The sequence below is a fragment of the Pseudomonas sp. SDI genome, assembly GCF_003105155.1.
Classification (GTDB): Bacteria; Pseudomonadota; Gammaproteobacteria; order Pseudomonadales; family Pseudomonadaceae; genus Aquipseudomonas.
The window spans coordinates 113,998-171,481 of record NZ_QETK01000004.1; the positions used below are offsets into that span (position 1 = coordinate 113,998).

Here is a 57,484-nt window from a genome sequence, read left to right on the forward strand (position 1 = left end):
GCCCGACGCCGACAGCGGGCCAGTGCTGGTGGATATCAATGCCATGCCGATTGCCAAACCGCCGGCGCCGCGCCGGAAAGCCATCCCAAGAGCGGTGCAGCGGGAAGTCTGGCAGCGCGATGGTGGCACGTGCGTGCAGTGCAACTCGAAAAAGCTGTTGTGCTTCGACCACATCGTGCCGTTTTCGCTGGGAGGCAGTAACAGCGTGAGGAACCTGCAATTGCTCTGCGAGCCCTGCAACCTGTCCAAGGGCAACCGGATTTGATCCGGCTGGAAATGAGTGCTCTCAGCACTCGCTAGGCATTTGCGATTCGGCGCTGGCCTGTTCCTCCAGTTTCACCCGATCAGCCTTGCTGATGTATTTGGGCTTGCTACTTTTCGGCGCCAGTTTGGCGCTGGCTTTCTTGGCGTTGGCCTTCAACAACTGATTGATTTTTTTACGGCGGTTCATGGTATCGACTCAAACGGTCAAAGGAGGTACTGGGGGAACATCCCCAAAGAGAGGCTGTCACCGGGGCTGTTCAGGCAACGTGAACAATATTACCCGCCGCCAAGCCCAACCGAAACACACGAACTTGGCTCACCTATGCCATCGTGGCCGTCATAAACGAGCGAGGCCCCTGTGCCGGGTACGCACAGGGGCCTCGACGAGTGGATACTGTCGCGTTAGCGCGCGATCTTTTTCGCCGCACGCATATGCACAAACGCGCCCATCAGCGCCACGACAATCGCCGCCGCGCCAGTGGAGAACACCAGCACCTGATAGTCAGGCACGAAGGCCATGCTCACCAGGCAGCCGACGATGAACACGATCACCAGGTAGGTCAGCCACGGGAACAGCCACATCTTCAAGCGGATTTCCTTGCCTTCGGCTTGCAGCTTGCGGCGCATTTTCAGTTGCGAGAAGGCGATCACCAGGTACACCAGCAGCGCAATCATGCCAGTGGTGTTCATCAGCACGTCGAGTACGTCTTTCGGACGCAAGGTTTCGCTGAAGTTGATCAGGGCGACGAATACCGCCACCGAGCACGAACCAATGATGGCGAACACCGGCACGCCGGTACCGGCACGGGTGATCTTGAAGAACGACGGCGCATCGCCACGGGTCGACAGCGAGAAGAGCATCCGCGACGCGGTGTAGTGCGCCGAGATCAGGCAGCTGCTGACCGAGGTCAGTACGACGAAATTCATCACCAGCTCGGCGCCCGGAATACCCAGCAGTTCCAGGGTGCGGCGGTACGAGCCATAGCCCGACTGGCCCATCAACGGGTCGTTCCACGGTACCAGGGCGACGATCAGGAAGATCGAGCCGACGTAGAACAGGCACACCCGCCAGACCACCGAGTTGGTTGCCTTGACGATCTGCTCGGAAGGGTTTTTCGATTCAGCGGCAGCGATAGTGACGATTTCCGCGCCGAGGAAGGCGAACATCACCCCGAGCATGGCCACTACCACCGACTCCATGCCGTTGGGCATGAAGCCCTGCGCCGTGAGGTTGCTGAAACCACTCACCTCCCCGGCCGGCCAGAGGTTCACCACCGCCATGCCACACACCACCAGGAAGCATATGATCGCCACCACCTTTATCAGGGCGAACCAGAATTCGAACTCGCCGTAGTGCTTGACGTTGAAGAAGTTGACGCTGATCAGCACCAAGGTGGTCGCCAGCACGAACACGTTGACGCTAATCGACGGGAACCAACCGTGCAGGATCTTGCCGGCGACATAGGCTTCCCAAGCCATCAGGATCACCCAGAACCACCAGTACAGCCAGCCGATGGTGAAGCCGGCCCAGCGGCCGATGGCGCGCTCGGCATAGGTGGAGAAAGAGCCGGTGTCGGGCGACGAAGTCGCCATTTCGCCGAGCATGCGCATGATCAGCACCACCAGGATGCCGCCTGCCAGATAGGCCAGGATGGCGGCCGGGCCGGCGCTATGGATCACGCTGCCGGAGCCGACGAACAAGGCGCCGCCGATAACCCCGGCAATCGACATCATCGTCAGGTGGCGCGATTTGAGCGAAGCGCTGAGCTTGCTCTCGTGCTCCACCTTCGCTGTGGAAGTGGTTGTGGATGTTGCGTCCATCGAATAGCTACCTCGTGTTCTTTTTATGCAAGGAAACTCGTGAAACCGCTGGCAAGGCGTGCTTTAGCTAGCGATTACAGGCCCCTAATGTAAAAATGTATGACACTTTGAGCCATGCACAGCGCGAGGAAATATCCACTGCACTGTACAGGCCGCCCATGCAATACACCGTGTTTCCCTACAGGCGCCCGGCGTTACGCACACCTGAAGGCTTCGTTTGCCCATGCTTGAATTACACCCCGACGCCTCGCCGCCGCTGGTCAACCAGATCATCAACGGGCTGCGCGACCTGATCGAGAACCAAACCCTCAAACCCGGGGCCAAAGTGCCGTCGATCCGGGCATTTGCGGCTACCTATTCGGTGAGCACCTTTACCGTGGTGGAGGCCTATGACCGGCTGGTGGCTCAGGGTTTGCTCGTCAGCCGTGGCAATGCCGGGTTCTTCGTCAACCGCTCGGCGGTGGAACTGATCGAGAGCCAGGCCAGCGAGCCGCTGCCGGGCAAGCCGGAGTTCAATTCCGAGTGGTACCTGCAACAGATCTTCGAAAGCCGGCAATTGGCGTTCAAGCCCGGTTGCGGCTGGTTGCCCAACGACTGGATGTTCGAGGATGGCCTGCGCCGTGGCATGCGCCAGGTGGCCAGCAGCGTGCTGGAGCTCAGCGGCTACGGCGACCCGATGGGCCTGATGGAACTGCGCACGTTGACCGCGCAGAACCTGCAGCAGGACTTGCGCATCGTCGCCAATCCGGCGCAGTTGATGCTCACCCACGGCGCCAGCCAGGCGCTCGACCTGGCCGTACGCACGCTGGTGCGGCCTGGCGATGTCGTGCTGGTGGACGACCCGGGCTACCCCAACTTGATGAGCATCCTGCGTTTTCAGGGCGCGACCTTGCTGGGGGTGCCACGCACGCCCAACGGCTACGACCTGGATCACCTTGAGCGGTTGCTGGAGCATCATCGACCGACGGTGTTCTTCACCCAGCCGCACCTGCACAGCCCGACCAGTTCGCGCACGCCGCTGGCGCAGTTGCATCGGTTATTGCAGCTAGCGGCGCAGCATGGCTTGCGGCTGGTGGAAAACAACCTGTACGCCGACATGATCGCCGAGCCGCTGCCGTGCCTGACCAGCCTCGATCATCGGCAGCAGGTGGTGTATGTGGGAAGCTACTCGAAGAGTATTTCGCCCAACGTGCGGGTCGGTTTCATGCTGGCCAACCCGCAGTTGATGCAGCAGTTACTGCAATTGAAGATGCGTTCGGGGCTGACCACTTCGCAGGTGATGGAACGGGTGGTGTATGCGGCGATCACCGATGGCCGCTGGCGCAAGCACCTCAAGCGCCTGCGTCAGCGCTTGGCCGAGGCCCAGCAGGAGGTGGCCGCGCAGTTGACCCGGCTGGGTTTCGAGCGGTTCATCGAGGGCGATGAAGGCATGTACCTGTGGACCCGCCACCCGGCGATTCCGGACAGCGCGGCGTTGATCGACGATGCGCTGGAGCAGGGCATCATGCTCGGCCCTGGGCAGCTGTTCATGGTGGATGCCCAGGCGACCGGCTGGATGCGCTTCAACGTGGCATTCAGTACCGAGCCGGCGTTGTGGGAGAAGCTGGAGAAATTGCTGGTGAAGCATGTGCGGCGGGATGGGCTTTAGAAACGCGGCGCTTTTGTAGGCGCTGTTTTCAGGCACACTCTACGGCAGCTAATTCCCTAGTGAAAGGACTTCACCGATGCCATTCCCAGCAACAGAACACGCTGCCCTCCTCACCCTCAAAGGCGTTGGCCCCACCGTCATCGCCCGCCTCGAACAACTGGGCATTTCCTCCCTGGCCGATCTGGCCCAGGCCGCCACCAACGACATCCTCGCGCAGGCCTCCGCGCTGGTCGGCTCCACCTGCTGGAAAAATAGCCCGCAAGCCCGCGCAGCCATCGACACGGCCATCGCCTTTGCCAAGCAGAACAGCACCTCGGCGCCCTAGCCAGGTCCGCCCCGCGCTGGCCGCAAGCGCCTTGAGCTGCGCCAGGCGCGGAAAGCTCAGCGGCAGGTCATCCGACAGATGCTCCAGCCGCTGCCGATAGCTGCGCAGAAATACCTGCCGCGCCTCATCGCTTATATACGGCACATGCCAGGCTACAAACGGCTCCAGTACCTCGAAACCGACGTACGCCAGCGTACCGCGCAGGATCGGCCGCAGCATGTCCTCCAGCGGCCCAGAGCAGCTTGTCCAGCTCCTCTTCGCCCCACTCCGAGGCCAAAGCCGCCTTGCAGGGAATGCTGCAGCGTAGCGCCAGGACCTGATATTTCTGCCAGTAGGCAGGCAGGGACACCCGGTTTAGGATCACTTGGTGCGAATGGCCCACCTGCCGGAGAAGTGCAATGCTAAAACTCAGTTGGCCTGCGTCCAGCCTGCTGCTCTACCAGCACGATGCACTGGACCGCATCAGCACGCTTGCCATCTCAGGTTCCGCGCTGGTTCAGCGCTTCTACGACGACCAGTACCTACGAACGGAAACGCGTGCGATGCGAGGCACGAGCTACTTCAGACAGGGTAACCAGGTACTCGCCCTGCACGAAACCGAAAGCACTCGACTGCTGGCCTTGGACTCACACGCTTCATCCCTCATCGGCCTTGACGCCGGTCAGTTGCGATCACGCGCCTACTCGCCGTATGGCCACAGCCCCCTCGATAACGACAGCCTGGCGGGTTTTAATGGTGAGCCCATCGAGCGGGAAACCGGGCATTACCTGTTGGGCAAGGGTTACCGGGCCTACAGCAGTGCGATGATGCGTTTTACCCGTCCGGACAGCGCCAGCCCGTTCGGCCAGGGCGGGCTGAACAGTTTTGCTTACGTACTAGGCGACCCGATTAACCACACCGACCCTAGCGGACGCTTTGCCCTACGCGCGATAGCGAAGTTGTTCTGGAGGCCCGGGCTTGGCAGAAGGGCGAAACAGTTCGTCGCTGAAGGTACTGGCCTGGGTGAGGTCCCACACAAGCAGCTCAAGCAACTGGTCCAAAGCCCCCGGTTCCGCCCACAAGGTCGCCCCGGGCCGCTGCCGGCGCTGCCGAGGCATGCGCGGTTCCATCCACATTTCCCGTTTTCACAGGCGTCCGGCGGCGCACAATACCCCATCTACGAAGCGGCCATGGTCGCCGCCATACCGAGGAGAGTCTTTGGTACGAGCATCATACTGCGTCACCGCCCCGCTCCCCCTCACCGTCGCTTCGACGCCACCGCCTTCCGGCCTGGCGTTTTAAAAGCCCCAACGAAGCAGTTCAAGATCCTGGAGGACGACGCAGTAAAAGACGCTTCAAGAATTAGATTCGGAAAATTCGAGCGCTGGGACTACCCTCCGGAGAGTGACTATTGATTCGATAAGGACATCTTGCCAATGCCGCAACTGCCCGACCCAACCGCCAACGAGAGCACGTACCCCTAGCTCGCCAGCGCCGCGATTGTCGGCGCCAGCCCCCGCGCAGCGTGCAAATGGCCGGTATGCCCAAGGTGCATTTCGAGCGCGGGTACGCCATGACCGGGTTCAACAACTTCGCCCTGTTCACCGTGCGCCCGAGCCTGGACAACAGCCATACCGGAGTGCTGGTGGAACTGCATTGGTCCAATGGCGCGGACGGCGAACTGAGCAAGCGGCGGGTGCTGTTCAAGTAGCGGCGGCGGTCGCGCTCGGCCACCGCTCGTCGGACATGCCATAACTGTGCTATCACCGCCCTGGCGCTCGGCGCCGTCCCTGCTTAACTGACGGAGCTGCCAGGCAGGCAGCTCAGCGCCCAGGGAGGGTGATCGACCACGTTGCACCTCGGCAACCCCTGAGTCTTATGCTCGGGGCCGAGCCGGAACGCACCGTCTTCGCAGCAGGCAATCTGCGCGTGACGGTGATGCGCAGGTGGCAACGCAGCGCGTGAATACCCCCCCAGACGTCACAGGAAGTCGCCCGCCAGAAACAGCCCAAACGCTTGTTTCCACTCATTGTTTGCAATGGAGGCACCATGACTGACTCAGTACAAGCACCCGTAGGACTGTTCCCGCTGTCCTACGTCATCGGCACCGACGCAGCCGGCGCCCAACGCCTGCTGCTCGACCTGCTGGTCTACACCCCCGAGCGCACCGTCAACGGTCATGCGCACATTACCCAGGCGATCAACCCACCGCTGGACTTGCAGTTGAGCGCCTGGGGCAGCTACAGCTACCTGACCGTAGTGCCGGTCAGCCAGGGCAAGATCCTGATCACCGCACAGGGCAACCACGGCGGCCCCACTGCCAACTCGATCGTCGCGTTCAAGCTGCACCTAGTGGTCGACAACGACTGGAAAACCGGCGTTGCCAGTTATCAGTACCTGAACAATGGCCAATGGGTGTCGGTCAACCAGGTGCCGGCCAAGCTCGACAGCTCGCGCATCCAGGAGGCCGGCACGGTCGACAAGCAGGCACGCCTGCATGCCGCGACCCAGGAGGCAGCAATCGCCGGCGGCAACCTGGTAGCGCTCAGGGCACTGGCCGGCGGCGACGCCGGACAGGCACTGAGCAATGCCATCGATTCGACCAAAACCGCTTCCGGCAAAGCCGGCAAGTCCAGCCGCGCCTGACCAGACAAGGAGTCAAACCATGCCAGCAATCGGACTGTTCCATACCCGTCTCACTGTCAGTAGCGGCCTGCTCGGCGCGCCGGTACTGACCCTCGACCTGGTGGTCAACACACCACAGAAGCGGGTCTCGGGCATTGCCCGGATTTTCCAGAGCACCAACCCGCCGCTGAACTTCAAGGCGCAGGTGTGGGGGGACTATTCGGAGCTCACGCTCGGGGCCAAGGGCGAGGCGCACATCGTGCTGGACCTGACCGGCAGCCCGAGCGGCCCGCTCAGCCAGATCGCGCAGACCTTCCATCTGGACGGCATCCTGGCCGGCGACTGGGCCAGCGGCACCGCCAGCTACCGCTACGCGGTCAACGGCCAGTGGCAGGAAGTCGCGCACGCCCACGTGCGCCCCGCCCCGACTGAAACCGCACAAACACAAAAAGAGGCCAGCGAACGTACCCGCAGCCGTGTGCATGCGGCCATCAGTCAGTTGGAAAGCGCCTAAGCGCTGAAGGCACAGGGCAGCCTGGAGACCCAGGCTGCCCTGCCGTGGCTTAGGCCACGAACGAGAAGAGGATCGCCGACAGGGTGATCAGACCGATCAGTACCACGAACAGGTTCGACGCCTTGCCCGAATACTTGCGCAGCGACGGCACCTTGTGGATGGCATACATCGGCATCAGGAACAGCAGGCAGGCGATGATCGGCCCGCCGATGGCTTCGATCATGCCGAGGATGCTCGGGTTGAGGGTCGCTACCGCCCAGCAGGTCAGCACCATGAACAGTGCGGTCAGTTGCTCCAGGCGCTTGGCCGAGAGTGACTTGCCACGCCCACGCAGACTTTTCACGATCAGGCCCTGGAAGCCTTCGCTGGCGCCGATGTAGTGCCCGAGGAACGACTTGGTGATAGCCACCAGGGCGATCAGTGGCGCGACGAAGGCGATCATCGGCGTCTGGAAGTGGTTGGCCAGGTACGACAGGATCGAGATGTTCTGTGCCTTGGCCGCAGCCAGGTCGGCCGGCGACAGCGCCAGCACGCAACTGAAGCAGAAGAACATGACCGTCAGCACCATCATCACGTGGGCCACGGCCAGGGTGCGACCGCTTTTCTCGTCGGCGCGCTCGCCATAGCGGTGTTTCTGGTCGACGGCGAAGGCCGAGATGATCGGCGAGTGGTTGAACGAGAACACCATCACCGGAATCGCCAGCCACAGGGTCTTGAAGAACAGCCCCGGGGCCATGCCCTCGGCGGCCTGGGCGAAGAAGGCGCCGTTCCAGTTGGGGATCAGGCTCACGGCCAGCAACAGCAACGCAGCGACGAACGGGTAGACCAGCAGGCTCATCACCTTGACGATCAGGCCCTGGCCACTGCGCACCACGATCATCAACCCGCAGATCAGCAGCAACGCCAGCAGCGCCCGCGGTGGCGCAGTCATCTGCAGCTGGTGTTCCATGAAGCTGGTCAGGGTGTTGGTAAGGGCGACGCTGTACACCAGCAGGATCGGGAAGATGGCGAAGAAGTAGAGCAAGGTGATCAGTTTGCCGGCACCGACGCCGAAGTGTTCTTCGACCACTTCGGTGATGTCTTCATTGCCGCTCTTGCGCCCGGAGAGCACGAAGCGAGTCAGCCCGCGGTGAGCGAAGAAGGTCATCGGGAAGGCCAGCAAGGCCAGCGCGAGCAGCGGCCAGAAGCCCCCGACCCCGGCGTTGATCGGCAGGAACAGGGTACCGGCGCCGATGGCGGTGCCGTACAGGCCCAAGGCCCAGGTGGTGTCGTTGCGGGTCCAGCCAGTGCTGCTTTGCGCAGGCGCAGCAGCGCCCCCACGCAAGTTCGTGGTGCTGTTTACATCAGTCATCGATTTCGCCTTGTAATTGTTTTTGTTGCCTATGAACAACTTGCTGGCTGGCGATTGGTATCGCCAGCTATCTACTCAACACTCGACGTAGCTGACCGCCAGCCCGCCGCGGGATGTCTCCTTGTAGTTTTCGTGCATGTCGGCGCCGGTATCGCGCATGGTGCGGATCACTCGGTCGAGGGAAATGAAATGCTCGCCGTCGCCGCGCAGGGCCATCTGCACGGCATTGATCGCCTTCACCGCAGCAATCGCGTTGCGCTCGATGCACGGCACCTGAACCAGCCCGCCGACCGGGTCGCAGGTCAGCCCGAGGTTGTGCTCCAGGGCAATCTCCGCCGCGTTCTCCAGTTGCTCCGGGGTAGCCCCGAGCACCTCCGCCAGGCCCGCTGCGGCCATCGAACAGGCCGAACCGACCTCGCCCTGGCAGCCGACCTCGGCTCCGGAAATCGAGGCGTTCTTCTTGCACAGAATGCCCACCGCCGCCGCGCTGAGGAGGAAATCGACCACGTTGTCGTCGCTGGCCTCGGGCTGGAACTTCATGAAGTAATGCAGCACCGCCGGGATGATCCCCGCGGCGCCATTGGTCGGGGCGGTCACCATGCGCCCGCCGGCGGCGTTCTCCTCGTTCACCGCCAGGGCGAACAGGTTCACCCACTCCATGGCGCTCAGGGTCGAGCCGATCACGTTCGGCTTGCCCAGTTCGAGCAGGCTGCGATGCAGCTTGGCGGCCCGCCGCTTGACCTTCAGCCCGCCAGGCAGGATGCCCTCGTTGCGCAGGCCGTTGTCGACGCACTCGCGCATCGCCGCCCACAGTTGCAGCAGGCCGCGGCGGACCTCGGCTTCCTCGCGCCAGGCCAGTTCGTTGGCCATCATCAACTGGCTGACACGTAGCTTGTGCTGCTTGCACAGGGCCAGCAGTTGCTCGGCGCTGTCGAAGTCATACGGCAGCGAGACCTGCCCGGCGGCCGTGTCGGTCGCGCCGATTTCACTGGCTTCGACGATGAAACCGCCACCCACCGAGTAGTAGGTCTGCTGCAACAGCAAACCGCCGGCGCCGCTGGCTTCCAGGGTCATGGCGTTGGGGTGGTAGGGCAGGCTCTCGTCGAGCAGCAACAGGTCGTGCTGGCAGTCGAACGGGATCGGCTGGCTGCCGTCGAGCATCAGCACACCGCTGTCCTGCAACTGCTGGATCCGCGGTTCGATGCTATGTGGATCGATACGATCCGGCCATTCGCCCATCAGCCCGAGCAGGCAGGCGCGGTCGGTGGCGTGGCCGACCCCGGTGGCCGATAGCGAGCCATACAGCCGCACCTCGACCCGCCCGGTCTGGGTCAGCAGCCCCTGTTGCCGCAGATTCGCGACAAAGCTGGCAGCCGCCCGCATCGGGCCGACGGTATGCGAGCTGGACGGCCCGATACCAATTTTGAAAAGGTCGAAAACACTGATAGCCATACTAATGCCTGCACACTCAGGCGACGGATGTCACCCTGCGGCGTTGGGTAAAAATTGAAGGGTGTCGCGAAGTTGCGCGATACTGCCGCGCTCGTCCGACAATGACCAACGAAAATTCCTAAGCAAGGCTTTAGCAGGGCTAAACCATGAAACGCCTGATGAATGGCCAGATGTATGTCTGGTTGAACGTGTTTGCCTGTGCCGCGCGGCACCTTTCCTTCACCCGCTGCGCCGAGGAGCTGCACATCACCCCCGGCGCGGTCAGCCAGCAGATTCGTCAGTTGGAGGAGCGCCTGGGCTTTCGCCTGTTCCTGCGCCGTGCCCGTGGTGTGGAGCTGACCGCCGAAGGCCAGCGCCTGGCGGTGACGGTCAACGAGGCGTACGGCAGTATCGAGGCGGAATTGTTGCGCCTCGACGCCGGGGAGATCCGCGGCACCTTGCGTCTGCGCTCGATCCCCTCGTTCCTGGCCAAATGGCTAACCCCGCGCCTGCCGCGATTGCAGCAGCGCTTCCCGGACATCCAGTTGCGGCTGGTGGCCGAGGACAGCAACCAGGCCCTGCACGAGGGCGACTTCGACCTGGCCATCGACCTGAACGACGGCAGTTATCCGGGCATGCATTCGACACCGTTGCTGGACGAGGAAATCTTTCCGGTCTGCTCGCCGGCACTGCTGCGTGGGCGGCCACCGCTGCACGGGCCGGCAGACCTCGCGCATTACCCACTGCTGCATGACATCACGGCCTGGCGCGGCAGCTCCGAGTATGCCGAGTGGGAGTTCTACCTGGAGGCCATCGGTGCCAGCGGGCTGGACGTGCGCCGTGGGCATACCTTCAACCGCAACCACCTGACCATCGAGGCGGCCATTGCCGGGATTGGCGTGGCGATTGCCCGGCGCACGCTGCTCAACGACGAGCTGGAGCGCGGCACCCTGATCGTGCCGTTCGGTTTGCCGATCGCCAATCACAAGCGCTATGTGCTGCTGTATTCAGCGGGCACCCTGGCCCACCCGAGTGCGCGCGCGGTGCATGACTGGCTGGTGGAAGAGGCGCAGGTGTTTCGCGCCCTGCATGGCGCCTCGGCTAGCGTGCAGCCTGCCTGAGGCAGTTGGCTGGCGCTGCGCAACAGAGGCCGGCACGGCCATTATTCCGTCCGGCTTACCGCTTGCGCATCCGCAGACGGCGTCACCACTTCACTCAAATCGATATGCTTGAACAGTGGCTTGGCCCCCAGCCGCGCATTGAAGCGCGTGTTGAAGCTGAACGGGTCTTCGGTCGGCACATCCAGCGCGCGGCCATAGATCGCCTGCACCGCCGCCGGCTCATAACCGAGCAACTGCAGCAGGGTCGGGAAGATGTTGTAGTGGCTGGAGCGGTCCTTGTTGGCCGCCAACGGCCCCTGCCAATCCAGGGTCTTCAAGCCGGCGCCCTGGATCACCACCAACGGTACCAGGCCCTCCTCCTCGACCGGATCGCTGTCGCAGTGGGTGTTCAAACCAGGGTTGCCACGCTCGTGCAGGTCCTGGCCGTGGTCCGAGGTATAGATCACCACTGCCTGGCTCAAGTCGCCCTGGGCGAACAGCCGCTTGAAGAATTCACCGACATTCCACAGCAGGCTGTTCTTGTAGGAATTACGGTACAACACCCAGTCGTCCGGCTGGCCGCCGAAACCCTCGCGCTGCCCGGTGTCGGTAACCTCGGTGTACTGCCCGCGCGGCAGCGCCGGGCGGTAGGCCATGAACCCATCCGGGTACTTGTCGTGCACCGGGAAATGCACGCCGACCTTATTGATCACGATCAACTGCGGCTTGCCATCCGCCAGCAGCGCGACCAACGTGCTCAGCGCCGCCATGTCGCGCTCGACCACTGGGGTCGCATCGAACTGCACGAACTGGTCGATATCGCGTTTTTCGCTTTCGTTCATCAGGTTCTGCAGGTTGCCAGCGGTGCGCTGGGCATCGATGTACACCGTGCCGAGCCCGGCCGCCTTGGCATACTGCCAGATCGACGGCAGGGTCGAGTTGATCCGCAGGTAATCCTCGCGGGTGCCACCAAAGCGCAGGGTGACGTTGGTGTCGGCGCTGCAATTGGCAATCGAGGCGGCGTAACCGAAGTTGAACAACGCCAGCCCCGGCTGCGCCTGGTTCAGGTTGCTGTGCACGCCGTTCGGGGTGTTCAGGTCCAGGTAATTGCCGGAGACACTCTCGTCGATGATCAGCACGATGTCCTGCGCCAGTGCCGGCCCACGCCGGGCCAGGGTCACCGGTTCGCGCGGGCCGACGCTATTGCGCAGGGTCTCGTAGGTAAACAGATTGAGGTAGGCCAGCGGCGTATACATTACCGGCAGGCCGCGGGCGCCTTCGCCGGCGCGCACGAACAGCACCCCGGTCAGCAGCGCCAGCGCCAGCAATGGCGCGGCCCACGGCAGCCCCCGCGGCAGGCGTGGCGCAGCCCCCGGCTTGAGGCCGAGCCCGAGCAACAACAGCAAGGCCTTGGCCAGCGCCGCCAGTATCACGCGGTGATACTGGTCGAACGCCTCGCCGATAAAGCCGCCGGAATACACCATCGAGACGAAGGCGCTGTAGGTCAGGTAGTCGGCGGTAATCTGCGTGTAGGCATCGAAGAACACCGCACTGGCGAAAAATACCAGTGCCACCGGCCAGCGCAACCCGCCCTGACGGATGTTCGCCGCTAGCCACAACGCCAGCACCAGAACAGCGAACATGCCGGCATAGAGCACGATCGCGGTGCTAACGCCGAGCGCCTGCACACGTTCCAGGTAGTAGCCGTAGAAGCTCGCCAGGTAGCTGACCAGCAGCACGCCCTTGATGATTCCGCGCATCGCGCCCTCGCCAGAAAACCCCTCGGCAACGCCAAGGTTCTTCCACACCGTAGCAGCCGGGAAACAAAGCGCAAATCGGTAATCGTCAAAATTATGACGAACTTACAACGCCTGTTTTTGACAATTCGAGAATGTGAAATCGATACGACGGAAAAACAGCCCCCCGCTTTAAACGCCTTGTTTTCCGTGACTTACGACCGTTCATCGCTTGACGGTGCGAGCAACTGCCAGTGCTTTTGCGCGCTAAGGTACGGATTAAACACAGGTTGATGGCAAATCGCTGCATAAGCTGGCGCGTGTAACTCCAACGAAACATGCCATCGATTTGACACAAACTTCGAGGGCTGCGCTATACAGAAATCACGCCGTTGTTTCATCTCCTTTACTCCATACGAGGCACGCCGACATGGACGTGAGCGTATTTGGCACTGGCTATGTCGGTCTTGTACAAGCGGCTGCCCTGGCAGACGTGGGGCACCGGGTGTTGTGCGTGGATATCGACACGCACAAGATCAGTCAATTACGCCAGGCGGTCCCGCCAATCAGCGAACCCGGCCTGTCGAGCATGCTCGAGGAAAACATCAAGGAAGGCCGCCTGCTGTTCAGCACCCAGGCCAGCGACGCCGTCAGCCACGCCGAACTGATCTTCATCGCCGTCGGCACCCCGCCCGACGAGGACGGCTCGGCCGACCTCTCGCATGTCCTCGGCGTGACCGCACAGATCACTGCGCTGATGGACACCGATAAAACCCTGATCATCAAGTCCACCGTCCCGGTCGGCACTGCCGACAAGGTCGCCGCACTGGCCCGTAGCGAACTCGACCGCCTGGAAAAGACCACCCTCACGGTGCGCGTGGTGTCCAACCCAGAGTTCCTCAAGGAAGGCAGTGCCCTCGCCGACTGCATGCGCCCCGACCGAATCATTGTCGGCACTGGCGACGAGCAGGCCCACGACCAGTTGGCCGAGCTGTACGCGCCGTTCTGTCGCAACCATGAAAAGCTGATGTTCATGGACAACCGCAGTGCCGAACTGACCAAGTACGCCGCCAACGCCATGCTCGCCACGCGCATCAGCTTCATGAACGAGCTGGCCAACCTCAGCGAACACCTGGGTGCCGATATCGAGTCGGTGCGCAAGGGCATCGGCTCCGATCCGCGTATCGGCTACCACTTCATCTATCCGGGCTGCGGCTTTGGTGGCTCGTGTTTCCCCAAGGACCTGCGTGCCCTGCTGCACACCGCCGAGCACAACGGCATGCCGCTGCGCCTGTTGCAAAGCGTCAGCGAGGTCAACGATGCGCAACGGCAGATCCTCTTTCGCAAGCTCAAGGCGCGCTTTCCCGGCAGCCTCCTCGGCAAGTCCATCGCGCTCTGGGGCCTGGCCTTCAAGCCGAACACCGACGACATGCGCGAAGCCCCCAGCCGTTACCTGATGGAGGCGCTGTGGGCCGAAGGCGCCACCGTGCGCGCCTTCGACCCGGAAGCCATGGCCGAATGCCGGCGCCTCTACGGCTACCGCGACGACCTGCAACTGTGCGCCACCCGCGACGACACCCTGGAAGACACCGATGCGCTGGTGATCTGCACCGAGTGGAAGAACTTCAGGGTGGTCGATTTCGCCCTGCTGGCGAAAAAGCTGCGGGCCCGGCTGATCATCGACGGGCGCAACCTGTACAACCCCGACCAGGTTGCCCAGCATGGCCTGACCTACAGCGGCATCGGCCTGCGCCACGTTCAGCCCGAGGTGCCGGGGCCATGAAGATCCTCGTGACCGGCGCCGCCGGCTTCATCGGCGCTCACTGCACCTTGCGGTTGCTGCGCGACGGCCATACGCTGATCGGCCTGGACAACTTCAACGACTATTACGACCCGGCCCTGAAGGAAGCACGGGTGCGCTGGGTCGAGGCCGAGGCCGGCCCCTTCGCCCTGCACCGCATCGACCTCGGCGATAGCAGCGGGATCGACGCACTGTTCGCCAGCGAACGCCCCGAGGTGGTCATCCACCTGGCCGCCCAGGCCGGCGTGCGCTATTCGCTGGAAAACCCGCGCAGCTACATCGACAGCAACCTGGTGGGTTTTCTCAACATCCTCGAAAGCTGCCGCCGTCACCCACCGCAGCACCTGCTGTACGCCTCGTCCAGCTCGGTGTATGGCAGCAACCAGCACATCCCCTATTCGGTACAGGACGCGGTCGATCATCCGCTGTCGCTGTACGCCGCCAGCAAGAAAGCCAACGAGCTGATGGCCCACAGCTACAGCCACCTGTTCGGCTTGCCCTGCACCGGCCTGCGCTTCTTCACCGTATACGGCCCCTGGGGCCGCCCGGACATGTCGCCGATGCAGTTCGCCACGGCGATCAGCCAGGGCCAACCGATCAAGCTGTTCAACCATGGCCAGCACCAGCGCGACTTCACCTACGTCGACGACATCGTCGAAAGCCTGGTGCGCCTGATCCCCCTGGCGCCCAAGGCCGAACCGGACTGGGACCGCGAGCACCCGGACCCAGCCAGCAGCCATGCACCGTGGCGGCTGTACAACATCGGCGGGCAACGCCCGGTGGCGCTGCGCGACTACGTCGCATTGCTGGAAAAACACCTGCAGCGCAAGGCCGAGATCGAGCTGCTACCGCTGCAACCGGGCGACGTCATCGACACCTGCGCCGAGGCCGGCGCGCTGGCCGAGGCCACCGGCTTTACCCCAAGCATTTCCCTGGATGAAGGGCTCGGGCGCTTCGTCGCCTGGTTTTCTCAGCACTACCCGACAGCCGCCGAGTGCAGCGCCCGGGTGAACGGACTGGCACCGGCAACGGCGCCTGGGCAGCATCGGAGGGTGGTATGACCGGACAACCCAAAAGCGCGCAGATCCAGGCCCTGCGCGAGGACAAACGCATGGACCCGGCGCACCGCATGCGCATCGACGCGGCGGTGCACATGCAAGGCCGTGGCTGGCTCACTGGGCGGCCTGGCGGGCGGCCCTGGACCCTGTCGCGGACCAACCGGGTGGTCGCCTGCTTCGGCGCCCTGCTGATCCTCACGCTGATCTCGCCGCTGATGCTCGGGCTGGCCGCGCTGGTCAAGTTCAGCAGCCCCGGCCCGGTGCTCTTCGTGCAGAAACGCACCGGTTACCGCGGGCGCACCTTCGGCATGTTCAAGTTCCGCACCATGGTGGCCAATGCCGAGGCCTTGAAAGAGTCGCTGCGCCACCTGAACAAGCACGGTGCCGAGTCCATCGACTTCAAGATCGACAAGGACCCGCGGGTGACCACGATAGGCCGCTGGCTGCGCCGCAGCAGCCTCGACGAACTGCCCAACCTGTTCAACGTGATCCGTGGCGACATGCGTCTGGTCGGCCCGCGCCCGACCTCGTTCAACGCCTACCGCTACAAGGACAACCACCTCGCGCGGCTGAGCATTTACCCCGGCATGACCGGCCTCTGGCAGATCTCCGGGCGCAGCGACATCGACTTCGATCAACGAGTCGAGCTGGACTTGAGCTACATCGCCGAACAGAGCTTGAGCCTGGACCTGAAAATCCTCCTCAAGACCCCCTTCAAGGTTTTCAGCGGCCACGGAGCAAGTTGAGATGGACGGTTCTACTTCGAGAAGTTTGACCATCGCTACGCCAAGCGAAACCAACCTGACCTCCACCGTGCTCGACGAGGACCAGCGCACGCTGCTCCTGACGGCGGCCAACACCGGCAGCGGCACCAGCACCAGCACCCTGGCCTTCGCCAGCCAGCTGGCGCTGATGAGCGGCGCTTCGGTGTTGCTGGTGGACGGCAGCCCTTCGGGCAACAGCCTCAGCCAGCAGCTGAAACTGGAGAAACAGCGTGGCTTCAGCGACCTGATGTTCGACATGGACACCCCGCCCCTGCTGCAGGACTGCATCGTGCGCCTGTCCGACCAGCCATTCGACATCCTCCCGGCCGGCATCCACAAACGCGGCAAGGAACGCCTCAACCCCGACCTGCTGCGGGTCCTGCTGCGCCATCTGAGCGATCAGTACCGTTTCGTGGTGATCGATGGCGAAGCGATCTACGCCAGCCCCGACAGCCTGGTGATCGGCACCCTGGTCGATGGCGTGATCCTGGTGGTCAAGGCCGAGGACACCCGTTGGGAAGTGGCCCAGGCCGCCGCCCAGCGCCTCAGCCAGGCCGGCGCCAAGCTGATCGGCAGCGTGTTCAACAAGCGCAAGTACTACATGCCCAAGTGGCTTTACAACAACCTCTGAGCAGCCCCGCACAGGACGACGACATGAACGCAAGAACCTTGTTTTCCCTGCTTGCGCTGCTGCCCCTGGCGGCATGCACCACCCAGGAAGCCAGACAGATGCCGGTGCAGATCCTCACCGCCGCGCCGGCCAACGCCCAGGACACCGAGCTGCCGCGCAGCGAACAGGTGCTGCGGCCGCAGGACGTGCTCGATGTGATCTTCCATATCAGCACCAGCGGCTCGGACGTGTACCGCATCCAGTCCGGCGACACCGTCGGCTTGAGCTTCATGGCCGCCAGCTCGCTCAACGGCAACCAGCTGGTGCTGCCCGATGGCAGCATCGAACTGCCCAGCGCCAATACCTCGGTGAAAGTCGCCGGGCTGACCCCGGATCAGGCCCGCGCGGCGATCCAGCAGGCCTACCGCAACAAGAGCCTGTTCCAGCGCAACCGCGACCAGCTCACCGTGCAGGTGATCAGCCCGCTGACCAACGAACAGAACCTGAAAAGCGCGCTGAACCACCCCGGCACCGGCATGAGCCGGGAAATCACCGTGGGCACCGACGGCCACGCCAGCTTCCCGGAAATCGGCTCGATTGCGCTGCAAGGCATGACCGTCAACCAGTTGGAAACCTACCTGAACAAGCGCTATGCCGACCTGCCGGGGCGGATGACCGTCGACGTGCTGCTCAAGTCCACCGCAGTCAACGAGATCTACGTGCTCGGCGAAGTCGGCCAGCCCGGCAGCTACCCGATCCGCCGGCCGGTGTCGGTGCTCGAAGCGCTGACCCTGGCGCGCGGCCCGAGCATCAAGGCGCGGCTCGATTCGGTGGTGATCATGCGGCGTACCGGCAACCAGGTGCAGGCGGTGCCCTACAACGTCGAGGAGGCCCTCGACGCCAACGCCGCGCAAGTCGCCTACCTGCAACCGGACGACATGCTCTACGTGCCCAAGACCCGCCTGGCCAGCGCCGGCGAACTGGCCCGGCAACTGGCCGATGTGGTGCTGTTCCAGGGTGTCGGCTTCAGCTTCGCCTATCGCGTCGACAACAAAGGCAGCAACAACTAATCAGGCGGGTACCCGAGCATGAATCCCAAAGAGAACTACCTGCACGAATTCTTCCGGATCTTCTTCGCCAACCGGCAACTGGTGAAGCGTGTGTTCCTGGTGTTCGCGGTGCTGACGCTGTTGCTGCCGCTGTTCCTGAAACAGAGCTTCGATATCACCGCCGAGGTGATCGTGCAGTCGAAGAAGCTCTCGCAAAGCGACACCAACACCACCCTGCAGCAGGAAACCGACAAGTTCATCCCGCCGTCGCTGGCGGACATGGAAACCGAGAGCAACATCCTCCGTTCGCCGACGCTGATTCGCCAGACGATCAACCAGCTGCGCGCCGAAGGCACCTACCAGACCAGCCCCGGGGTTATGGAAAGCCTGCTGTTCGGGCCGCTGCGGCGCTTTGTGGTCAACCCGTTGCGCGAGTACCTGATCAACCCGGCGCGGCACCTGCTCGGGCTTGAGGTGGATCCGGTGCGGGACACCCAGCTCGACGCACTGACCGAGCAGGCGGTGAAAAGCCTGAAGGTGGAAACCCTGCCCGGCTCCAACGTGATTTCGGTCACCTACAGCTTCCCCGACCCGGCGGTGGGCACGCTGTTCGTCAAGCGCCTGCTCGACAACTTTCTGAAAAACCGCCAGGACCTGCAATCCAACGAGTTGCCGGAAACCTTCTACGAGCAGAAAAAACTGCAATACCAGACGCGCATGGACGATCTGGAAAGCAAGCGCCTGGGCCTGCTGGAAAGCGTGGCGTCGTCCGATCCGAAAGAAGAGATCACCTTCCGCCTGAACGCGATCAACACCGAAGAACAGGCGCTCAACCTGTTCCGCGACCGCCTGCTGCAAAGCCAGAACTGGCTCGACTACCTCAAGACCAGCCGGGCCGCGGCCAGCAGCAACAAGCTCAACGACTACACCTTCCCCTACACCTTCACCACCACCGTCGACAACGTGGCCTTCGAGGACCGCGAGATCAAGCAACTCGGCGAGCAGTTGACCACCCAGGTGTCGCGCTACGGCAGCGACCTAGCGGTGTTTCAGCCGGGCAGCGAGCCGATGCTGCTGCAGCGCGAGCAGATCGCCCGGACCCGCCAGCAGTTCCTGAAGATCGTCGACAACCGTATCCAGGAACGCGAACGTGACCTCGGCGTGGTGCAGGAGGTGATCGCGCAGAAAACCCAGCGCATCGCCGACTACAAGGACCGCGTGCACCAGTTGCAGGAAACCCAGAGTAAGGCACGCCAGCTCGACACCGAGATCGACGCGCTGCACAAGGCCTTCTTCACCTACACCCAGCGCTACGAAGAAAGCCGCAGCCAGGGCCAACTAGACAACCTGTCGAACGCGCGGATCCTCAGCGCACCGTACGAACCGAGCGATCCGGCGTTCCCGAAACCGCTGCTGATCATCCCGTTCGGACTGCTCACTGGCCTGCTGCTGGCGATTGCCCTGGTCTATGTGCGCGAGTTCTTCGACCATCGCTTCAAGCATCCGGCGCAGCTCAGCCATCAGCTCGGCCTGCCGGTGCTGCTGGTGATCAACGACCAGACCCCGGAACAGCCCAACCCGTATAGCGGCTGGTCGCTGCCACGGCTGTTGCACTGGGTGCGCAATTGAACAGCGCACAACCGCCCGGGCCGCCCATCGTCCACCTGCTCAGCAGTGGCGGTTTCTACGGCGCCGAGCGCATGCTGCTCGACCACTGCCTGGTCACCCCGGGGCAGCACCAGGTGCTGTTCCTCGATGCCCCGGCCGAACTGGTGGCGCGCTTTCGCGCCGCCGGGGTCGACGGCCAGGGTTGCAACGGGCTGCCCGCACTGCTGGCGCACCTGCGCCGGCGCCGTGGCGAGCGGCCACTGATCAATACGCACAACTTCAAGGGCCTGTTGTTTGGCTGGCTGGCGGCGGGCCTGTTGCGCCTGCCGCTGGTGATTACCCAGCACGGGTTTACCCCGCGCAGCCGCAAACAGCGCTTCTACACCTGGCTGAGCCTGCAGCTGTGCCGCACGCCGCGTGTCGCTCAGGTGGTCTGCGTGGCCGAAAGTATCGCCAACCTGCACCGCCAGGCCGGCGTCGCCAACGCCAAGCTCAACGTGATCCCCAATGGCCTGCCCGAAGGCACCGCGCTGCCGGCGCGGGGGCATCCGGGCGGGGCCTGGCTGGCCGGTTATGTCGGCCGGCTGAGCAGCGAGAAAGGCCCGGACCTGTTTCTCGACACCCTGATTCCGCTGTGCCAACAGCACCCGCAGTTGAATGCGGTGATGCTCGGCGACGGCCCGGAACGCGCCAGCCTGCAGGCGCGGATCGACGCCGCCGGTTTGCAGGCGCGGATCAGCTTGCCGGGGTTTCAGCACGATATGCGCAGCTGGATGGCACGCCTCGATGCGCTGGTGATCAGCTCGCGCACCGAAGGTACGCCGATGATCCTGCTCGAAGCCATGCAGGACGGCGTGCCGGTGGTGGCTTTCGCCGTCGGCGGCATCCCCGATGTCATCGAAGACGGGCGCAGCGGCTTGCTCGCCCGGCCGCTGGCGGTCGAACACTTGGCCAGCCAGCTGGAAGCGCTGTACCGGGACCCGGCCCAGGCCGCCGAACTGGTCGCCCAGGCGCGCCGTACGCAACGTGAACGCTACCACCTGCCCACCCTCGCCCAGCGCTGGTCCAAGGTTTACCTGGGCGCGACCTCGGAGGCTTGCGCATGATCGTGCCCGTATCGCTGGTGAGCCTGGTTGCCCTGCTCTGCCTTGGCCTGCTGGCCAGCCCCTGGCCATACCTGGCGCCCGGCGCGGTGATCGGCCTGGGCGGCTTCCTGCTGCTGTACCGGCGCCCGGCCTGGGGCCTGATCGCGATCATCGCGCTGGTGCCGTTCGAAGGCTTCTTCAAAGACAGCGACCTTTCCGCCGCCAAGCTGCTGGGCGCCTCGCTGCTGGTGATCCTGGCCTTGCAACTGGCGGTCGGCGCGCTGCCCGCCGAGCGCCTGCGCAGCAACCTCTGGCGCTTGCTGATCCCGTTTGTCGCGCTGTACCTGCTGAGCTTCTGGGCCAGCGAGAACCTGGAGATGTCTGCCGGGCACCTGCGCGAGCTGCTGATCGGCTGGCTGCTGTTCGTCATCACCCTGCTGGTCGGCCGCGAGATCAACCTGCCGATCCTCGCCCGACTGGTCTCGCTGAGCGTGGCGACCACCTGCGCGCTGGCGATGTTCTCGAGCAAATACCAGGACCAGGGCCGCGCCTCCGGCCTGCTCGACGACCCCAACGTGTTCGCCATGTTGATCGCCTTTGCCGTGCCATTGGCGATGTGGCTGCTGATCAAGAGCCCGAACCTGCGCCAGCGGCTGTTCTGGCTGGCGATCAGCTTCCTGCTGCTGGCCGGGATGACCAAGACCGAATCGCGCTCGGGCCTGGTGGTGCTGCTCACCAGCCTGGGCATCGGCCTCTATCACTACCGTGGCCAGCTCGGCCGCTTCCGCCCACGGCACCTGGGCTTCGCCATGCTCGGCCTGGCGCTATTCCTGCCCGTGGCCGTGGCGCTGATGCCGGCGGGCTACGTCGAGCGGATCCAGTCGCTGAGCGTGCTCAAGTCCGGGGTAAACGCCCACGAAGACGACTCGCTGGGCCGGCGCGCCTCGTACATCGTGGTCGGTAGCGCCATGATCAAGGAGAACCCACTGCTCGGCTCCGGCCCCGGCACCTTCCCCCTGCATTACGCCACCACCGGCTACGCCAAGGCGTTCTCGGCCAACCGCAAGATCACCGATCTCTATCGGCGTGCGCACAACACCTACCTGGAACTGTTCAGCGAAATCGGCATTCCCGGCGGCCTGCTGTTCGTCGGGATGATTGCCCTGGCCCTGCGCAACCTCTGGGCCGCGCGCCAGCTGTGGTTGCAGAAGCATGCAGGGGAGCAGGCCGACCTGCTCACCCACCTGAGCATGAGCATGCTGTCGATCGGCCTGTTCCTGATGTTCCTCAGCGCCCCCAACCACAAATACCTGTGGATCATGCTTGCCCTGAGCAGCGTGCTGCGCCTGCAGGCCGAGCAGGCCCGGCCCGCACAGGTACAGCCATGAGCGCGGTGAGCATCGTCATCCCGATGTTCAACGAGGCCCGGCATATCGGCCGCACCCTGGCAGCCGCGCGCCAGGCCGCGCAACGCGCCGGGCTTGAATGCCAACTGATCGTGGTCGACAACGGCTCGCGCGACGACGGCCCGCAACTGGCCCGCAGCCTCGGCGCCGAGGTGCTGAGCCGTCCGGGCCTGACCATCGGCGCGTTGCGCAACGCCGGCGCACGGGCCAGCAGCGGACGCTGGCTGGCGTTTCTGGATGCCGATATCGAGGTCCCGGAAAACTGGCTGAGCCTGCTGCTGCAATTGCATGAAGCAGGTCGCGGCGACGTCTTTGCGCTGGACTGCGACACCCCACGTCAGGCGCCCTGGTTCGCCTATGCCTGGCAACGCCGCACGCTGCGCGCCGGACAGCCGACGCTGCATGCCATGCAGTGGCTGCCGAGCCCCAACCTGCTGCTGGAGCGCCGCTGGTTCGAACAGGTCGGCGGCTTCAACGAGCACCTGCGCACCGGCGAAGACAAGGACTTCACCCTGCGCCTGGGGGCCGCCGGCGCCCGTCTGCTGGCCCTGCGCGAGCCGGTGGCGCTGCACTGGGGCTTCGAGGGCAGCTGGGGCGAATGGCTGGGCAAGGAAATGTGGCGCCAGGGCAGCCACCTGCAACTGCTGCGCAGCAACGGCGTGAGCCTGCGCCTGCTGCGTTTTCCGCTGCTATCGCTGGTGGCCTGGGTGCTCGATGCGCTGGCGCTGTCGGCACTGTTTGACGGCTACCCGCATCACGCCCTGCTGATGCTGTTCATCACCAGCCTGCCGGCGCTGGCCCTGAGCCTGCGCCAGAGCCTGAGCCACCGCGACCTGCTGTTCGCCCTGCAACTCTGGGGCCTGCACTGGATCCGCCTGCACCTGGCCGGCGCGGCGTTTGCCCTGAGCCTGTTCAACTGGAACGCAAGGAGGCCCGCCCGTGGCTGAGCTCATCTTCTGGCTGTGCCTGCTGCTGCCGCTTTACGCCTGGCTGGGTTACCCGCTGCTGCTGAGCCTGGCCGCGCCGCTGTTTCCGCGCCGCCGTGTGCCCCCCCAGGTGCCGCTGGCGGTCAGCGTGGTGATCGCCGCGCACAACGAACAACGGCATATCGAACAGAAACTGCACAGCGTGCTCGGCCAGGACTACCACGCCCGCAGCCTGCAGCTGGTGCTGGCCAGCGACGGCTCCAGCGACCAGACCGTGGCCTGCGCACGCCGCGTCGCCGACCCACGCATCCAGCTGCTCGACTTGCCACGGATCGGCAAGGCGGCGGCGCTGAACACGGCGGTCAGCCAGTGCACTGGCGACGTCCTGGTATTCACCGACGCCGACAACCAATGGGCCGACGACACCTTGCGCCTGCTGCTGGCGCCGCTGGCCGACAGCGAGGTGGGCGGCTGCGCCGGGCACATGATCATTCCCAACCCGGGCAAGGGCCTGAGCCTCGGCGACAGCCTCTACCGGCACTATGAAGCCTGGGTACGGCGAGTCGAGAACCGCATCGGCTGCATGGTCTCGGCCGACGGGGCATTACTGGCGCTACGCCGCGAGCTGTTCGAGAAGATCCCCGCACACGTCAACGACGACTTCTTTATCAGCACCTGCGCGCCGGCCGCCGGCAAGCGGATTGTCTACGTCGAAGCGGCACAGGTGCTCGACCAGGGCGTCGACGCGGCCGACAAGCAGTTCCGCCGCCGCCAGCGGGTGACCGTCGGCGGCCTGCAAAGCCTGGCCGCACGGCGCGAACTGCTCAACCCGTTGCGTCACGGCCTGTACGCGATTGCCCTGATCAGCCACAAGCTGATCCGCCGGCTGGCGCCGGTGCTGTTGCTGCCGCTGCTGCTGAGCAACCTGTGGCTGCTTGACGTCCATGGTTTCTACCGGCTGACCCTGGCCGCTCAACTGCTCGGCTACGGCATTGCCATTGCCGGCCTGCTCGATGTGCGCCATCGGCTGCCCAAACCCTTTCGCCTGGCGGCGTTCGTGCTGGTGACCCTGGCCGGCATGAGCGTCGGCCTGTGGCAGTTCCTGCGCGGGCACAGTTACAGCCAATGGAACCCGGACCAGAACCGCTGAGTACCTGCCCATGCCGATCAAGACCAGTATCAAGCGGGCCAGCGGGTGGCTCTACCTCAACTCGCCGATGGGCCGACAGCAACTGCGCGGCGCCGGGCTGATCCTGATGCTGCACCGGGTGCTGGCCGACGACCACAGTGCCGAGCTGCCACATCGCAACGAGCTGTGCGTTGGGCCGCAGGCGTTCGAAAAGCTGCTGCGCTGGCTGCAACGGCATTTCCACTGTCTGCCGTTGATGGAGCTGCTGCAGGGCAACGGCCAGGCCCAGGACAGCGATAAACCACGGGTGGCGCTGACCTTCGACGACGGCTGGCGCGACAACGCCCTGAACGCCTTCCCCTTGCTGCAGAAATACCAGGTGCCGGCGAGCATCTTCCTCTCTACCGACTACATCGGTAGCCGCCAGCGCTTCTGGTGGGAAAGCCTCGGCGAAACCCTCTGGGGCAGCCACGGCGAGCCGGCACGCCGGCAGATCATCGAAACCCTGCGCCTGGCCGGGCGGCCGCTGCCGGCCGCGTACTTCATGAACGAGCGTCCACACGCCCGCAGCTACGCCCTCGGGCGCTACCTGCAAAGCCTGAAAAGCCTCAGCCCGCAGGCCCTGCACATGCTCACCGACGCCTGCCCGGCCGACTCCCTGCCGCAGGCGCTGGACTGGCAGCAGGTGCGTTGGCTGGAAGCGTCCGGTCTGATCCGCTTCGGCCCGCATGGCGCCAGCCACGCGCTACTGCCGGGGCTCGACGAGCGGCGCCTGGAGGAGGAACTGAGCCGCAGCCATTACGCCTTGCAGGAAGGCTGCCGCAATCCACTGCCGGTGTACTGCTACCCCAACGGCGACCATGACCTGCGCGTGCGCCAGCGCCTGACCGCGCACCACTACCCCTTCGCCCTGAGCACCCGTGCCGGCATCTGCCAGGGCAGCGACGACCCGCTGGCCTTGCCGCGCATCGGCGTCAGCCAGCGCAATGCGTGCCGGCCGTCGTTGCTGGCCTGGCGCATCAGCCGTGGGGGCCGCGCATGAGCCGCAGCCACTATATGCGCCACCTGCTGCTGAGCATGGGCACGCGGCTGGCGATGATTGCCCTGCGCCTGCTGCGCAACGTGCTGCTGGCGCGCATTCTCGGGCCCAGCGAGCGCGGCCTGTTCGCCCTGCTCAGCACCCTGCCCGAGCTGATCAGCGCCGCCACCAGCGGCGGGCTGAACAGCGCGGTCGGCTATCAGGCGGCACAACAGCGCGCGATGGGCCTGCTGCTGAGCCAGGTGCTGATCTTCGGTTGCCTGACCGCCGCCGCCCTGACCCTGATCTGCGTGAGCCTGATGCGCGAGTTCGGCAGCGCGCTCGAAGTCACCGTGCAACTCGGCCTGCTGGCCTGGCTGCTGTTGCTGGCGGTGCCGCTGACCGTGCTCAAGAGCGGCCTGCTGACCCTGCACAACGCCAGTGGCGGCGTCGGCGCCTTCAACGCCTTGCGCCTGTGCGAATCGCTGGCACCGCTGCTGCTGTTCGTCGCGCTGTTCTGGATGTGGAAGGACGCGGCCCTGGAAGCGGCGCTGATCAGCTGGCTACTGGGCATCGGCATCGTGGTGCTCGGCGGCCTGCTCTGGTTGCGGCACAATCACCCGATCGGCCTGTGCTGGGACCGCAGCGGTCAGCGCGAACTGCTCGCCTACAGCGCCAAGAGCCACCCCGACCTGCTGTTCCAGCAGGTGATCCTGCGCTCGGACTACCTGTTTATCAGCGCCTTCCTCGGCAGCGCGGCGCTCGGCCACTACGCCATGGCCAGCGCTGCCGCCGAACTGCTGCTGATCGTCCCCGAGGCGGTGACCACGCCGCTGATGAAGCGCCTGCTGCAACAGGACGCCGGCATGGACCGGCTGACCCCGTTCGCCCTGCGCCTGACCGCCACGGTGATGCTCGGCGCCTGCCTGAGCATGGCGCTGATCGGCGAATGGCTGATCGTCAGCCTGTTCGGCGCTGCCTACCAGCCGGCCTACCCAGCCCTGCTGGCGCTGCTGCCAGGGCTGTTCGGGCTGTGCTATGCGAGCATCCTGCGCCTGGACCTGCTGGGCAAGAACCGCCCCGGCAGTGTGTCGCTGATGATGGGCGTGGGCGCCGCGCTGAACCTGTTGCTCAACGTGCTGCTGATCCCACCGTTTGGCATCGTCGGCGCGGCGGCAGCCTCGTCCATCGCCTACCTCGGGGTAACCGTGGCGATGTTGTTGCTGTACTGCAAGCTCAGCGGCGTGGCGCTGCTGCGCACCCTGTTCATCCTGCCCAGCGACCTGCTGCCGCTGCGCCAGATGCTGCGCGGGAGAACGGCATGAACCCTCTGGTGACGCTGCTGTGCGGCCTGCTGTTGGCCACGGCGGCCGAGGCCGGCAGCCGGAGCTGGCCGGGGATTCGCGACGGCAGCCTGTACCTGAGCGCGCCGCGCGCCGACAGCCTGCAACTGAGCTGGGTCCCGGCCTGGCAGGCCGAGGCCAATCAGGAACAGGTGTTCCTCCTCGATGGCCAGGGCCGCCTGCAAGCCCAGCGCCTGATCGCCGCCCGCGAGGTACGCGGCCAGCTGGCCTGGCCGCTGGCGCCGAGCACGGCCAACTACCGGGTGGAAATTCCCGGCTACAGCTTCCGCCGCTACCAGCTCGACTACAGCGACAGCACCCACGCCCTGTTCGCCCCGGCCAAGGTGCATTTCAGCCTGGAGGTCGGCGCCGGCACGCAGTTGTACTTCCGCGTTGCGGCCGGCGAGCAGGCGGTCCTGGCCGGCAAGAACCACGGTGGCGTCGATGGCTTGCACGCGCGGCGCCTGGAAGACGGCAGCGAAGTACGCCTGACCCTGGCAGAGAACCCGGCCTACTGGAAATTCGAGCAGGTCGCCCTGCCGATCAGCCCGCGCGACCAGATCTGGCAACTCGATCTGCACGGGCGCGGCAAGGCAGCGTTCTGGCTCGACGGCAGCGCCAACCTGTTCGCCCAGCGCCCAGAGGACCTCGCCCCGCTGCGCCAGGAACCCGGCACGGTGCAACTGCGTAGCGGCAGCAAGGTGCTCGGGCCGACGGCGCGGCTGGGCACCAACCTGCCGTACCTAACGCCGCCTGCATCGAGTTTTGCCGTACTCGATGCGCTCAAGCCGCAGGCGGCCGGTTATTACAGTTTCACCGACGTGCTGGCGCGCAAGCCGCAGTACGAGGACGCCTTCCGCTCGCTGTACCAGGAACGCTTCGGCATCCGCCACGACATCACCCTGCTCGCCGCCACCGGCCGGCGCGCCGATCTGCGCGCCGACACCAGCAGCCACGAGGCGCTGGCCGCCTGGCTCGACGCCACCGTGCGGCTGGGCGGCAAGGGCGTGCACTACCTGGCCTTCGCCGACGAGCCGAACCTCAACTACCGCGACTACGCCAGCTTCCAGCAGTTCTTCGCGCAGATGCTCGCGCAGGTCCGCGATTACCCCGGCGCCCGCGCAGCCGGCGTGCGCATTGCCCTGCCGGCCAGCTCACGCTTCGTCAACGGTCCGCTGACTGGCAACAGCGACAGCCTGCGCGGCCTCGACTGGGCGCGGCACCTGCTGGGCGAATTCGGCGCCGAGGTCGATGCCTTGGCCTGGCACGAATGGATGGTCCGCGACCTGCTTGCCACCCGCAGCTACCGCGACGCCGTGCGCCAGGCCGCCGAGCTGGTCGGGCGCGATGCCCAGGGCCGGCCGCGCAAGGCCCTGCTGATCGACCAGACCAACCTGTCCAGCGGCTCCAGCCTCAGCCTGTACGAACAGAACAGCCAGTACGCCGCGCTGTGGTGGGCGTCGGTAGCGATCAACGCCTCGCAGGACGGCCTGCTCGACATGCTCAACTGGTTCCACATCGCCGACGAACCCAACTACCCCAAGGGCATGCTGCGCGTACTCGACGGCGGCGAGCGTTTCGAACTCAAGCCGGTGGGCCTGGCGCAGCAGTTCATCCAGCAGCACTGGCTCGACCAGGTGCTGCAACTGGACAACGACGCCTTCGAAGTCGACGCCCTGGCCATGGCCCGCGACCGGCAACGCAGCCTGCTTGGGGTGAACAAGGGTGAGCGGCTGCAACGAGTAAGCCTCGCCACCCCGACCCTGACCTGCCCACAGGACGCGCAGGCCTTGACCCTGTTTGGCCCGGACAACCAGCCCCGCAGCGCCAGGTACGACTGCAAACAGGGCCACTACCAGTTCGACGTTCCCGGGCAGACGCTGTTTGCCCTGCGTTGGACCGCACCATGAAAACCGATCTGTTCATTGGTATTTGTTGCCCACTTCAGGAGGCGCCATGAAGTCCTTGAGCGAGTTCAAGCAACGCATTCAGCAGAAAGGCCTGCGCGCCAGCCTGCACAGCGCGTTCAAACACTACGTGTTCTACCACTGGGAGCTGCTGTGGATGGAGCGCGACCTGGTCAGCCCGGTTCCGCCGCACACACTCAAGCCCTACCCGCCGACACACAGCACGGCGATTACCGTGCATAACGTGCAGGCCTTTGCGAAGCACTTCGGCGATCGCATCGAAACCATGCGCGAGCTGGCCGCCGAGGGCCATACCGGGGTCATGCACCTGGACGGCGATGGCAACGTCGTGGCCTTTATCTGGGGCAGCCTGCGCCACTACCACGACCGCCACTATTATGGCTGCTGGTTCCCGGTGGAACCGGGCGAGTTCTTCGAATTCGGCGGCGAACTGAGCCGCGCCTACTGGGGCACCACGCTGTCGGTCGACCTGCAACTGGACCTGTGGAAGGCCATGGCCGCGCAGGGCTGCAACAAGGTCGTGGACGTGTGCGAAACCCACAACGTGCCGGCGCTGAAGCTGCACCTGCGCATGGGCTATCAGGAGCAGGGGCGGATCACCCACGTGTACTGCCTGTTCCGGCGCTGGAAGTTCTTCCGCGAAACCCGCTACAGCGGCTCGCGCCTGGATGCCCTGCGCAAGCCGCGCGCAGCGCAAGCCCCGGCAGCGGCGGTCTGAAGCATGGGTTTGCGCCTGAGCTGGTGCACTTCGCTGTGCGCCGACAGTTTCCCCGCCACCGCCTACGAACAACTGCGCCAGCGCGTCGCCGACAGCACGCCATTCAATAGCCTGGGCTGGTTGCGTGCGGCCGAGCGGGCGTTGTCGGGCGAACAGCATTTGCAGGTGTTGCTCGGCTTCGACGGTGAGCATTTGTGCCTGTGCCTGCCGCTGATTCGCAGCAGCGAACGGCATGGGCCGTTGCGTTTCGCCGTGGTACGCCACCTCGGTTATCCGCTCAGCGACCGCATCGGCCTGCTGATCGACGCGCCACCAGGCGCTGCCGTGCAGGTGCTCAGGGAGATCCGTCGACGGCTGCCGCACGCGCTGCTGCAGCTCAACGAAGTTACCGGCAACTCGCCCTGGCTGCAGCAGTGGGCGGCGCGCAGTTCCACCCATGAGCAGCGCACCGCCTGCCGCGTGCCCGTGCACCAACTGAGCCCGGCCGACCGCCAGGAAGTCAGTGGCGACCCGCGCTACAAGCTGCGCCGCGCACGCAAACGGATCGCCGCAGCCGGCGCCCAGGTGCGCCGCGTGACCCCGGATGCCGACAGCGCGGCACACTGGCTGCAAGCGGTCAGCGCCGTGGAAGCGGTGAGCTGGAAAGGCGACGACGGCGTCGGCATTTTCAGCGCCGAGCCGCAGCGCCAGTGGGTGTTCCAGGCCTTCACTGCGCTGGCCGGCGAGGGCCGCTTGCGCCTGGTCGTGCTGGAGCTCGATGGCCGTTGCATCAGCTACCGCCTCGGGCTGCTTGAGCGTGGCCGGCTGTATGACTACAACCTGGCCTTCATGCCGCACTACGCCGACCTCGGTAGTGGCCGCGTGCTGTTGCAGGAATGGATCGACTGGGGCCTGGACGATGGCTGGCAGTGGATCGATGCGTCGCGGGTCAGCCTGGAGAATTCCAGCCATCAACTGCACGAACGCATGACCGCTCAGGTCGAGCACCTGCGGTGCAGCTTCTACAGCTGGCGCCCGCAGGGGCTGTGTCTGGGCCTGGCCCTGCGCCTGTGGCAGCCGTTGAAGCCGTGGCTCAAGGCCCGGCAACGTGCGGCGCTGCCAGCGCCGGCAACTACACATTTGCCTCCCCCATCCGTACAGGAGCGCCAGGATGCCATCCCGGGTCATAGTCAACGCTGACGATTTCGGCCTCAGCGAGCACACCAACGCCGTGATCCTGCGGGCCTTTCACAGTGGGCTGATCAGTTCGGCCACAGCCATGGCCAACATGCCGGCGTTCAAGGCCGCCTGCGCGCTGGCCCAGCAGCCGGCGCTGCGCGGGCGGATCGGTCTGCATTTCAACCTCACCTATGGCCGGCCGCTGAGTGCGCCGATCCGCGAGCTGGCGCAATTCTGCAGCCCGGGCGGCGAGTTCAACCTTGGCCTGTCGCGCACGTGCTTGCACCTGAGCCGCAAAGCACGACTGGCGGTGGAACAGGAACTGATCGCGCAATGGCAGCAGTGCCTGGACCAGGGCCTGATGCCCAGCCACCTGGACTCCCACCAGCACGTGCACAACATCTGGCCGATTGGCGAGATCGTCGCGCGCTTTGCCGCTCGTGAAGGCGTGCCAGTGCGCCTGGCGCGCAACCTTGGGCGCAACCTCAATCCGGCCAAACGGCTGTTCAAGACCCTGTTCAATCGGCGCTTGCGCCAGCTGGCCGGAGTAACCGCCGATTTTGTCTGCACCCCGGTGGACCTGCGCGACGGCCTGGCACCGGCGCACGGTGTGCTGGAAATCGTCGCCCACCCAAGCGCACTGGGCAGCCATGACTTCGGCGATGCCTACCTGGCCAGCGGCGAGTCGTTGCAGGCGCTGCTGGAACAGCGCCTGAAAGGCGTGCCACGGGTGGGGTATGCGGCCTGTGGCGTGATCAAGCCTTACTGAAAATACATGCGCAGTGTTCATTTAACATGCCGGAGTGATGTGCAATGAGTGACAGTGCGTCAGTACTTGTATCACGCCCTTAACTAGCGGCCTGCTTCATCCTGCTAAGCACATTCATGCCAGCGGGTTACATTGTCCCGGAGCAATTGCAACATCACTACTGCATCGTTGCACTCATCGCCCCCTCCAGCGGAGGCCTCTAATTCTTTCATTGCCAGTTCAAAAGCAGCCGTAGCCAAAGCGGTTGCATCGTTGAACTTTTGTAGCCCCTCATACAAATACGCAGAGTAATTCAGCACCACGCCCAATCTTATTGAATTCATTGAACCAAGGTTCTTGCCGGCCACCTCCATGGCTTTGACATAGGCAGACGAAGCTTTTTCGGCATACACGTCCCGTTCAACACCCGTCTGGAATTCATGCAGATATCTGTAATAATCACCCTCCATCCTCCATGCAAGCACAGCAACCTCGACAGCCGTTGCTTTCTTATACATCACAATGACGGGGAGAACCTTACCCGTAACAATTAGCTCCATTTCAGCATAGACTTTGCGCCGATACGCCCTTATCAACTCGACCCTACCAGAATCATTATATGATTCTGCCCTTGCTTCCAGCGCCGCAATAACAGCTACTGAGTGCCTCCTGGCGCCAACACTGTTCTGGGCAGCCACAACGAGCAAATTCATTATTTTTAACGTCATATCCTCTGGAGCAATCGCCGCGTCGACAAGCATATCCAGCATTTCATCATAGCGCTCTGCCTGCTCAGCCATTTTGGCCTGGCAAAGAGTGGTCTCTAAAGAACTTGCCATGACTTACCCTCTTCAAAAAGATAACAGTGACATAGCCTTGATAGCGGCCAGCCCTGCTTCCAACGACCGGCAAAGCGCCGCTCACGCTTCACCGATTTAACACCCTTACTCCAGTGCTGACACCTGACAAAAATATCAGGTCGGGCCAAACCTATCGGTAACGTCAGGTTCGAAACCCAGCTGGCGCAAACCTGTCGCTGCCGACGCAAGGTGAACGACGGTCGGCCGGTAGTGCCCGGATACGTTAGCCAAAACGGCATGCAAGATGTATCCGTTCGTGCCTTTTTCGCCAGACACCACAGCGGCCATCTGCTCCTCGTCACTGACGACAACGTTCTGTGGAATGCCGGTCAGGCCTGTGGTCCGATCGGACGGTTGCCGGATGACGCTGCGCGGCTCGCTGCGTTGACTCCGGTGCCTGGATCGGAACGCCGCACATTCGTGTTCGACCCGTTCCGGGGAATGTTGGACGGTTCGGCCCCGTACGCACCGGGTAAACATGTCAGGTACAGAGCCGCCCATCATTCCGATTGATAGTTACCTTCGCCGGTTCGATTCGTGGTTGCTTGAAACGCCCGGAGTGATGGCAACACGCCCAGGGAGCTACTGCTCCCACTGATAGCGCTGGCCCTTGGGGGCCTTACGCTTGCTTATAGGGCTCATATCTTGCAGTCTTCGAATGGCTCTCTGGTCTCGGTAAAATCTCACATAAAGCGTAGCTTCGTTGGAAAGCCGCTTCTTGCTCAAGCGGGTCAACATCAGTTCTTGACCATTTTCTAAAGCGTCCACATAGGCTTGCGCCTCCTGTGCTTGACGATTGAGGGTTGCGCTACTGGCGCGCTTACTACCGAAGGCTGCATACACCTGACTTCCCAGCGCCCGGGCTTTTTTAGCCTGCAGGAGGTTGGGGGTGCCCCGCAGTGTTATCAGCTCGTCGCTAATTTTGACTGTCGTGTCTTTGGCCCTTGCTGAGATCACGATACTCAGATTGCGCTTGTCGGCTTCGGTGGCGGCGTACAGCGTGGACTTGCCCGACTTCGATGCCTTGAACAGCGTGGGTAGCTGGTCGGCCTGTTTACTGGCGACAGTCAAGCCCGACTTGATCCCGAACAACGCGCGAAACGCGCTGAATACTGAATGCCCATCGCGATCCACATAACTGATCGGGTTGTTCATATACGCGGCGTAGGCATTTAAACCACCACGGTCGAACGGGCTCAAACTGTCGGCACTGTTGCAGCGCAGGGTGACCGGATTGAAGGCCCGATAACCATTACCCAGCAGATAGTGTCCGGTAATCGGGTCGGGCCGTTCGCCATTGAAACCCAACATACTCTGCACGCCGCTGCTGGCTACACAGAAGCCATAGGGCGTGTAAGCGACGGCACTCGACTGTTCGGCACCGAGCGCCTGCAATACCGTGCCCGGCTGGTCGGTGACCAGCAGCCGCCGCTGCTCTGGCGTCTGTACGGCCAGCGGCTGGTCGTCAACCCGCAGCACACTGCGTTGCTCGGCGCTGTCGGTCTCGGTGACGAGTCGCCCCTGCTGATAGAAGCGTTGAACCGACGCGCCGTTGACTGTCTGCGCGGCAATGCGGTCCAGGGGGTCATAGCGATGTAAGGATAAAGTCGTTGCACGTTTACAGTTCATTGGCGGGTCTCTGATCGTGATCGGGCACAGAGCAAGAGGCCACTGGGCAAAGCCCGACACCCCTGCGTTGCTACCGATTTAACGCTACTTTCCTGGCTGTGAAACCTGACAGAAATACCAGGTTCTGCACGAACAGAGATGGCGCAGACACCGCATGGAGCAAACCAGTGAGACCCTGGCGGTGAGCGTTTCGCAAGCGTGTCACGATCCGGCGGTAACACGCTGCCTTGGCTGTCTATAACTGGCCGTCGTCGTGGTAGCGAAATCTGTCGCGATCATTCCTGGGGTCGATGAACATTCTGTTCCGTCCACCCCGTATTCTGTTTCTGAGGTCGGCCATCGCTTGATCCTGCTTTTGTGCCTGTTTCAACCGGAATGCACTGGCCTCTTGGCGGAAGGCCGTTTTCGACTCATGGCTGATCAGATTCTTTGCCGACGTCGGTGGGTTGGCCAAATAGGCCTGGGCGCTCTGTATTTTACCCAATGCGTCCTTTACCGACTCTGTCGGCCCATTGACGTTCGTCATCTGTTTCAGCCAAGCCCTGTTCAGATTAGATGTAGCCGGACCTTGGCTCAGACCGCCCATCGCGCTTATACGCTGGCTCAACACCTGATCGATATCGACTCTGGTTGCCTTAGAGATTTTTCCCAGCTTGCTGGTAGATGCCCCCTGCTTGAACAGTTCAGGCACCTTTGTCGCAGCCTTGCCGCCCACGGTCCTACCGGAAAAACCCAGGAGCCTTGCCAAGCCGCTAAAAACCGAATGCCCATCACGGTCCACATAACGGATCGGGTTATTCAGGTACGAGGCGTAGGCATTCAGCCCACCGCGACCGAACGGACTCAAGTTGTCTGGGCTGTTGCAACGCATGATCTGCGTGTTGAATAGTCGGTAGCTGCCCACCAGGTAATGTGTGGTCAACGGCTCGAGCCGTTCGCCATTGAAGCCCAGCAGACACAGCTCAGTGCTGCTGGCAGCAGAGTAACCATACGGCGTATAGGCGAAACCGCTCGACTGCTCGGCGCCGAGTGCCCGTAACACCGAACCTGGCTGGTCGCTAGCCAGTAGCTGCAGCGCTTGCGACGACTGCACCGCCAGGGGCTGATCGTCGATACGCAGCATGCTGCGCGTCGAGGTGCCGTCGCGTTCAGTGACCAGCCGCCCCTGCTGGTAGAAGCACTTTCCGCTGGGATGTTCGACCAGGCGGTCGAGCTGATCGTAAATATAGGCACGTGAAGATGTAGGACGTTTGCGGGTCATCGGCATCAATCTCCAAGTGGCGACAGTCGAGCGAGAAGGTCGCGAACTGACGCCCGAAGTTCCTCTGTACGAAGCGCCGATTAAATACCTGAATTCCAGTGCTGAAACCTGACAAAACTATCAGGTCGGGCCAAACCTATCGGAAACGTCAGGTTCGACGCCCAACGGGCACAAACGCGCCGCCCATCATTCCGAATGATAGTTACCTTCGCCCCGTTCGATTCGTGGTTGATAGTGGCAACTCGCAGAATCCGCCCACTATCACTATTTTGGCGGAGTTCTCCATGGAACAGTCACTCAAACCCTTGCGCTACCCACTTGCCGCGCTGGCACTGCTGGTGATGAGTGCCTGCGGTCGCACCCCGGAAGCGGTACAGGCGCCCGCCGCGCCCAAGGTCAGTGTGGCCAAGGTCATCGAACAACCCATCAACGAATGGGACGAGTTCACCGGCCGCCTGGAAGCGCCGGAAACCGTCGAGGTGCGTCCACGGGTTTCCGGCCAGATCGACCAGGTGGCCTTCACCGAAGGCGCCCAGGTGAAAAAAGGCGACCTGCTGTTCCAGATCGATCCGCGGCCGTTCCAGGCCGAGGTTCGCCGCCTCGAAGCGCAACTGCAACAAGCCCGCGCCAGCGCCATCCGCAGCGCCAACGAAGCCCAGCGCGGCGAACGCCTGCGCAGCAGCAATGCGATTTCCGCCGAGCTGGCCGAATCGCGCACCAGCGCCGCCGCCGAAGCCCGCGCCGGGGTTACCGCGATCCAGGCGCAACTGGACCTGGCCCGCCTGAACCTGAGCTTCACCCGCGTCACCGCGCCGATTACCGGCCGGGTCAGCCGCGCCCAATTCACCGCTGGCAACATCGTCAGCGCCGATGTCACCCCGCTCACCAGCGTGGTCTCCACCGACAAGGTGTACGCCTACTTCGACGCCGACGAGCGCGTGTACCTCAAGTACACCCAGTTGGCGCGCGACGGCCAGCGCGGCCAGAGCACCCCGGTGTACCTGGGCCTGTCCAACGAAACCGGCAACCCGCACCTGGGCCAGATGAACTTCGTCGACAACCAGGTCAACCCGAAAACCGGCACCATCCGTGGCCGCGCAGTGTTCGACAACCGCAACGGCGAATTCACCCCCGGCCTCTATGCCCGCCTGAAACTGGTCGGCAGCGCCACCTACGCGGCCGTGCTGATCAACGACGAAGCGGTCGGCACCGACCTGGGGAAAAAGTTCGTGCTGGTCATGGACAAGGACAACAAGGCCGATTACCGCGCCGTCGAACTGGGACCAAAACTCGAAGGCCTGCGCATCGTGCGCAACGGCCTGAGCAAGGACGACCGCATCGTGGTCAAGGGCCTGCAACGGGTACGCCCCGGCTCGCCGGTTACCCCGCAGGACACGCCGATGGCCAGCGAAGCCACCCTCGCCGCCCTCGCCCAACAACGCCAGGCACTTGAAGCCAGCCTGCCGGGCAAACCCGTGGTCAACCCCACGGTCAAGCTCGCCAGTGCCACGACTCCACGCGGTTAAGGGATCCGTCCGATGAATTTCTCCCAGTTCTTTATTACCCGGCCGATCTTCGCCGCGGTGCTGTCGCTACTGATCCTGATTGCCGGCAGCATCTCGCTGTTCCAGCTACCGATCAGTGAATACCCGGAAGTGGTCCCGCCCACCGTGGTGGTGCGGGCCAACTTCCCCGGGGCCAACCCGAAAGTGATCGGCGAAACCGTCGCCGCACCGCTGGAGCAGGCGATCACCGGCGTCGAGAACATGTTGTACATGTCCTCGCAGTCGACTGCCGACGGCAAGATCACCCTGACCATCACCTTCGCCCTCGGCACCGACCTGGACAACGCCCAGGTGCAGGTGCAGAACCGCGTCACCCGGACCCAGCCCAAGCTGCCGGAAGAAGTGACGCGGATCGGCATTACCGTCGACAAGGCCTCGCCCGACCTGACCATGGTCGTGCACCTGACCTCGCCGGATAACCGCTACGACATGCTCTACCTGTCGAACTACGCGATCCTCAATATCAAGGACGAGCTGGCCCGTCTGGGCGGTGTCGGCGATGTGCAGCTGTTCGGCATGGGCGACTACTCGCTGCGGGTCTGGCTCGACCCGAACAAGACCGCATCGCGCAACCTCACCGCCAGCGACGTGGTCACTGCCATCCGCGAGCAGAACCGCCAGGTCGCCGCCGGCCAACTCGGCGCGCCGCCCGCCCCCAGCGCCACCAGCTTCCAGCTATCGGTCAACACCCAGGGCCGTCTGGTCAGCGAGGAAGAGTTCGAGAACATCATCATCCGCGCCGGCGCCAACGGCGAAATCACGCGTCTGAAAGACATCGCCCGGGTCGAGCTCGGTTCCAGCCAGTACGCCCTGCGCTCGCTGCTGAACAACCAGCCGGCGGTGGCGATCCCGATCTTCCAGCGCCCAGGTTCGAACGCCATCGAGATCTCCGACGAAGTACGGGCGAAGATGGCCGAGCTGAAGAAGGACTTCCCTGAAGGCATGGACTACAGCATCGTCTACGACCCGACCGTGTTCGTTCGCGGCTCGATCGAGGCGGTAGTGCACACGCTGTTCGAAGCGCTGGTGCTGGTGGTGCTGGTGGTGATCCTGTTCCTGCAAACCTGGCGGGCCTCGATCATTCCGCTGGTGGCCGTGCCGGTATCGTTGATCGGTACCTTTGCGGTGATGCACCTGTTTGGTTTCTCGCTCAACGCCCTGTCGCTGTTCGGCCTGGTATTGGCCATCGGTATCGTGGTCGACGATGCCATCGTGGTGGTGGAGAACGTCGAGCGCAACATCGGCCTGGGCCTCACGCCCATGGAAGCGACCAAGCGCGCGATGAGCGAAGTGACCGGGCCGATCATCGCCACGGCGCTGGTGCTGTGCGCCGTGTTCGTGCCCGCAGCGTTCATTTCCGGGCTTACCGGGCAGTTCTACAAACAGTTCGCCCTGACCATCGCGATTTCCACGGTGATCTCGGCGTTCAACTCGCTGACCCTGTCGCCCGCCCTGGCCGCCGTGCTGCTCAAGGACCACCACGCGCCAAAAGACCGCTTCTCGCGGGTGCTTGAACGCCTGCTCGGCGGCTGGTTGTTCCGCCCGTTCAACCGCTTCTTCGAGCGTGCCAGCCATGGTTATGTCGGCACCGTGGCGCGAGTTATCCGCAGCAGCGGCATCGCCCTGTTCATTTATGCCGGGCTGATCGTGCTGACCTGGATGGGCTTTGCCTCGACCCCGACCGGTTTCGTCCCGGCGCAGGACAAGCAGTACCTGGTGGCTTTCGCCCAACTGCCGGACGCGGCCAGCCTCGACCGCACCGAAGCGGTGATCAAGAAGATGAGCGAGATCGCCCTCAAGCAACCGGGCGTGGCCGATTCGGTGGCCTTCCCGGGCCTGTCGATCAACGGCTTCACCAACAGCCCGAACAGCGGCATCGTGTTCACCCCGCTCAAGCCGTTTGACCAGCGCAAAGACCCGAGCCAGTCGGCGGCGGCAATCGCTGCGGCGCTGAACGCGCAGTTCGCCGATATCGAAGACGCCTACATCGCGATCTTCCCGCCACCGCCGGTACAGGGGCTGGGCACTATCGGTGGCTTCCGCCTGCAAGTCGAAGACCGTGGCAACCTGGGTTATGAGGCGCTGTACAAAGAGGTACAGAACGTCATCGCCAAGAGCCGCAATGTGCCGGAGCTGGCCGGGCTGTTCACCAGCTACCAGGTCAACGTGCCGCAGGTCGATGCCGCCATCGACCGGGAAAAGGCCAAGACCCACGGTGTGGCGATCAACGATATCTTCGACACCCTGCAGATCTACCTGGGTTCGCTGTATGCCAACGACTTCAACCGCTTTGGCCGCACCTACCAGGTCAACGTCCAGGCCGAGCAGCAGTTCCGCCTCGACGCCGAACAGATCGGCCAGCTGAAGGTGCGCAACAACCAGGGCGAAATGATCCCGCTGGCGACCTTCATCAAGGTTAGCGACACCTCCGGCCCGGACCGGGTCATGCACTACAACGGCTTCATCACCGCCGAGATCAACGGTAACGCGGCGCCGGGCTACAGCTCCGGGCAGGCCGAAAAGGCCATCGAGAAACTGCTCAAGGACGAACTGCCCAATGGCATGACCTTCGAATGGACCGAGCTGACCTACCAGCAGATCCTCGCCGGCAACACCGCGCTGTTCGTCTTCCCACTGTGTGTGTTGCTGGCGTTCCTGGTGCTGGCCGCGCAGTACGAGAGCTGGAGCCTGCCACTGGCGGTGATCCTGATTGTGCCGATGACCCTGCTGTCGGCGATTACCGGGGTGATCCTGTCCGGTAGCGACAACAACATCTTCACCCAGATCGGCTTGATCGTACTGGTGGGGCTGGCGTGCAAGAACGCGATTCTGATCGTCGAGTTCGCCAAGGACAAACAGGCCGAGGGCCTCGACCCGCTGGCAGCGGTACTGGAAGCCTGCCGCCTGCGTCTGCGGCCGATCCTGATGACCTCATTCGCCTTCATCATGGGTGTGGTACCGCTGGTGTTCTCCTCCGGTGCCGGTGCCGAGATGCGTCATGCCATGGGGGTGGCGGTGTTCTCCGGGATGATCGGGGTGACCATTTTCGGTCTGCTGTTGACCCCGGTGTTCTTTGTACTGATCCGCCGTTATGTAGAACGTGGCCAGGCCCGCAAGGCGGCCCGGCAGCTGCAGCTGGAGAGCCAAGCATGAGTCACCTGAAACTGTTTATGCCGAGCCTGCTGGTGCTGGCCCTGGCGGCCTGTGCGGTGGGCCCGGACTACCAGCAGCCGGACACCGCCGCCGCGCACCTGAAGGCGGCCGAGGCCAGCGAGGCGAAAGCCGCGTTCGACCGGAGCCGTTTCGAATCGGCCTGGTGGCGGCAGTTCGACGATCCGGTGCTGGACCAGTTGGTGAGCCAGTCGCTGAACGGCAACCGTGATCTGCGGGTGGCGTTTGCCCGGCTCAAGGCGGCCCGGTCGATTCGTGAGGACGTCAGCAATGACGTCTTCCCGACGGTGACCAGCCGCGCCAGCAGCGACCTGGGCAAGGGCCAGATCCCTGGCCAGAGCGAACGCCGGGTGAACAGCGAACGTTACGACCTGGGCCTGGATATGGCCTGGGAGCTCGACCTGTTCGGGCGCATCCAGCGCCAACTGGAGGCCAGCGAGGCGCAGGAGGCGGCGGCGGCAGCCGACCTGCAACAGCTGCAGGTCAGCCTGATTGCCGAGCTGGTCGATGCCTATGGGCAACTGCGTGGGGCGCAATTGCGCGAAAAGATTGCCCTGGCCAACCTCAAGACCCAGCAGGATTCGCGCGGCATCACCGAGACCCTGCGCGATGCCGGGGTGGGCAACGAGCTCGACGTGGTGCGCGCCGATGCCCGCCTCGCGGCAGTCGAGGCCAGCGTGCCGCAGTTGCAGGCCGAGCAGGTGCGGGCGAAGAACCGTATCGCCACCCTGCTCGGGCAGCGCCCGGACGCGTTGACAATCGACCTGGCGCCCAAGCAATTGCCGGCGATTGCCAAAGCCTTGCCGGTGGGTGACCCGGGCGAGTTGCTCAAGCGCCGGCCGGATATACGTAGCGCCGAGCGGCAGTTGGCGGCGGCCACGGCGAACGTCGGCGTGGCGACGGCCGATCTGTTCCCACGGGTCAGTTTGAGCGGCTTCCTCGGCTTTACTGCGGCGCGTGGTTCGCAGTTGGGCTCGTCGGCAGCGCAGGCCTGGGCCCTGGGCCCGAGCATTACCTGGGCGGCATTCGATCTGGGCAGCGTGCGGGCCCGCTTGCGCGGCGCGAATGCCGAGGCCGAGGGGGCGTTGGCCACCTATGAGCAGCAGGTGCTGTTGGCACTGGAAGAATCGGAAAACGCCTTCAGCGATTACGCCAAGCGGCAGCAGCGGCTGATGTCGTTGTTGCGCCAGAGCGAGGCGAGCCGCAAGGCGGCGGACCTGGCGGCGATTCGCTACAGCGAGGGGACGGTGGATTACCTGGTGTTGCTTGATGCCCAGCGCGAACAACTGAGTGCCGAGGATGCCCAGGCGCAAGGCGAGGTGGATCTGTATCGCGGGATTGTGGCGATCTACAAGGCCCTGGGGGGTGGATTGCAACCGGAAGCCGTGGCTTCAGCGCACTGATTGTCGAGCTCCTTTGGTTGGTTTTTGACCGGCCTCTTTGCCCCACTGGCGTGAGCTTGTGGGGCCTTTTATTACCCGCCCCAGTGACCGGTTGGCCCGCCAGGTTTATTTACAACGATCTGACAGTCAGGCTCGGAAAGTCGCTAACTGCCAGATCACGTACATTTGCCTACCGGCTATTTATCACTGAACATGACATCGCTGCAGGCAAAGAAGGTTTCATTGGGGTGTTCGTCCCTGTGCCACTCAACGTATAACACCGCTTTCTTGCCACTCAGCGCCTCACCAGGAACTTTGACAACCAAGGTATATTGCCCAGGCCCCCGAGGCAGTGCAGCCTTGCCGTCTACAACTTGCCCGTCCATGACGAGTTCGACACTCGTCACCTGTAGTTCCTGGAGGTCACTGCGCGTGAGCAACTGCGTAGCAGAGTCGTAACTGTTCTTCGACACATAGACTTTCCAGCTGCTGGGTTCATGCGCCTGACTTGCCTTGAACTTCAGGGTCGCATTATCTCCCCCGGTCACAGGCACCGTCGTTGCGGTCCATGCCGCACTGGGTTCATTGATCCCACGAAACCCAGGGACCCCAGCCGAGCACAATTGTCCGTCGGGCACCTTGGCCTCGGGTTTCCCGCCTTCGAGGTTCTGCGAGTAAGCCGCCCAATCATTAAACATCCGTGCCCGTTCCCAAGGTTGCAGATCGCCATAAAGAAAGGCCGCCTTGCAAGCCGCGTTAGGGATCTTCGAACCGTCTGCGTTTTCCTCGTAGCCGCCCTGGGCTTTGCATATTAATTGGCGAGACATTGGGAACTCTGTGCTGCCATGCCGAGGCTCTTCCGCGGCTGCAACTACCATCACGCCGTAGACTGCGAAGAAACAAGCGGCTGCCAGTTTGAATCGTTTCATAATTGTCACCGTCCTTTCATCAATGAATGGAAGCTTCCCTACGGCGACAGGAACACGCCTGTCAGGCAGACAAGTATAAGGACGCTGCAATACAGCCTGTCACCTGGCAAAAATACTAGGTACTGTATAAAAACTTGAAATCCCGCCATCTTTCCTGGCGGCCTATTTTTAATAGCGCTCGCAGTTTTATTTTGCATGTACTGAACTAGCCGACTCACTTCTGGCGACGCTGAGCATCGCCGAAATCGACGCGGGTGCCGCCCCACCCTATCGCGGGACGAGCCCGCCTCCACAAGAGAAACGCGGTCCCTGTGTGCGCGCTTGTCCTGCGATGCGCACAGCACCCATTTGAAAGAGCGCCAGTGACCCGCTAGTCACCGTGAAATTTACCTGCTATTTTTTCATGAAAAATAACAATGATAATTTCACGGAGCCCGCCATGTTCAAGCAATCCGCCCAGCATGTTGCCAGCTACTATGCGCAGACGTTCCCCGCCACCATCCCCTTGCGCCCAACCCTGCATGAGTCGCTGCACGGCGACGTTGTGATCGTCGGGGCTGGCTTCAGTGGCCTGCACACCGCGCTGCGCCTGGCCCTGGCCGGTAAACGCGTGGTGCTGCTGGAAGCCAGCCGGGTGGCCTGGGCAGCGTCCGGGCGCAATGGCGGCCAGGCGCTGCTGGGCTGGTCGTGCGATATGCCGCCGCTGGAAAAAGCCCTCGGTCAGCAACGTACCCGCGCCCTCTGGGACAGTATGTGCTGGGCCGCCAAGGAAATGCGCGAACTCCCCGAACGCCACGGCTTCGACATCGACTACCGGGTCGGCAGCCTGTGGACTGCGGTGCTCCCGCGACGGGTCAAGCAACTCAAGGAAGCCCTGCACGAAGCCCACGACAAATGGGGCTACGACCAGCTGCGGATGATCGACCGCGATGAACTCGGCGAATGGATCGACAGCCCGCGTTACGAAGCCGCGCTCTACGACCCGCAGGGCGCCCACCTCAACCCGCTCAAGCTGGCCCTGGGCCTGGCCAGCGCCATCGAGCACGCCGGCGGGCGGATCTTCGAGCAGAGCCAGGTGCTCGACTATCAGTCCGTCGGCGACGGCTTCATCGTGCGCACCGCTACCGGCGAGGTGCGCAGCGACGTGCTGGTACTGGCCTGCAACGCCTACATCGACCGCCTCGACCGCACGCTCTCGCAGCGCCTGCTGCCGGTTGGTTCCTACCAGGTCGCCACAGCACCGCTCGACCCGGCGCTGGCGACATCGCTGCTGCCGAAAAACAGCTGCGTGATCGACAACCAGTTCGTCCCCGACTACTTCCGCCTCACCCCCGACCATCGCCTGCTGTTCGGCGGTGGCTGCACCTACCTGGGCGGCATCCCGCGTGATGTCGCCGGCGCAACCCGGCCCTACCTGGAACGGGTCTTCCCGCAGCTGCGCGGGGTGCAGATCGACTACGCCTGGGGTGGCCATATCGACTGCAGCATCCGCCGGACCCCGGACATCGGCCGCGAGGGCCAGCGCTACTGGCTGCAGGGCTTCTCCGGGCATGGTGTGCTGCCAACCCTGGCCGGCGCCCGCGCGGTCAGCGATGCGATCCTCGGCGATGAACAACTGCTCGCGCTGTACCAGGGCATCGACAACGCTCGCTTCCCCGGCGGCGACAGCCTCGCCGCACCACTGGAAGCGGCGGCCAAGGCGTGGTATCGACTGCGCGACAACTTCTGAGGCGCTGCTTTACATGGACATGCAGGAAGAAATCGAAGGCCTGGCCATCCTGATCCGCGACCTGCGCAAGCACCGCGGGTTGACCCTGGGCGAACTGGCCAGCCGTATCGACCGCTCGGTGGGCTTTCTGTCCCAGGTCGAGCGCGGCCTGTCGCGACCGACCGTGGCCGACCTGACCGCGATCAGCGAAACGCTGCACGTGCCAACCACCTATTTCTACAACGTGAACAAGCCACGCGCGCTCGACTGGGTCACCCGTCCCGGCGAGCGGCGCACGCTGTACTACGCCGGCGGCATCACCGATGTGCTCGCGTCGCCGACGCTCACCGGCGGTTTTTCCATGCTCGAAAGCCACCTGGCGCCCGGCGCCAGCAGTGGCGAGGGGCACCTGAACGACAGCTCCGAACAAGGCGGTTTCGTCCTCGAAGGCCAGTTGAGCCTGTGGCGCGAAGGCCACGACGAGCCGATCACCCTTGGCCCCAACGACAGCTTCCAGCTGCCGCCGAATAGCCAGTTCCGCTACGCCAACCTCACCGATCAACCGACCCGGGTACTCTGGGTATTCCGTTGAAAAGGATTGCACGCCATGCCACTCACAAACGGCTGTCCCGATCTGCTCAGTGAAGTCCGCGCCTTTCGCGCGCGTTATCCCGAGGTACGCTACGTCGACCTCATCAGCCTGGACATTCCCGGGCATTTCTACGGTAAACGTTACCCGGTGGAAATGCTCGAAAAGGTCGCCGCTGGCAGTGCCCTGAAGCTGCCGCAGAACTGCGTGCTGCTGGGCGTACAGGGCGGACTGTTCCCGATAGGCGATTACTGCTTCAACGATGGCGACCCGGATGCACCGCGACGGCTGATCCCTGGCACGTTGAAGCCGGTGAGCTGGGAACGCCAACCGCTGGGACAGATGCTGATCAGCTCCGACGGCACCGCCGCGCCCATCGAGTTCGAGCCGCGCGAGGTGCTCGCACGGGTGCTGGAGCGCCTGGCCCGGCGCGGGATCAAGCCGGTGGTGGCATTCGAGCTGGAGTTTTACCTGTTTGACCGGGTGTTGCAGGAGGGTCTGCCGCAGTTCCCGCGCGACGCCTTCAGCGGCGACCCCGACGACCAACCGAACATGCACATCGAACGCCTGTCACGCTTCGGCGAGGTGCTCCACGACATGGTCGAGACGGCCAATGCCCAGGGCATCGACGCCAACGTGATGACCGCCGAGCTCGGCCCTGGCCAGTTCGAAATCAACTTCGGGCATTGCGCCGACGGTTTGCAGGCGGCCGACTGGGCGGCGCTGTTCTGCCGCAGCACTCGCGGCGTGGCGCTCAAGCACGGGCTGCGCGCCAGCTTCATGAGCAAACCGTACCTGCAGGCGCCGGGCAGCGGCATGCATGTGCACGTGAGTTTGTACGACAACGCCGGCAACAACCTGCTGGCGGCGGACGGCCAGCGGCCGTTGCGCCATGCCGTGGCCGGTTGCCTGGAGCTGCTGCCACACTGCATGCCGATCTTTGCCGCCAACCACAATGCGTTCCGTCGCTACGGGGCGATGGTGAACGCGGCAAGCCGGGCCAGTTGGGGCTTCGAGGATCGCGATGCGTGCATCCGCATCCCCGAATCGGACCCGCGCAACCTGCGCATCGAGCACCGTCTGGCGGGGGCGGACGCCAACCCGTATCTGGTGCTGGCGGCGATTCTCAGTGGCATGGAACATGGCCTGGAGGCACAACGTGAGCCGATTGCACCCTTGAACGAAGATCGCGCCAGCGGCATCGACTTCCCCAAGGACATGCTCGCGGCGGTGGCGGCGATGCGTGACCATGCGGCGGTGAATGAACGGTTGGGCCGCGAGTTCGTGATGGTCTATTGCGAGAACAAGCGCCAGGACCACCTGGCGTTTCAACAGGAAGTGAGTGCGCGGGAGTACCGCTGGTTTATGTAATCGGGGGGTCGGCAAGGGCCTCTTCGCCGGCAAGGCCGGCGATAGCGCCATCAGCGCCGAGCGCGCTTCAACGTCTCGCTCGGCAACTCCCGAAACAGCGCCCGATAGCTGTTGGAAAATCGCCCCAGGTGCCAGAACGACCAGTGCATCGCCACCTCCGCCACCGTCGTCTCGGCGGCGCTGCGGCTGAGCAGCTCGCGCCGCGCGCTGTTCAGCCGGCGCAGCCGCAACCATTGCGCCGGCGGCATCCCGGTGTAGGCCTTGAACGCCTGCTGCAATTGGCGTAACGAGACCCCGGCAACCTTCGCCAGCTCCAGCAGGTTGAGGGTATCTTCCGGCCCTTCCGCCGCCCACTCGCCGACCCGGCGCATGATCTTGCGCTCCTCGGCACGCCGGCCCAGCGCCCCGCGATCCAGGCGCACGCAGGCATTGTCGAGGATGAACAGGCAGTCCTCCAGCAACTGTTCGGCCAGCGCCTGCTCGCTGGTCGGGTCGGCGTTCTGTGCCAAGCGCGTCAACGTCCCGCTCAGCCAACGGCTGAACAACGCATTCTGCTGCGAATTCAGCGGCGCCAGAAACAACCCCTCCAGCCGCGCCACATCCAGCCCATGGCGCTGGACAAACGCCGGGCCGAACACCACCGCCACTTCCTGATAGTTCTCCGGGGTGATCCAGATGTTCCGGCTCTCGCCGTTGAGCACGTACAGCGCGTTGTCGCTGCGGTCGAAACAGAACGCCAGCGAACCCGGCGGCGCACTGAAATTCTGCTCGACCCGGGTGTTCATCTGCTCTTCGTAGACCTCCACCCCGTGCAGGTCGAGGCACCGCACCTGGCCGGCGAAATGCCCCGGCGACATCTGCTGGTAGTGCTGCGCCCAGCCAGGCGTAGCGCGGATCTGCTCGGCAACATCGTGGGTGGTGAACGCATGAACCTGCAAAGGCGTGGGACTTGTCACAAAGGGTCCTATATGCACTCTTTTGGTGCATTTTGCGGCAGTGGAAAGTGGATAGATGGAAATCTTCGCGCCACCCAAGATAGCCCTCAGCGCGCTACAGGGGAAGTCGCTCACCGTGCAGGAGTCCCTGGCGCCGACAAAACCAACAATGAGGTCTGTATGAACGCCCCCTTCGATCAGCTCTACAGCTGGCTGAAAGAACACCAGATTACCGAAGTCGAATGTGTGGTCAGCGACCTGACCGGGATCGCCCGCGGCAAAATCGCCCCGACCAACAAGTTCCTCCACGAGCGCGGCATGCGCCTGCCGGAAAGCGTGCTGTTGCAAACCGTTACCGGCGACTTCGTCGACGACGACATCTACTACGACCTGCTCGACCCGGCCGATATCGACATGATCTGCCGCCCCGATGCATCGGCCGTCTACGTGGTGCCATGGGCCATCGAGCCGACCGCCATCGTCATCCACGACACCTTCGACAAACAGGGCAAGCCGATCGAACTGTCGCCGCGCAACGTGCTGAAGAAAGTGCTGCAGCTGTACACCGACAAGGGCTGGCAGCCGATCGTCGCGCCGGAAATGGAGTTCTACCTGACCCAGCGCTGCGAAGACCCCGACCTGCCGCTGCAAGCCCCGCTGGGCCGCTCGGGTCGCGCCGAGAGTGGCCGGCAGTCGTTCTCGATCGACGCCGCCAACGAATTCGACCCGCTGTTCGAAGACGTCTACGACTGGTGCGAAGCACAGGGCCTGGACCTCGACACGCTGATCCACGAAGACGGCCCGGCGCAGATGGAGATCAATTTCCGCCACGGCGACGCGCTGGACCTGGCCGACCAGATCACCGTATTCAAACGCACCCTGCGCGAAGCCGCGCTCAAGCACAACGTGACCGCTACCTTCATGGCCAAGCCGATCGCCGACGAGCCGGGCAGCGCCATGCACCTGCACCAGAGCGTGGTCGACATCGCCACCGGCAAGCCGGTGTTCGTCGATGAGCACGGACAGATGAGCGAGCTGTTCCTCCAGCACATCGGCGGCCTGCAAAAGTACATCCCCAAGGTGCTGCCGATGTTTGCGCCGAACGTCAACTCGTTCCGCCGCTTCCTGCCCGACACATCGGCGCCGGTGAACGTCGAATGGGGCGAAGAAAACCGCACCGTCGGCCTGCGCGTGCCGACCTCCAGCCCCGACGCGATGCGCGTGGAAAACCGCCTGCCGGGCGCCGACGCCAACCCCTACCTGGCGATTGCCGCCAGCCTGCTGTGCGGCTACCTGGGCATGGCCGAAGGCATTGCGCCGAGCGCGCCGGTACAGGGCCGCGCCTATGAACGGCGCAGCCTGCGCCTGCCGGTGACCATCGAAGATGCGCTGGCCAACATGGAAGCCTGCGAAACCATCGAGCGCTACCTCGGCCGCCAGTTCGTCCAGGGCTACGTCGCGGTCAAGCGCGCCGAGCACGAAAACTTCAAACGGGTGATCAGTTCCTGGGAGCGTGAATTCCTGCTGCTCAGCGTCTGATCCGTACCAGCTTGCGAACATCGATAAAAATCTTTCGAAGAGGTGTCGACATGCGTCTGTGGAAAACCGTGGTACCTGCTGCATTCACCCTGTTGTTCGGCGCAGCCGCGCAGGCCCAGCCCAGCGTCAGCGTGTACAACTGGACCGACTACATCGGCGAGACCACCCTCGCCGACTTCCAGGCCAAGACCGGTATCAAGGTGGTCTACGACGTGTTCGACTCCAACGAAACCCTGGAAGGCAAGTTACTGGCCGGGCGCACCGGGTATGACGTGGTGGTGCCGTCCAACCACTTCCTGGCGCGCCAGGTGAAGGCCGGGGCGTTCCTCAAGCTCGACCGCGCCGAACTGCCGAACTTCAAGAACCTCGACCCGGTGTTGCTCAAGCTGCTGGAGAACAACGACGCCGGCAACCTGCATTCGGTGCCCTACCTGTGGGGCACCAACGGCATCGGCTACAACGTCGACAAGGTCAAGCAGGTGCTCGGCATCGACCATGTCGATTCCTGGGCCGTGCTGTTCGAGGCGCAGAACCTGAAAAAGCTCAGCAAGTGCGGCGTGGCCTTCATGGACTCGGCCGACGAGCTGTTCCCGGCGGTGCTCAATTACCTGGGCATGGACCCGCGCAGCGAGAAGCCCGACGACTACAAGAAGGCCGAAGCCAAGCTGCTGGAGCTGCGCCCGTACATCACCTACTTCCACTCCTCGAAGTACGTCTCGGACCTGGCCAACGGCGACATCTGTGTAGCCTTCGGTTATTCCGGCGACGTGTTCCAGGCGGCCAACCGGGCCAGGGAAGCCGGCAACGGGGTCAAGGTTGCCTACGCAATTCCCAAGGAAGGCGCCAACCTCTGGTTCGACCTGCTGGCGATCCCCGCCGATGCGAGTAACCCGGAACAGGCCCACGCCTTCATCAATTACCTGCTCGAACCCGAGGTGATCGCCAAGGTCAGTGCCTATGTCGGCTACGCCAACCCGACGCCGGCGGCCAAGCCGTTCATGGACCCGGAACTGGTCGACAATCCCGAGGTGTATCCGCCGCAAGCGGTGCTCGACAAGCTGTACATCTCGACTACGCCGACGCCAACGATCATGCGCCTGATGACCCGCTCCTGGAGCAAAGTGAAGTCCAACCAATGAGCCGAGCACGCCCCATGGCATCTGCCCAGCAGCACACTTCGTCCTATTACGCCGCCAGCGCCCGTGGCCTACACCCCTACCCGACGCTGGACGGCCAACTGCAGGCCGACGTCTGCGTGATCGGTGGTGGTTTTACCGGCGTCAACACCGCCATCGAACTGGCCCAGCGCGGCCTCTCGGTGATCCTCCTGGAAGGCCGGCGCATTGGCTGGGGCGCCAGCGGACGCAACGGCGGCCAGCTGATCCGCGGCATCGGCCATGACGTCAGCGGCTTTGCCCGCTACGTCGGCCAGGACGGCGTGCGCTACCTGGAGCGCGCCGGGATCGACTCGGTGGCGCTGGTGGCCGAGCGGATCGCCACGCACAACATCGACTGCGACCTGCGCTGGGGCTTTTGCGAGCTGGCCAACACCCCGGCGCAGTTCGCCGCATTCGAAGAAGAACAGCATCACCTCGCCGAGCTTGGCTACGCCCACGAAACCCGCCTGGTGCCGCCCGAGCGGATGCACGAAGTGGTGGCCAGCGACCGGTATGCCGGTGGCCTGGTCGACATGGGCTCGGGGCACCTGCACCCGCTCAACCTGGTACTGGCGGAAGCGCAACTGGCGACTTCGCTGGGCGTACGGATCTTCGAGCAGAGCCCGGTGCTGGAGATCGTCCATGGCCAACCGGTGCGGGTGCGCTGCGCACACGGCACGGTGCAGGCCGACAGCCTGGTGCTGGGCTGCAACGCGCACCTGGAAGACCTTGAGCCGCGCCTGAACGGCAAGGTGCTGCCGGCCGGTAGCTACGTGGTGGCGACCGAGCCGTTGTCGGCGGAGTTGGCGCAGCAGTTGATCCCGCAGAACATGGCGATGTGTGACCAGAAAGTCGGGCTGGACTACTACCGGCTGACGGCGGACCGGCGCTTGCTGTTCGGCGGCGCCTGTCATTATTCCGGGCGCGATCCGCAAGACATTGGCGCGTACATGCTGCCCAAGGTGCTCAAGGTGTTCCCGCAGTTGGCCGGGGTGAAGCTCGACTATCAATGGGGCGGGATGATCGGCATCACCGCCAATCGCTTCCCGCAGGTGGGGCGCCTGAGCCAGCAGCCGAACGTGTTCTATGCCCAGGGCTACTCCGGGCATGGCCTGAACGTCACGCACTGGACGGCGAAACTGCTCGCCGAAGCGATTGCCGTGGGCCAGAGCCGTGGCATGGACGTGTTCAGCGCCGTGCCACACCTGACCTTCCCCGGCGGCAAGGCGCTGCGCTCGCCGCTGCTGGCGTTGGGGATGTTGTGGTATCGCTTGCGCGAGGTGCTGGGCTGAGGGTGATTAGCAGTGAAGGCAAAATGACATAAACTGTGGGTCTTTTGCCTTTGCGAGCTCAGCGGAAATGCCAGGGACCGACATGCTGGATGAAATGGATCAGGTTGATGAACGGGATGTGTACGCGAACAAGCTGTATACCGCACTGCTGACGGCGCGTTCACAATTCGACGGCGATGAGCTGCCGCGCGTCATCCTGTACCTGGTCGCGACGCTATACCTTTATCCGCGGTCCAGCTCGGACGGCACCCAGGAGACCATTCTCACCGCCCCAGTAGATCGTGGCGCCATCCCCCGAGCGCTGATCGAACTCATGGAGTATTGCGATGTCCCCGACGAATTGGCGGCCCGTCTGCAATCCACGTCGAGTCTGGGGTTGATTACCCGCCTGAAGAATCAAATCAGCCGTGCCGACCCTCGCGTGATCCAGCAGCCTGGCTTCGCCCGCCGGCTGTTCGACATCATCTTGCGGCGTATTTTCGAGAGCACACATCAGATCAATCTGCTGCACCCGCACATCGTCGCTGCGCTTGCGGTGAGCTTGTGCAAGCGCAATGACAACCTTGTCGAGACGTTTCCCTACAGCGGTGCGCTCAGGATTACCGCGAATGTCCTGAAGCATCCGCAGGAAAGCTTCTTCTGGAGCACATTCGGCTACCCCTATGCACATCAGGACCTGGTTCGCTTGCGGCTGATGGTACGAGGCCTGGACGAGGACCGTTTCGAGCTGGCACGCGTGCACCACGATGACCAGTACCTGACGCTGATCGACGGTGCTCAACATCGGGTGATCGGCTCACCCGATACCTTTACGACGCTCAACACGCTGATTGAAAAAGAAGCCTTGGGCGATGTCACCTTGCTGATATTGAACGCGGAGGAGTGCCGCAACATTCCCCCAGCGTTACGCGAGCGCATCGCCCGCGACGACCTGCTGGAGGCCGTTATCGATGTGCCCAGCTTCGATAGCACCGGCAATCGCACTATCAACACAGCCTGGCTACTGAATCGCAACAAAGACAGCAACAACCGCAACGAAACCTTGTTCATCGATGCCGCCGAGCTGGTAGCGCATGGCAACTTCGAGCCCATCTGGTTTGCTGCCGCGATCATCGAGCGTTGGCGCAAGCCGATGGGCAAAGTCGACCGACGCCGCTACAAGCACGTTCTGGACAGCAAACTCAAAGGCCTGTTCCTGAAGTACTTCGAAGACAAATACACAGACCTGCCGGGCCTGTGCAAAGAGTATTCGAGCGATAAAGCGATTGAGGCTCAGTGCCTGACAGCCAGCAATCATCTTGAGAAAGAGAGTGGCCACTTCAGTGTGGTGAGTGTCGACAACCGTGTATTGCTGGAGCGTTTGCGGGCTGAGGACGATCCATCGTGCTCGTACATCATCGGCAATAATGGCGCAGGTAAAAGCCTGTTGCTCAGAGGTTTAGTCGACGAGCTGTCACTGGCGAAGTTGGACTCGGTCGGGATTGCCTTCAGCCCAATGGACCGCTTCCCGGTCGACTCTGACGCTCATCCGCGCTTCGAATATCAGGGCGCTAGCAACTCGCTGTTCAGCTCGGATCGAACTGCGTTTCTCAACAATTTGAGCGCACAGTTGAACGAAATCTACAGCGACGGGCCAACGCTGCAGACCTTCACCCAGGTACTGGAGCAAATCAATTTCAGCCATCGGCATTACCTCTGCCCGCAAGTGGACCTGGACGACGACCGCGACGACTGGGAGCGTCGGCTCGCCATTATCGAGCTTCAGGAGGACCCAGAGCCGCTGGTCCTCGACGACAACTACGAGCCCGGCCTGAAGCGTCAGGAACGCGGCCCCATCGTGCCCTTCAGTGTACTCAGCTCAGGCGAGCAACAAATCCTCTCGCTACTGATCAAAGTCTGCGCCAAAGCCGGGCCGCACATGGTCTTCCTGATCGACGAACCGGAAACCAGCCTGCACGTGCGCTGGCAGCAACAGCTCCCTTCCCTGCTCTCGCTGATTGCCAAGGAGTTCCGCTGCTCGTTCGTCGTCGCCACCCACGCACCGATCATCGTTGCCAACGCCCGCGACGCCCTCAGTGACTGCTACCTGGCCCATAAGCAGACGCTGACAGCGATCCTGCCGCACCAGCGCCATTCGGTCGAAGCCATCCTGCTCGACGGCTTCGGCACCTACACGCCCGACAGCAATGAAATCAGCGAACGCTGCGCGGTGCTGGTGGCCCGGGCGATTCGTGTGGTCAACCAGCCGGGGGAAATCGACACCCAGCAGCAGGAGCAACTGACCACGGCGTTGACCAGGATGAGCCGCCTGTTGAAGGCCAGTAGCGCTGCCCCGGAAGATCCGGGCTACAAAAAAGACCTGCGATTAATCAAAGACGCCAGAGCCGCGATCAACGAGCTGTTCGCCAAGGCCGACGCATGAGCGCGCCCTTGAGCAAGGCCGAACAGCAGCGCCAGCGCGACGACTATCTGGCGCTGGCGCATGAAACCGCGACTCACAACGCCGCGACCCTCACCTATCTGCACACGCTGTACGTAAAGGCTCGGCGCCAGAAGATCAACGTCTGGCAGGAGCTCTCGGACTATCGCAAAGCGGAAAATACCGGCGTTACCGGCCCGTCGATCAAGAGTGCGTTTCGCAGTTTCGTCGGTGACTTGCAGGGCAACCGCTGCTGCTACTGCCGCCGCTGGCTGATGAGCAGTGGCCACGCCAAGCCCATCGAACACATTCTGCCGAAGGAAAAATACCCACGTTTCTCGGTGGACTTCTGGAACCTGGCGGTCGCCTGCACCGACTGCAACCTGCTGAAGAAGGACGCCGACTGGGGCTCGATCGATAAAGCTCGCCGCCGCTACCCGGACGCGACGGAGTTCGGCGATTTCTATCACCCACGCTTCCACCGCTATAACGAGCACGTGAGTTACCGCCGCACGGAAAGCAACGATATCTGCAGCGTGAGCTACAACGGGCACACGCCGCAGGGGCAGCACTTGTGCCACCAACTGCTGTACCGGGTGGCGGCGCGGGAAAACCTTTACAGCAACATCCCGTCGATGGCCAAGGCCATGACTACCTTGCAACAGTTTCAGGAAAACCACGCCCCAGGCGAGCGTAAAGCGTTCGAACGGTTTCGAAAAAGCCTGGATGCGGCAGTGCAGCGGCGGCTCGACAAGAGCGCGGCCGATGCGGCCTCGCTCAACGGTAAGCGGTAAGCCTACGTTCAGCCTTCAAGCACATCCCCTCGCGCCTCCAGCAACTTCACAAACATGCTCAGGCTGCGCGACACCGTGCCCCGCCGCCAGACCAGCCAGGTGCGCAGAAAGCGAAACTGCGCCGACAACGGCCAGACGCTGACCGTGCTGCAACCGGGCATGCTTTCCAGCATGCTCCGTGGCATCAGCGCCAAGCCGGCCCCGGCGCTGACGCAGGCCAGCATGCCGTGGTACGACTCCATCTCGAAGATCTTCCCCGGCACCGCACCATCCTTGCCGAACCAGCTTTCAAAGTGATGCCGGTACGAACAGTTGGCCCGAAACGCATAGATGTTCTCGCCGTTCACATCGGCACCCCGCGCAATCGGCGCATGCTGCAGCGGCGCGATGATCACCATTTCCTCCTCGAACACCGGCACCCCCTCCAGGCTCGGGTGCAACACTGGCCCATCGACGAACGCCGCTACCAGCCGCCCAGCCAGCACACCGTCGATCATGGTGCCCGAGGGCCCGGTGGAAAGGTCCAGCTCCACCTTTGGATAGGCCTGGTTATACGCCGCCAGCAATGCCGGAATGCGGACCGCCGCAGTACTCTCCAGCGAGCCGAGGGCGAACGGTCCCTGCGGCTCCTCACCGGATACGGTCAGCCGCGCCTCGGCCACCAGGTCGAGGATGCGCCGGGCATAGTCGAGAAAGCTCCAGCCAGCCGGCGACAGGCGCAAGCGGCTCTTTTCGCGGATGAACAATTCGACCCCGAGGTCCTGCTCCAGTTGCTTGATCCGCGTCGTCAGGTTCGACGGCACGCGGTGAATATGCTGCGCCGCCACACTGATGCTGCCGTGCTCGGCGACCGCTTTGAAAATTTCTAGCTGGACCAGATCCACGGCATTCTCCAAACGTGAATGTTTCGCTCATTATTATTCAGTTTTCAGAAAACAGACACCCCGCTACGCTGGCCCTACTCCCTCATTGCCAGGCCCCGGACATGACCCGTATCAGCAGCCAGACCCACGCGATCTCCCTGAACCCGACCACCGGCGAGCAAGTGGCCGCCTATCCCTACGAAGACGCCGCCGCCCTCGACGCCGCACTAGAGCGCAGCGTCAGCGGCTTCAACGGCTGGAAGCGCACGCCGCTGGCGGCCCGCGCACAGGCGATGGTGGCACTGGCCAGCGCCCTGCGTGACAACGCCGAGGCCATCGCGCGGATGATTACCGTGGAGATGGGCAAGCCGATTGCCCAGGCACGCGGCGAAGTCGAAAAGTGCGCACTGCTGTGTGAATGGTACGCCGAACACGGCCCGGCCATGCTGGCCGCCGAGCCGACCCTGGTACAGAACGGCAGCGCGCGTATCGAATACCGCCCGCTCGGCCCGATTCTCGCGGTCATGCCATGGAACTTCCCGATCTGGCAAGTGCTGCGCGGCGCCGTCCCGGCCCTGTTGGCCGGCAACACCTACGTGCTCAAGCACGCCCCTAACGTGATGGGCAGCGCTTACCTGTTGCGAGAGGCGTTCCGCCGGGCCGGCTTCGCCGACGGCGTGTTCGAAGTGCTCAACGTCACTGCGGACGGTGTCTCCAGCGCTATCGCCGACCCGCGCATCGCCGCCGTGACCCTCACCGGCAGCGTACGTGCTGGCATCGCCATCGGCTCGCAAGCTGGGGCTGCGCTGAAAAAGTGTGTGCTGGAACTGGGCGGTTCCGACCCGTTCATCGTGCTCAACGACGCCGACCTCGACGAAGCGGTGAAAGCCGCCGTGATCGGCCGCTACCAGAACACCGGCCAGGTCTGCGCCGCAGCCAAGCGCCTGATCGTCGAAGCTGGGGTGGTTGACGCATTCACCCGCAAGTTCGTCGAAGCCACAGCCAAGTTGCAGGTCGGCGACCCGCTGGCCGAGCAGACCTACATCGGCCCGATGGCCCGCTACGATCTGCGCGAGGAGCTGGACCAACAAGTCCAGGCCACCCTGGCCGAAGGCGCCACACTGCTGCTGGGCGGCGCCAAGAGCGAGGGTGTCGGCAACTACTACCAAGCCACCGTGCTGGGCAACGTTACCGAGCAGATGACCTCGTTCAAACAGGAACTGTTCGGCCCGGTGGCCTCGATCATTACCGCCCGCGATGCGCGGCATGCGCTGGCACTGGCCAACGACAGCGAGTTCGGCCTGACCGCCACTGTCTACACCGCCAATGCCGCCCAGGCGCAGCAGTTTGCCGACGAACTGGAAACCGGCGGCGTGTTCATCAACGGCTACAGCGCCAGCGACCCACGGGTAACCTTCGGCGGGGTGAAGAAAAGTGGCTTCGGCCGTGAACTGTCGCACTTCGGCGTGCGCGAGTTCTGCAATGCGCAGACGGTGTGGGTGGATCGGCACTGAGTGTTGGCAACTGGCACTTCTGTCAGGTTCGCCAGCATTTGAACTGAGCTAATGTGAACCTCGTCCGATTGTTTGATCGTACGAGGCCAGCCATGCCCAGACCCAGGCAGCTACTGCAACTGCTCCGCTATGATTCGTTGGACCGGTTGCAGCTGATGACCGAGCAGGGACACGTTGCGCGCTTGAAGTTCTACCGGCACAACAGCTTGAGCAGTGAGGTACAAGGGGCACATAGCGCCACCGTTATGCGCCATGAACGGCAGTTACTTGGGGTCAGCCGCAGCGTTTCCGGCACAGCGCAAGCGACCCTGCTGGTGCATGATCTCCAGTGTTGCGTCCTGCAGCAGCTGGATACTGAAAGTTGCCAGCGTTTCAGTTACTTGCCTTTTGGCTTTGCGGCGGGCATCGGCAATGCCCCCGCAACACTGGCCTTCAATGGTGAACACCCCCTGCCGAGCAGCGCACAGTACCTATTGGGCAACTACCGGGTTTTCAGCCCTGTGCTGATGAGGTTCACGCGTCCGGACAGCTGGAGCCCATTCGGTAAGGGTGGTCTGAACGCCTATGCGTACTGCCTGGGGGATCCGCTGAACCGCACCGACCCAAGTGGTCGGAGCCCTTGGCAGCTAGCCAAGCTGTTGGTCAAAAGCCGACAGTCGGCGAAACACTCTGGGACCTTTTTCAAGCCGGCAGAGATTGTCGACCAAATCGGCGCCGACGCGACGATCTTTGTCGATGGTTACAAAGGCAAACTTCGCCTGAACATCTCTGGGCACGGTGCGTCTCTTCCGGATGGCAGCCTGTACCTGAAATACGGCTCACAAAACTTTACCGTCGACGCCATCGCTGGATCGTTGGCAAGCCAGTTCAACCTCGATGACTTTGGCAGTATTCGTACCTTAATCTGCCACTCGGCAGAAACACCGGGCAATATTTCGGGCGGCAGGTCATTTGCGCAGCAACTTGCCGACGCAACCCAACTGCCCGTGAAGGGATTCTCAGGGGAGGTCACGGCGCAGAATCTGAATAAAAAGACCCGCCGGCCGCTGGCCAAGATCGGCGTGGTGAAGACCAACCCGCACTACAACTACCATGCGCTGACGTTCTACCCGCAAACCCCGCGAACGTCTGCCATTCGCCGGCCTTGAACCGATGGCTAGCGGGTGGAGTCGCCGCCGACGACCTACACCTGATATTTCTGCCAGGTTCTTTTTTCCCGGCCCTCACTCATAGTGACTCAGACAATCAGTCACCCCTGGCGAAGTCACTATGAGCAAGGTTCTAGCGAGCGGGTCGCGGTTACGCTATGACGCCCTGAACCGTTGGCGGCCGTCAGCGTCGAGGCACTTCAGCCCAATCGTTA

The 57,484-nt window shown here is 63.4% G+C and carries 48 protein-coding genes and 1 pseudogene (1 of these 49 cut by a window edge); 37 read left to right on the top strand and 12 right to left on the bottom strand.

Going from position 1 to position 57,484, the window contains the following annotated elements; all coding sequences use genetic code 11:
- Positions 1-265: the 3' portion of an HNH endonuclease gene (locus DCO48_RS03885; protein WP_116549297.1), read on the top strand. It extends 389 nt beyond the left edge of the window; the window shows 265 of its 654 coding nt (coding positions 390-654); the start codon falls outside the window, past its left edge; it ends in the stop codon at positions 263-265.
- 21 nt (positions 266-286) lie between these two features.
- Here DCO48_RS03885 and DCO48_RS03890 read toward each other — a convergent pair whose 3' ends face one another.
- Together DCO48_RS03890 and DCO48_RS03895 are read right to left on the bottom strand one after the other, a co-directional pair.
- Positions 287-451, bottom strand: coding sequence for a DUF2986 domain-containing protein (locus DCO48_RS03890; protein WP_116549298.1), 165 nt, complete (start codon positions 449-451; stop codon positions 287-289).
- Between the two features lie 215 nt (positions 452-666).
- Positions 667-2,085, bottom strand: a complete 1,419-nt coding sequence (locus tag DCO48_RS03895) for an amino acid permease (protein WP_116549299.1) — start codon at positions 2,083-2,085, stop codon at positions 667-669.
- 223 nt (positions 2,086-2,308) lie between these two features.
- On the opposite strand from DCO48_RS03895, the gene DCO48_RS03900 reads away from it, so the two are divergent.
- Positions 2,309-3,733, top strand: coding sequence for a PLP-dependent aminotransferase family protein (locus DCO48_RS03900; RefSeq protein WP_116549300.1), 1,425 nt, complete (start codon positions 2,309-2,311; stop codon positions 3,731-3,733).
- A gap of 76 nt (positions 3,734-3,809) precedes the next feature.
- Positions 3,810-4,058: a helix-hairpin-helix domain-containing protein gene (locus DCO48_RS22890; protein ID WP_116549365.1), complete on the top strand. Its 249-nt coding sequence runs from the start codon at positions 3,810-3,812 to the stop codon at positions 4,056-4,058.
- Between the two features lie 36 nt (positions 4,059-4,094).
- Here the strand turns inward: DCO48_RS22890 and DCO48_RS03910 are convergent.
- Positions 4,095-4,292 (bottom strand): annotated as a pseudogene (locus tag DCO48_RS03910) (flavodoxin family protein); the annotation flags it as partial.
- A gap of 164 nt (positions 4,293-4,456) precedes the next feature.
- Here DCO48_RS03910 and DCO48_RS03915 point away from each other — a divergent pair.
- The 4 genes from DCO48_RS03915 (at position 4,457) to DCO48_RS03930 (ending at position 7,176) form a co-directional block, all read left to right on the top strand.
- On the top strand, positions 4,457-5,452 hold the full coding sequence (locus DCO48_RS03915; protein ID WP_116549301.1) for an RHS repeat-associated core domain-containing protein: 996 nt from the start codon (positions 4,457-4,459) through the stop codon (positions 5,450-5,452).
- Positions 5,453-5,568: 116 nt separating this feature from the next.
- Positions 5,569-5,748 carry a hypothetical protein gene (locus tag DCO48_RS03920; RefSeq protein WP_116549302.1) on the top strand — a complete coding sequence of 60 codons (180 nt, stop codon included), beginning with the start codon at positions 5,569-5,571 and terminating at the stop codon, positions 5,746-5,748.
- 338 nt (positions 5,749-6,086) lie between these two features.
- Entirely contained in the window at positions 6,087-6,683 is a 597-nt protein-coding gene (locus tag DCO48_RS03925; RefSeq protein ID WP_116549303.1) for a DUF1842 domain-containing protein, read from the top strand.
- Between the two features lie 19 nt (positions 6,684-6,702).
- Positions 6,703-7,176, top strand: coding sequence for a DUF1842 domain-containing protein (locus DCO48_RS03930; RefSeq protein WP_116549304.1), 474 nt, complete (start codon positions 6,703-6,705; stop codon positions 7,174-7,176).
- 49 nt (positions 7,177-7,225) lie between these two features.
- Here DCO48_RS03930 and DCO48_RS03935 read toward each other — a convergent pair whose 3' ends face one another.
- Together DCO48_RS03935 and DCO48_RS03940 are read right to left on the bottom strand one after the other, a co-directional pair.
- Entirely contained in the window at positions 7,226-8,527 is a 1,302-nt protein-coding gene (locus DCO48_RS03935; protein ID WP_116549305.1) for a serine/threonine transporter, read from the bottom strand.
- A gap of 75 nt (positions 8,528-8,602) precedes the next feature.
- Positions 8,603-9,979 (bottom strand): L-serine ammonia-lyase, encoded by a 1,377-nt coding sequence (locus DCO48_RS03940; protein WP_116549306.1) that lies wholly within the window; start codon positions 9,977-9,979, stop codon positions 8,603-8,605.
- Between the two features lie 146 nt (positions 9,980-10,125).
- Between DCO48_RS03940 and DCO48_RS03945 the strand changes: the two genes are divergently transcribed.
- Positions 10,126-11,079, top strand: a complete 954-nt coding sequence (locus DCO48_RS03945; protein WP_116549307.1) for a LysR substrate-binding domain-containing protein — start codon at positions 10,126-10,128, stop codon at positions 11,077-11,079.
- A 41-nt stretch (positions 11,080-11,120) separates the two neighbouring features.
- On the opposite strand, the gene DCO48_RS03950 is transcribed toward DCO48_RS03945, so the two are convergent.
- Positions 11,121-12,818, bottom strand: coding sequence for a sulfatase-like hydrolase/transferase (locus DCO48_RS03950; protein ID WP_116549308.1), 1,698 nt, complete (start codon positions 12,816-12,818; stop codon positions 11,121-11,123).
- 406 nt (positions 12,819-13,224) lie between these two features.
- Between DCO48_RS03950 and DCO48_RS03955 the strand changes: the two genes are divergently transcribed.
- From DCO48_RS03955 to DCO48_RS04030, 16 genes are read left to right on the top strand one after another with little or no spacing between them, the layout of a single operon-like run.
- Entirely contained in the window at positions 13,225-14,577 is a 1,353-nt protein-coding gene (locus tag DCO48_RS03955; protein WP_116549309.1) for a UDP-glucose/GDP-mannose dehydrogenase family protein, read from the top strand.
- Complete coding sequence (locus DCO48_RS03960; RefSeq protein WP_116549310.1) at positions 14,574-15,656, top strand: NAD-dependent epimerase; 1,083 nt, start codon at positions 14,574-14,576, stop codon at positions 15,654-15,656. Before DCO48_RS03955 ends, DCO48_RS03960 begins: the two co-directional genes overlap by 4 nt.
- Entirely contained in the window at positions 15,653-16,399 is a 747-nt protein-coding gene (locus tag DCO48_RS03965) for a sugar transferase (protein WP_116549311.1), read from the top strand. The genes DCO48_RS03960 and DCO48_RS03965 overlap by 4 nt, the downstream gene beginning before the upstream one ends.
- Before the next feature lies 1 nt (position 16,400).
- Complete coding sequence (locus tag DCO48_RS03970; RefSeq protein ID WP_116549312.1) at positions 16,401-17,048, top strand: CpsD/CapB family tyrosine-protein kinase; 648 nt, start codon at positions 16,401-16,403, stop codon at positions 17,046-17,048.
- A 23-nt stretch (positions 17,049-17,071) separates the two neighbouring features.
- Positions 17,072-18,097: a polysaccharide biosynthesis/export family protein gene (locus DCO48_RS03975; RefSeq protein ID WP_116549313.1), complete on the top strand. Its 1,026-nt coding sequence runs from the start codon at positions 17,072-17,074 to the stop codon at positions 18,095-18,097.
- Positions 18,098-18,115: 18 nt separating this feature from the next.
- Entirely contained in the window at positions 18,116-19,705 is a 1,590-nt protein-coding gene (locus DCO48_RS03980) for a lipopolysaccharide biosynthesis protein (RefSeq protein WP_116549314.1), read from the top strand.
- Positions 19,702-20,790 (top strand): glycosyltransferase family 4 protein, encoded by a 1,089-nt coding sequence (locus DCO48_RS03985; RefSeq protein WP_371919480.1) that lies wholly within the window; start codon positions 19,702-19,704, stop codon positions 20,788-20,790. The genes DCO48_RS03980 and DCO48_RS03985 overlap by 4 nt, the downstream gene beginning before the upstream one ends.
- Entirely contained in the window at positions 20,787-22,157 is a 1,371-nt protein-coding gene (locus DCO48_RS03990; RefSeq protein ID WP_116549315.1) for an O-antigen ligase, read from the top strand. The genes DCO48_RS03985 and DCO48_RS03990 overlap by 4 nt, the downstream gene beginning before the upstream one ends.
- Entirely contained in the window at positions 22,154-23,122 is a 969-nt protein-coding gene (locus DCO48_RS03995) for a glycosyltransferase family 2 protein (protein WP_116549316.1), read from the top strand. The genes DCO48_RS03990 and DCO48_RS03995 overlap by 4 nt, the downstream gene beginning before the upstream one ends.
- Positions 23,115-24,251 carry a glycosyltransferase gene (locus DCO48_RS04000; protein WP_116549317.1) on the top strand — a complete coding sequence of 379 codons (1,137 nt, stop codon included), beginning with the start codon at positions 23,115-23,117 and terminating at the stop codon, positions 24,249-24,251. Before DCO48_RS03995 ends, DCO48_RS04000 begins: the two co-directional genes overlap by 8 nt.
- A 10-nt stretch (positions 24,252-24,261) precedes the next feature.
- Positions 24,262-25,272, top strand: a complete 1,011-nt coding sequence (locus tag DCO48_RS04005; RefSeq protein WP_116549318.1) for a polysaccharide deacetylase family protein — start codon at positions 24,262-24,264, stop codon at positions 25,270-25,272.
- Positions 25,269-26,573, top strand: coding sequence for an oligosaccharide flippase family protein (locus tag DCO48_RS04010; RefSeq protein WP_116549367.1), 1,305 nt, complete (start codon positions 25,269-25,271; stop codon positions 26,571-26,573). Before DCO48_RS04005 ends, DCO48_RS04010 begins: the two co-directional genes overlap by 4 nt.
- Positions 26,570-28,501: a hypothetical protein gene (locus tag DCO48_RS04015; protein WP_116549319.1), complete on the top strand. Its 1,932-nt coding sequence runs from the start codon at positions 26,570-26,572 to the stop codon at positions 28,499-28,501. The genes DCO48_RS04010 and DCO48_RS04015 overlap by 4 nt, the downstream gene beginning before the upstream one ends.
- A gap of 46 nt (positions 28,502-28,547) precedes the next feature.
- On the top strand, positions 28,548-29,237 hold the full coding sequence (locus DCO48_RS04020) for an N-acetyltransferase (RefSeq protein ID WP_116549320.1): 690 nt from the start codon (positions 28,548-28,550) through the stop codon (positions 29,235-29,237).
- Between the two features lie 3 nt (positions 29,238-29,240).
- Positions 29,241-30,416, top strand: coding sequence for a GNAT family N-acetyltransferase (locus tag DCO48_RS04025; protein ID WP_116549321.1), 1,176 nt, complete (start codon positions 29,241-29,243; stop codon positions 30,414-30,416).
- On the top strand, positions 30,388-31,164 hold the full coding sequence (locus tag DCO48_RS04030) for a ChbG/HpnK family deacetylase (RefSeq protein WP_116549368.1): 777 nt from the start codon (positions 30,388-30,390) through the stop codon (positions 31,162-31,164). The genes DCO48_RS04025 and DCO48_RS04030 overlap by 29 nt, the downstream gene beginning before the upstream one ends.
- Positions 31,165-31,268: 104 nt before the next feature.
- On the opposite strand, the gene DCO48_RS04035 is transcribed toward DCO48_RS04030, so the two are convergent.
- The 3 genes from DCO48_RS04035 to DCO48_RS04045 all read right to left on the bottom strand — a co-directional run bounded on the left by DCO48_RS04035 (position 31,269) and on the right by DCO48_RS04045 (position 34,893).
- A complete protein-coding gene (locus DCO48_RS04035; RefSeq protein WP_116549322.1) occupies positions 31,269-31,982 on the bottom strand; it encodes a 14-3-3 family protein in 714 nt (237 codons plus the stop codon).
- Between the two features lie 603 nt (positions 31,983-32,585).
- Entirely contained in the window at positions 32,586-33,632 is a 1,047-nt protein-coding gene (locus DCO48_RS04040; RefSeq protein ID WP_133247584.1) for an RHS repeat-associated core domain-containing protein, read from the bottom strand.
- A 235-nt stretch (positions 33,633-33,867) separates the two neighbouring features.
- Positions 33,868-34,893 carry an RHS repeat-associated core domain-containing protein gene (locus DCO48_RS04045; protein ID WP_256583963.1) on the bottom strand — a complete coding sequence of 342 codons (1,026 nt, stop codon included), beginning with the start codon at positions 34,891-34,893 and terminating at the stop codon, positions 33,868-33,870.
- Positions 34,894-35,177: 284 nt separating this feature from the next.
- Between DCO48_RS04045 and mexE the strand changes: the two genes are divergently transcribed.
- From mexE to DCO48_RS04060, 3 genes are read left to right on the top strand one after another with little or no spacing between them, the layout of a single operon-like run.
- Positions 35,178-36,419, top strand: coding sequence for a multidrug efflux RND transporter periplasmic adaptor subunit MexE (mexE, locus tag DCO48_RS04050; protein WP_116549325.1), 1,242 nt, complete (start codon positions 35,178-35,180; stop codon positions 36,417-36,419).
- A 12-nt stretch (positions 36,420-36,431) separates the two neighbouring features.
- Positions 36,432-39,611: an efflux RND transporter permease subunit gene (locus DCO48_RS04055; RefSeq protein WP_116549326.1), complete on the top strand. Its 3,180-nt coding sequence runs from the start codon at positions 36,432-36,434 to the stop codon at positions 39,609-39,611.
- A complete protein-coding gene (locus DCO48_RS04060; protein WP_116549327.1) occupies positions 39,608-41,032 on the top strand; it encodes an efflux transporter outer membrane subunit in 1,425 nt (474 codons plus the stop codon). The genes DCO48_RS04055 and DCO48_RS04060 overlap by 4 nt, the downstream gene beginning before the upstream one ends.
- A gap of 176 nt (positions 41,033-41,208) precedes the next feature.
- On the opposite strand, the gene DCO48_RS04065 is transcribed toward DCO48_RS04060, so the two are convergent.
- A complete protein-coding gene (locus DCO48_RS04065) occupies positions 41,209-41,940 on the bottom strand; it encodes a lytic polysaccharide monooxygenase auxiliary activity family 9 protein (RefSeq protein WP_116549328.1) in 732 nt (243 codons plus the stop codon).
- Positions 41,941-42,379: 439 nt separating this feature from the next.
- On the opposite strand from DCO48_RS04065, the gene DCO48_RS04070 reads away from it, so the two are divergent.
- Genes DCO48_RS04070 through DCO48_RS04080 form a run of 3 tightly spaced genes read left to right on the top strand, consistent with a single transcriptional unit; the run spans position 42,380 to position 45,608 of the window.
- Positions 42,380-43,669: an FAD-binding oxidoreductase gene (locus tag DCO48_RS04070; protein ID WP_116549329.1), complete on the top strand. Its 1,290-nt coding sequence runs from the start codon at positions 42,380-42,382 to the stop codon at positions 43,667-43,669.
- 13 nt (positions 43,670-43,682) lie between these two features.
- Positions 43,683-44,240, top strand: a complete 558-nt coding sequence (locus tag DCO48_RS04075) for a helix-turn-helix domain-containing protein (protein WP_116549330.1) — start codon at positions 43,683-43,685, stop codon at positions 44,238-44,240.
- A 15-nt stretch (positions 44,241-44,255) separates the two neighbouring features.
- Positions 44,256-45,608 (top strand): glutamine synthetase family protein, encoded by a 1,353-nt coding sequence (locus DCO48_RS04080; protein WP_116549331.1) that lies wholly within the window; start codon positions 44,256-44,258, stop codon positions 45,606-45,608.
- A 50-nt stretch (positions 45,609-45,658) separates the two neighbouring features.
- Here DCO48_RS04080 and DCO48_RS04085 read toward each other — a convergent pair whose 3' ends face one another.
- Positions 45,659-46,564, bottom strand: coding sequence for a helix-turn-helix domain-containing protein (locus tag DCO48_RS04085; RefSeq protein WP_116549332.1), 906 nt, complete (start codon positions 46,562-46,564; stop codon positions 45,659-45,661).
- A gap of 159 nt (positions 46,565-46,723) precedes the next feature.
- Between DCO48_RS04085 and DCO48_RS04090 the strand changes: the two genes are divergently transcribed.
- The 5 genes from DCO48_RS04090 to DCO48_RS04110 all read left to right on the top strand — a co-directional run bounded on the left by DCO48_RS04090 (position 46,724) and on the right by DCO48_RS04110 (position 53,744).
- Positions 46,724-48,082: a glutamine synthetase family protein gene (locus tag DCO48_RS04090; RefSeq protein ID WP_116549333.1), complete on the top strand. Its 1,359-nt coding sequence runs from the start codon at positions 46,724-46,726 to the stop codon at positions 48,080-48,082.
- A 50-nt stretch (positions 48,083-48,132) separates the two neighbouring features.
- Positions 48,133-49,221, top strand: coding sequence for a polyamine ABC transporter substrate-binding protein (locus DCO48_RS04095; RefSeq protein WP_116549334.1), 1,089 nt, complete (start codon positions 48,133-48,135; stop codon positions 49,219-49,221).
- A 14-nt stretch (positions 49,222-49,235) separates the two neighbouring features.
- Positions 49,236-50,531: an FAD-binding oxidoreductase gene (locus DCO48_RS04100; protein WP_116549335.1), complete on the top strand. Its 1,296-nt coding sequence runs from the start codon at positions 49,236-49,238 to the stop codon at positions 50,529-50,531.
- 82 nt (positions 50,532-50,613) lie between these two features.
- The gene (locus DCO48_RS04105; protein WP_165840726.1) at positions 50,614-52,953 is read left to right on the top strand and encodes an AAA family ATPase; all 2,340 of its coding nucleotides are present in this window, start codon (positions 50,614-50,616) and stop codon (positions 52,951-52,953) included.
- The gene (locus DCO48_RS04110) at positions 52,950-53,744 is read left to right on the top strand and encodes an HNH endonuclease (RefSeq protein WP_116549337.1); all 795 of its coding nucleotides are present in this window, start codon (positions 52,950-52,952) and stop codon (positions 53,742-53,744) included. Before DCO48_RS04105 ends, DCO48_RS04110 begins: the two co-directional genes overlap by 4 nt.
- Positions 53,745-53,752: 8 nt before the next feature.
- Here DCO48_RS04110 and DCO48_RS04115 read toward each other — a convergent pair whose 3' ends face one another.
- On the bottom strand, positions 53,753-54,628 hold the full coding sequence (locus DCO48_RS04115) for a LysR family transcriptional regulator (protein WP_116549338.1): 876 nt from the start codon (positions 54,626-54,628) through the stop codon (positions 53,753-53,755).
- 101 nt (positions 54,629-54,729) lie between these two features.
- Between DCO48_RS04115 and DCO48_RS04120 the strand changes: the two genes are divergently transcribed.
- Complete coding sequence (locus DCO48_RS04120) at positions 54,730-56,121, top strand: aldehyde dehydrogenase family protein (protein WP_116549339.1); 1,392 nt, start codon at positions 54,730-54,732, stop codon at positions 56,119-56,121.
- Positions 56,122-56,276: 155 nt separating this feature from the next.
- The gene (locus DCO48_RS23080; RefSeq protein ID WP_305887843.1) at positions 56,277-57,269 is read left to right on the top strand and encodes an RHS repeat-associated core domain-containing protein; all 993 of its coding nucleotides are present in this window, start codon (positions 56,277-56,279) and stop codon (positions 57,267-57,269) included.
- The last annotated feature ends 215 nt before the right edge of the window (positions 57,270-57,484 follow it).

Excerpts from the sequence above, each read along its gene's own strand:
- DCO48_RS03915 (WP_116549301.1), top strand. The coding sequence starts at position 4,457 with ATGCTAAAACTCAGTTGGCCTGCGTCCAGCCTGCTGCTCTACCAGCAC.
- DCO48_RS04020 (WP_116549320.1), top strand. The coding sequence starts at position 28,548 with ATGAAGTCCTTGAGCGAGTTCAAGCAACGCATTCAGCAGAAAGGCCTG.
- DCO48_RS04090 (WP_116549333.1), top strand. The coding sequence starts at position 46,724 with ATGAACGCCCCCTTCGATCAGCTCTACAGCTGGCTGAAAGAACACCAG.
- DCO48_RS04110 (WP_116549337.1), top strand. The coding sequence starts at position 52,950 with ATGAGCGCGCCCTTGAGCAAGGCCGAACAGCAGCGCCAGCGCGACGAC.
- DCO48_RS04040 (WP_133247584.1), bottom strand. The coding sequence starts at position 33,632 with ATGAACTGTAAACGTGCAACGACTTTATCCTTACATCGCTATGACCCC.
- DCO48_RS03990 (WP_116549315.1), top strand. The coding sequence starts at position 20,787 with ATGATCGTGCCCGTATCGCTGGTGAGCCTGGTTGCCCTGCTCTGCCTT.
- DCO48_RS22890 (WP_116549365.1), top strand. The coding sequence starts at position 3,810 with ATGCCATTCCCAGCAACAGAACACGCTGCCCTCCTCACCCTCAAAGGC.
- DCO48_RS04060 (WP_116549327.1), top strand. The coding sequence starts at position 39,608 with ATGAGTCACCTGAAACTGTTTATGCCGAGCCTGCTGGTGCTGGCCCTG.
- DCO48_RS03965 (WP_116549311.1), top strand. The coding sequence starts at position 15,653 with ATGACCGGACAACCCAAAAGCGCGCAGATCCAGGCCCTGCGCGAGGAC.
- DCO48_RS04025 (WP_116549321.1), top strand. The coding sequence starts at position 29,241 with ATGGGTTTGCGCCTGAGCTGGTGCACTTCGCTGTGCGCCGACAGTTTC.
- DCO48_RS04005 (WP_116549318.1), top strand. The coding sequence starts at position 24,262 with ATGCCGATCAAGACCAGTATCAAGCGGGCCAGCGGGTGGCTCTACCTC.
- DCO48_RS03950 (WP_116549308.1), bottom strand. The coding sequence starts at position 12,818 with ATGCGCGGAATCATCAAGGGCGTGCTGCTGGTCAGCTACCTGGCGAGC.
- DCO48_RS03935 (WP_116549305.1), bottom strand. The coding sequence starts at position 8,527 with ATGACTGATGTAAACAGCACCACGAACTTGCGTGGGGGCGCTGCTGCG.
- DCO48_RS04015 (WP_116549319.1), top strand. The coding sequence starts at position 26,570 with ATGAACCCTCTGGTGACGCTGCTGTGCGGCCTGCTGTTGGCCACGGCG.
- DCO48_RS04095 (WP_116549334.1), top strand. The coding sequence starts at position 48,133 with ATGCGTCTGTGGAAAACCGTGGTACCTGCTGCATTCACCCTGTTGTTC.
- DCO48_RS03945 (WP_116549307.1), top strand. The coding sequence starts at position 10,126 with ATGAAACGCCTGATGAATGGCCAGATGTATGTCTGGTTGAACGTGTTT.
- DCO48_RS04105 (WP_165840726.1), top strand. The coding sequence starts at position 50,614 with ATGCTGGATGAAATGGATCAGGTTGATGAACGGGATGTGTACGCGAAC.
- mexE (WP_116549325.1), top strand. The coding sequence starts at position 35,178 with ATGGAACAGTCACTCAAACCCTTGCGCTACCCACTTGCCGCGCTGGCA.
- DCO48_RS03975 (WP_116549313.1), top strand. The coding sequence starts at position 17,072 with ATGAACGCAAGAACCTTGTTTTCCCTGCTTGCGCTGCTGCCCCTGGCG.
- DCO48_RS03900 (WP_116549300.1), top strand. The coding sequence starts at position 2,309 with ATGCTTGAATTACACCCCGACGCCTCGCCGCCGCTGGTCAACCAGATC.
- DCO48_RS04035 (WP_116549322.1), bottom strand. The coding sequence starts at position 31,982 with ATGGCAAGTTCTTTAGAGACCACTCTTTGCCAGGCCAAAATGGCTGAG.
- DCO48_RS04045 (WP_256583963.1), bottom strand. The coding sequence starts at position 34,893 with ATGACCCGCAAACGTCCTACATCTTCACGTGCCTATATTTACGATCAG.
- DCO48_RS04080 (WP_116549331.1), top strand. The coding sequence starts at position 44,256 with ATGCCACTCACAAACGGCTGTCCCGATCTGCTCAGTGAAGTCCGCGCC.
- DCO48_RS04055 (WP_116549326.1), top strand. The coding sequence starts at position 36,432 with ATGAATTTCTCCCAGTTCTTTATTACCCGGCCGATCTTCGCCGCGGTG.
- DCO48_RS04065 (WP_116549328.1), bottom strand. The coding sequence starts at position 41,940 with ATGAAACGATTCAAACTGGCAGCCGCTTGTTTCTTCGCAGTCTACGGC.
- DCO48_RS03955 (WP_116549309.1), top strand. The coding sequence starts at position 13,225 with ATGGACGTGAGCGTATTTGGCACTGGCTATGTCGGTCTTGTACAAGCG.
- DCO48_RS04030 (WP_116549368.1), top strand. The coding sequence starts at position 30,388 with ATGCCATCCCGGGTCATAGTCAACGCTGACGATTTCGGCCTCAGCGAG.
- DCO48_RS03940 (WP_116549306.1), bottom strand. The coding sequence starts at position 9,979 with ATGGCTATCAGTGTTTTCGACCTTTTCAAAATTGGTATCGGGCCGTCC.
- DCO48_RS03925 (WP_116549303.1), top strand. The coding sequence starts at position 6,087 with ATGACTGACTCAGTACAAGCACCCGTAGGACTGTTCCCGCTGTCCTAC.
- DCO48_RS03960 (WP_116549310.1), top strand. The coding sequence starts at position 14,574 with ATGAAGATCCTCGTGACCGGCGCCGCCGGCTTCATCGGCGCTCACTGC.
- DCO48_RS04120 (WP_116549339.1), top strand. The coding sequence starts at position 54,730 with ATGACCCGTATCAGCAGCCAGACCCACGCGATCTCCCTGAACCCGACC.
- DCO48_RS03920 (WP_116549302.1), top strand. The coding sequence starts at position 5,569 with ATGGCCGGTATGCCCAAGGTGCATTTCGAGCGCGGGTACGCCATGACC.
- DCO48_RS03895 (WP_116549299.1), bottom strand. The coding sequence starts at position 2,085 with ATGGACGCAACATCCACAACCACTTCCACAGCGAAGGTGGAGCACGAG.
- DCO48_RS23080 (WP_305887843.1), top strand. The coding sequence starts at position 56,277 with ATGACCGAGCAGGGACACGTTGCGCGCTTGAAGTTCTACCGGCACAAC.
- DCO48_RS03970 (WP_116549312.1), top strand. The coding sequence starts at position 16,401 with ATGGACGGTTCTACTTCGAGAAGTTTGACCATCGCTACGCCAAGCGAA.
- DCO48_RS04010 (WP_116549367.1), top strand. The coding sequence starts at position 25,269 with ATGAGCCGCAGCCACTATATGCGCCACCTGCTGCTGAGCATGGGCACG.
- DCO48_RS03995 (WP_116549316.1), top strand. The coding sequence starts at position 22,154 with ATGAGCGCGGTGAGCATCGTCATCCCGATGTTCAACGAGGCCCGGCAT.
- DCO48_RS03930 (WP_116549304.1), top strand. The coding sequence starts at position 6,703 with ATGCCAGCAATCGGACTGTTCCATACCCGTCTCACTGTCAGTAGCGGC.
- DCO48_RS03890 (WP_116549298.1), bottom strand. The coding sequence starts at position 451 with ATGAACCGCCGTAAAAAAATCAATCAGTTGTTGAAGGCCAACGCCAAG.
- DCO48_RS03980 (WP_116549314.1), top strand. The coding sequence starts at position 18,116 with ATGAATCCCAAAGAGAACTACCTGCACGAATTCTTCCGGATCTTCTTC.
- DCO48_RS04075 (WP_116549330.1), top strand. The coding sequence starts at position 43,683 with ATGGACATGCAGGAAGAAATCGAAGGCCTGGCCATCCTGATCCGCGAC.
- DCO48_RS04070 (WP_116549329.1), top strand. The coding sequence starts at position 42,380 with ATGTTCAAGCAATCCGCCCAGCATGTTGCCAGCTACTATGCGCAGACG.
- DCO48_RS04100 (WP_116549335.1), top strand. The coding sequence starts at position 49,236 with ATGGCATCTGCCCAGCAGCACACTTCGTCCTATTACGCCGCCAGCGCC.